Source organism: Frankia nepalensis (assembly GCF_016786325.1).
Lineage (GTDB): Bacteria > Actinomycetota > Actinomycetes > Frankiales > Frankiaceae > Pseudofrankia > Pseudofrankia nepalensis.
This window is the reverse complement of sequence record NZ_JADWYU010000196.1, coordinates 1-57671: the sequence shown is the minus strand read 5'-3', so window position 1 is coordinate 57671 and position 57671 is coordinate 1. Positions and strand designations below refer to the sequence as shown.

The 57671-nt window shown below is 73.9% G+C and carries 46 protein-coding genes (1 of these 46 running past the window's edge); 18 read left to right on the top strand and 28 right to left on the bottom strand.

All coding sequences use genetic code 11. From position 1 onward, the window contains the following. Together I6A81_RS29970 and I6A81_RS29965 are read right to left on the bottom strand one after the other, a co-directional pair. Positions 1-523, bottom strand: partial view of an MFS transporter gene (locus tag I6A81_RS29970; RefSeq protein ID WP_307875003.1) — the 5' end (the start) only. Its footprint begins 950 nt before the window's first position; the window shows 523 of its 1473 coding nt (coding positions 1-523); its start codon is at positions 521-523; its stop codon lies off the left edge, out of view. Positions 524-683: 160 nt separating this feature from the next. Beyond that, positions 684-2027 carry a wax ester/triacylglycerol synthase domain-containing protein gene (locus tag I6A81_RS29965; RefSeq protein ID WP_202999227.1) on the bottom strand — a complete coding sequence of 448 codons (1344 nt, stop codon included), beginning with the start codon at positions 2025-2027 and terminating at the stop codon, positions 684-686. A gap of 868 nt (positions 2028-2895) precedes the next feature. On the opposite strand from I6A81_RS29965, the gene I6A81_RS29960 reads away from it, so the two are divergent. The 6 genes from I6A81_RS29960 to I6A81_RS29935 all read left to right on the top strand — a co-directional run bounded on the left by I6A81_RS29960 (position 2896) and on the right by I6A81_RS29935 (position 10905). Next, complete coding sequence (locus I6A81_RS29960; RefSeq protein ID WP_202999226.1) at positions 2896-4491, top strand: wax ester/triacylglycerol synthase domain-containing protein; 1596 nt, start codon at positions 2896-2898, stop codon at positions 4489-4491. Continuing rightward, positions 4488-5597 (top strand): prephenate dehydrogenase/arogenate dehydrogenase family protein, encoded by a 1110-nt coding sequence (locus tag I6A81_RS29955; protein ID WP_202999225.1) that lies wholly within the window; start codon positions 4488-4490, stop codon positions 5595-5597. Before I6A81_RS29960 ends, I6A81_RS29955 begins: the two co-directional genes overlap by 4 nt. Next, positions 5594-6718: a pyruvate dehydrogenase (acetyl-transferring) E1 component subunit alpha gene (gene pdhA / locus I6A81_RS29950; RefSeq protein WP_202999224.1), complete on the top strand. Its 1125-nt coding sequence runs from the start codon at positions 5594-5596 to the stop codon at positions 6716-6718. Before I6A81_RS29955 ends, pdhA begins: the two co-directional genes overlap by 4 nt. 143 nt (positions 6719-6861) lie before the next feature. Further along, entirely contained in the window at positions 6862-7854 is a 993-nt protein-coding gene (locus I6A81_RS29945) for an alpha-ketoacid dehydrogenase subunit beta (RefSeq protein ID WP_202999276.1), read from the top strand. A gap of 14 nt (positions 7855-7868) precedes the next feature. Beyond that, positions 7869-9452 (top strand): dihydrolipoamide acetyltransferase family protein, encoded by a 1584-nt coding sequence (locus I6A81_RS29940; protein ID WP_202999222.1) that lies wholly within the window; start codon positions 7869-7871, stop codon positions 9450-9452. A 19-nt stretch (positions 9453-9471) separates the two neighbouring features. Further along, positions 9472-10905, top strand: coding sequence for a 4-hydroxyphenylacetate 3-hydroxylase family protein (locus I6A81_RS29935; RefSeq protein WP_202999220.1), 1434 nt, complete (start codon positions 9472-9474; stop codon positions 10903-10905). Between the two features lie 157 nt (positions 10906-11062). On the opposite strand, the gene I6A81_RS29930 is transcribed toward I6A81_RS29935, so the two are convergent. Then, positions 11063-11656: an NADPH-dependent FMN reductase gene (locus I6A81_RS29930; protein ID WP_202999218.1), complete on the bottom strand. Its 594-nt coding sequence runs from the start codon at positions 11654-11656 to the stop codon at positions 11063-11065. 184 nt (positions 11657-11840) lie between these two features. Here I6A81_RS29930 and I6A81_RS29925 point away from each other — a divergent pair, with 184 nt between their 5' ends. Beyond that, complete coding sequence (locus I6A81_RS29925; protein WP_202999216.1) at positions 11841-12797, top strand: NAD(P)-dependent oxidoreductase; 957 nt, start codon at positions 11841-11843, stop codon at positions 12795-12797. Between the two features lie 80 nt (positions 12798-12877). Next, on the top strand, positions 12878-13750 hold the full coding sequence (locus tag I6A81_RS29920) for an SCO6745 family protein (protein WP_202999214.1): 873 nt from the start codon (positions 12878-12880) through the stop codon (positions 13748-13750). A gap of 92 nt (positions 13751-13842) precedes the next feature. On the opposite strand, the gene I6A81_RS29915 is transcribed toward I6A81_RS29920, so the two are convergent. Together I6A81_RS29915 and I6A81_RS29910 are read right to left on the bottom strand one after the other, a co-directional pair. Next, positions 13843-14493, bottom strand: coding sequence for a formylglycine-generating enzyme family protein (locus tag I6A81_RS29915; RefSeq protein WP_202999212.1), 651 nt, complete (start codon positions 14491-14493; stop codon positions 13843-13845). Between the two features lie 168 nt (positions 14494-14661). Then, positions 14662-15453, bottom strand: a complete 792-nt coding sequence (locus I6A81_RS29910; protein ID WP_202999209.1) for an AraC family transcriptional regulator — start codon at positions 15451-15453, stop codon at positions 14662-14664. 109 nt (positions 15454-15562) lie between these two features. Here I6A81_RS29910 and I6A81_RS29905 point away from each other — a divergent pair, with 109 nt between their 5' ends. From I6A81_RS29905 to I6A81_RS29895, 3 genes are all read left to right on the top strand, one after another. Next, entirely contained in the window at positions 15563-16423 is an 861-nt protein-coding gene (locus I6A81_RS29905) for an NAD(P)H-binding protein (RefSeq protein ID WP_202999208.1), read from the top strand. A gap of 1239 nt (positions 16424-17662) precedes the next feature. Next, the gene (locus I6A81_RS29900; protein ID WP_238428106.1) at positions 17663-17932 is read left to right on the top strand and encodes a four-helix bundle copper-binding protein; all 270 of its coding nucleotides are present in this window, start codon (positions 17663-17665) and stop codon (positions 17930-17932) included. 264 nt (positions 17933-18196) lie between these two features. Continuing rightward, positions 18197-19567: a M20/M25/M40 family metallo-hydrolase gene (locus I6A81_RS29895; protein WP_202999204.1), complete on the top strand. Its 1371-nt coding sequence runs from the start codon at positions 18197-18199 to the stop codon at positions 19565-19567. A 62-nt stretch (positions 19568-19629) separates the two neighbouring features. Here the strand turns inward: I6A81_RS29895 and I6A81_RS29890 are convergent, their stop codons facing one another. The 4 genes from I6A81_RS29890 to I6A81_RS29875 all read right to left on the bottom strand — a co-directional run bounded on the left by I6A81_RS29890 (position 19630) and on the right by I6A81_RS29875 (position 23748). Continuing rightward, complete coding sequence (locus I6A81_RS29890) at positions 19630-19956, bottom strand: DMT family transporter (protein ID WP_202999202.1); 327 nt, start codon at positions 19954-19956, stop codon at positions 19630-19632. Between the two features lie 181 nt (positions 19957-20137). After that, entirely contained in the window at positions 20138-21352 is a 1215-nt protein-coding gene (locus I6A81_RS29885; protein WP_202999199.1) for an AIM24 family protein, read from the bottom strand. A gap of 64 nt (positions 21353-21416) precedes the next feature. Beyond that, entirely contained in the window at positions 21417-22052 is a 636-nt protein-coding gene (locus I6A81_RS29880) for an AIM24 family protein (RefSeq protein WP_238428117.1), read from the bottom strand. A 115-nt stretch (positions 22053-22167) separates the two neighbouring features. After that, positions 22168-23748 carry a TerD family protein gene (locus I6A81_RS29875; RefSeq protein ID WP_202999195.1) on the bottom strand — a complete coding sequence of 527 codons (1581 nt, stop codon included), beginning with the start codon at positions 23746-23748 and terminating at the stop codon, positions 22168-22170. 554 nt (positions 23749-24302) lie between these two features. On the opposite strand from I6A81_RS29875, the gene I6A81_RS29870 reads away from it, so the two are divergent. After that, on the top strand, positions 24303-25184 hold the full coding sequence (locus I6A81_RS29870) for a dioxygenase family protein (RefSeq protein ID WP_202999193.1): 882 nt from the start codon (positions 24303-24305) through the stop codon (positions 25182-25184). A 22-nt stretch (positions 25185-25206) separates the two neighbouring features. Here I6A81_RS29870 and I6A81_RS29865 read toward each other — a convergent pair whose 3' ends face one another. Genes I6A81_RS29865 through I6A81_RS29850 form a run of 4 tightly spaced genes read right to left on the bottom strand, consistent with a single transcriptional unit; the run spans position 25207 to position 28882 of the window. Next, positions 25207-26169, bottom strand: a complete 963-nt coding sequence (locus I6A81_RS29865) for a hypothetical protein (protein WP_202999192.1) — start codon at positions 26167-26169, stop codon at positions 25207-25209. Further along, positions 26166-27158: an ABC transporter permease gene (locus I6A81_RS29860; protein WP_407661403.1), complete on the bottom strand. Its 993-nt coding sequence runs from the start codon at positions 27156-27158 to the stop codon at positions 26166-26168. Before I6A81_RS29860 ends, I6A81_RS29865 begins: the two co-directional genes overlap by 4 nt. A 40-nt stretch (positions 27159-27198) precedes the next feature. Further along, positions 27199-28194, bottom strand: coding sequence for an ABC transporter ATP-binding protein (locus tag I6A81_RS29855; protein WP_202999190.1), 996 nt, complete (start codon positions 28192-28194; stop codon positions 27199-27201). Between the two features lie 43 nt (positions 28195-28237). Continuing rightward, on the bottom strand, positions 28238-28882 hold the full coding sequence (locus I6A81_RS29850; protein ID WP_202999188.1) for a DUF6308 family protein: 645 nt from the start codon (positions 28880-28882) through the stop codon (positions 28238-28240). Between the two features lie 583 nt (positions 28883-29465). On the opposite strand from I6A81_RS29850, the gene I6A81_RS29845 reads away from it, so the two are divergent. Further along, positions 29466-30344 carry a PhzF family phenazine biosynthesis protein gene (locus I6A81_RS29845; RefSeq protein WP_202999186.1) on the top strand — a complete coding sequence of 293 codons (879 nt, stop codon included), beginning with the start codon at positions 29466-29468 and terminating at the stop codon, positions 30342-30344. Positions 30345-30424: 80 nt separating this feature from the next. Here I6A81_RS29845 and ileS read toward each other — a convergent pair whose 3' ends face one another. After that, a complete protein-coding gene (ileS, locus tag I6A81_RS29840; protein WP_202999184.1) occupies positions 30425-33721 on the bottom strand; it encodes an isoleucine--tRNA ligase in 3297 nt (1098 codons plus the stop codon). A 647-nt stretch (positions 33722-34368) separates the two neighbouring features. On the opposite strand from ileS, the gene I6A81_RS29835 reads away from it, so the two are divergent. The 4 genes from I6A81_RS29835 to I6A81_RS29820 all read left to right on the top strand — a co-directional run bounded on the left by I6A81_RS29835 (position 34369) and on the right by I6A81_RS29820 (position 38456). Then, positions 34369-35550 (top strand): SAM-dependent methyltransferase, encoded by a 1182-nt coding sequence (locus tag I6A81_RS29835; protein WP_202999182.1) that lies wholly within the window; start codon positions 34369-34371, stop codon positions 35548-35550. A 127-nt stretch (positions 35551-35677) separates the two neighbouring features. Continuing rightward, positions 35678-36517 carry a signal peptidase II gene (gene lspA / locus I6A81_RS29830; RefSeq protein ID WP_307875002.1) on the top strand — a complete coding sequence of 280 codons (840 nt, stop codon included), beginning with the start codon at positions 35678-35680 and terminating at the stop codon, positions 36515-36517. Beyond that, complete coding sequence (locus I6A81_RS29825; protein WP_238428105.1) at positions 36514-37464, top strand: RluA family pseudouridine synthase; 951 nt, start codon at positions 36514-36516, stop codon at positions 37462-37464. Before lspA ends, I6A81_RS29825 begins: the two co-directional genes overlap by 4 nt. Beyond that, positions 37461-38456, top strand: a complete 996-nt coding sequence (locus I6A81_RS29820; RefSeq protein ID WP_202999180.1) for a hypothetical protein — start codon at positions 37461-37463, stop codon at positions 38454-38456. The genes I6A81_RS29825 and I6A81_RS29820 overlap by 4 nt, the downstream gene beginning before the upstream one ends. Positions 38457-38537: 81 nt before the next feature. On the opposite strand, the gene I6A81_RS29815 is transcribed toward I6A81_RS29820, so the two are convergent. The 7 genes from I6A81_RS29815 to ftsZ all read right to left on the bottom strand — a co-directional run bounded on the left by I6A81_RS29815 (position 38538) and on the right by ftsZ (position 44145). Further along, a complete protein-coding gene (locus I6A81_RS29815; RefSeq protein ID WP_202999178.1) occupies positions 38538-38717 on the bottom strand; it encodes a hypothetical protein in 180 nt (59 codons plus the stop codon). Between the two features lie 162 nt (positions 38718-38879). Next, positions 38880-39809, bottom strand: a complete 930-nt coding sequence (locus I6A81_RS29810; RefSeq protein ID WP_202999176.1) for a DivIVA domain-containing protein — start codon at positions 39807-39809, stop codon at positions 38880-38882. A gap of 93 nt (positions 39810-39902) precedes the next feature. Then, a complete protein-coding gene (locus I6A81_RS29805; RefSeq protein ID WP_202999174.1) occupies positions 39903-40157 on the bottom strand; it encodes a YggT family protein in 255 nt (84 codons plus the stop codon). A gap of 81 nt (positions 40158-40238) precedes the next feature. Next, positions 40239-40778, bottom strand: coding sequence for a cell division protein SepF (locus I6A81_RS29800; RefSeq protein WP_202999172.1), 540 nt, complete (start codon positions 40776-40778; stop codon positions 40239-40241). Between the two features lie 9 nt (positions 40779-40787). Continuing rightward, positions 40788-41594 carry a YggS family pyridoxal phosphate enzyme gene (locus tag I6A81_RS29795; protein WP_307875001.1) on the bottom strand — a complete coding sequence of 269 codons (807 nt, stop codon included), beginning with the start codon at positions 41592-41594 and terminating at the stop codon, positions 40788-40790. A 380-nt stretch (positions 41595-41974) separates the two neighbouring features. Then, on the bottom strand, positions 41975-42664 hold the full coding sequence (pgeF, locus tag I6A81_RS29790; RefSeq protein ID WP_202999168.1) for a peptidoglycan editing factor PgeF: 690 nt from the start codon (positions 42662-42664) through the stop codon (positions 41975-41977). A gap of 2 nt (positions 42665-42666) precedes the next feature. Then, entirely contained in the window at positions 42667-44145 is a 1479-nt protein-coding gene (ftsZ, locus tag I6A81_RS29785; RefSeq protein WP_202999166.1) for a cell division protein FtsZ, read from the bottom strand. A 546-nt stretch (positions 44146-44691) separates the two neighbouring features. Between ftsZ and murC the strand changes: the two genes are divergently transcribed. Further along, positions 44692-46146: a UDP-N-acetylmuramate--L-alanine ligase gene (gene murC, locus I6A81_RS29780; protein WP_202999165.1), complete on the top strand. Its 1455-nt coding sequence runs from the start codon at positions 44692-44694 to the stop codon at positions 46144-46146. A 77-nt stretch (positions 46147-46223) separates the two neighbouring features. Here the strand turns inward: murC and murG are convergent, their stop codons facing one another. The 7 genes from murG to I6A81_RS29745 form a co-directional block, all read right to left on the bottom strand. After that, positions 46224-47354, bottom strand: a complete 1131-nt coding sequence (gene murG, locus I6A81_RS29775; RefSeq protein ID WP_202999163.1) for an undecaprenyldiphospho-muramoylpentapeptide beta-N-acetylglucosaminyltransferase — start codon at positions 47352-47354, stop codon at positions 46224-46226. Positions 47355-47440: 86 nt separating this feature from the next. Next, complete coding sequence (gene ftsW / locus I6A81_RS29770) at positions 47441-49381, bottom strand: putative lipid II flippase FtsW (protein WP_307875000.1); 1941 nt, start codon at positions 49379-49381, stop codon at positions 47441-47443. Between the two features lie 337 nt (positions 49382-49718). After that, the gene (murD, locus tag I6A81_RS29765) at positions 49719-51230 is read right to left on the bottom strand and encodes a UDP-N-acetylmuramoyl-L-alanine--D-glutamate ligase (protein ID WP_203007270.1); all 1512 of its coding nucleotides are present in this window, start codon (positions 51228-51230) and stop codon (positions 49719-49721) included. Further along, the gene (mraY, locus tag I6A81_RS29760; protein WP_203007269.1) at positions 51227-52294 is read right to left on the bottom strand and encodes a phospho-N-acetylmuramoyl-pentapeptide-transferase; all 1068 of its coding nucleotides are present in this window, start codon (positions 52292-52294) and stop codon (positions 51227-51229) included. The genes murD and mraY overlap by 4 nt, the downstream gene beginning before the upstream one ends. 91 nt (positions 52295-52385) lie before the next feature. Further along, positions 52386-53882: a UDP-N-acetylmuramoyl-tripeptide--D-alanyl-D-alanine ligase gene (locus I6A81_RS29755; RefSeq protein WP_203010373.1), complete on the bottom strand. Its 1497-nt coding sequence runs from the start codon at positions 53880-53882 to the stop codon at positions 52386-52388. Beyond that, a complete protein-coding gene (locus I6A81_RS29750; RefSeq protein ID WP_203007267.1) occupies positions 53879-55558 on the bottom strand; it encodes a UDP-N-acetylmuramoyl-L-alanyl-D-glutamate--2,6-diaminopimelate ligase in 1680 nt (559 codons plus the stop codon). The genes I6A81_RS29755 and I6A81_RS29750 overlap by 4 nt, the downstream gene beginning before the upstream one ends. Positions 55559-55752: 194 nt before the next feature. Continuing rightward, the coding region (locus I6A81_RS29745; protein ID WP_203010372.1) for a peptidoglycan D,D-transpeptidase FtsI family protein at positions 55753-57671 on the bottom strand (1919 nt) is incomplete at its 5' end.

Here is a 57671-nt window from a genome sequence, read left to right as displayed (position 1 = left end):
GGCCACCGCCGACCGCGCCGAGCAGCATGCCGCCGATGCTGGGGCCGAGCGCCGGACCGAGGAAGAGCAGGACGCCGGCGGCCGGCGACATCCGTCTCGACCCACCGGACCCGCCGAGCAGCATCGACATCGCCAGCGGTACGAGCGGAGCGCCCGCGAGGCCCTGCAGCACCCGCGCGGCGATGAGCGCACCCACGCCCGGCGCCACCCCGCACAGCGCGGACGCGGCGGTGAAGGCGGCAAGGAACCCGGTGTAGGTGGGGATGATGCCGAAGCGCCGAGACAGATAGGAGGTGAGCGCGAGCCCCGTGCCGAGAGCCAGCAGATAACCACTGACGATCCACTGCACCGTCGGCAGCGACGCGTCCGTCTGTCGGGCGATCGGCTCGACGGCGACGTTGACGATGCTGGAGTCGAGCATCGTCAACAGCGGGCCGGCGAGCAGCGCGTACTGCGCGCCCGCGCGGAACCTGACTACCTGGGACGTCCCGGTGGCGACCCCCGGCATGGCCTCGGCGGCCACGTCCGTACCCCCTCCCTGACCTGCGGCGTCGTGGGTCGGTCGCGCTGGCCGGCCAGGCGCTCATCCTGGCACGCGTCACCTGCGCCCCTCGAGTCGGGACGCGCACGGACGAGCGTTCGCTCCGCGAAGGACGTGCCCCGTCCGTTGTCCAGCGCCAGCGCTATCCGCGATCTTCGGCCAGCGTGGCCACGGCCTGGTCTGGCGCCGGGACGATCCCGGCCGCGCGCTCCAGGTCCTCGATCTCGGCCAGCCAGAGCTCGGCCAGCTCCGCGCCACCTGGCACGGGCACGGTGAAGCCGGCGGTGGCCGTCCGCCCGAGGCCACCGAGCGTGACGAGCACCTGCCGGCGGCCCTCCCGCGCGGCCGGCACCGGCAACACCGCGGTGACCGGAGCTCCAGCCACCGTCAGCGGCCCGGAAACCGGCCCCAGATTCGATGTGTTCACCGCGGCCTTGCCGAGCTCCTGGCCGCCCCCGATGGTCAGGTGCCCGAACCGGGCCGGCACCCGGTCGGACCAGAAACGCACGCCAAGGCTCACGCTCGAGCCCCCCTTGTAGGGGGCGGTCTGGCGGCACACCCGCTCGAACCGCTCGGCTGGCGAGGCGAGTCCCAGGGGCAGCGCCACCCGGGTCGCCACGAAGGCGTTGCCGAGCACGGAGTGCTCACTCGCGCGTCGGGCACTCACCGAGAGCACCGTCCGCACCGGCGACCGACCCACCGGCGACGACCAGGCCGCGAGCGCCCCACCCACGGTGACCAGGTACACGTCGTTGACGGAAGCCCCGTAGGCCCGGCCGACCGCGCGCAACCGGTCGACCCCGACGGACGCCCAGCCCACGCTGTGGCGATCCTCGGCTGGCCCGGCGAGGGCCGCGAGCCCGCCGGACGGTCCGGCCCAGCTGGCGGCCTGGAGCCTCGCGGCCGACATCAGCGCGCCGGGCGTCAGCTTTCCGGTCCGCGTCCAGGTCGGGCCGGCCCCGGCCGCGGTCTCGTCGCCGAACAGGAACGTCAGCACCCTGTTCTGCGAGAGGCCGTCCACCCAGACGTGGCTGGCGCGGAAGAAGACATGGGAGTCGCCCGCGCCGGGGCTGGTGAGCAGGCCGACCTCCCACGCCGGCCCGTCCAGCGGCGTCACGATCCCCGACAGCCGCGCGGCCGCCGCCCGCAGGTCGTCCTCGGTCGCGCCCGCCGGCAGCCGGTGCTCCCGCACCTGGCGGGCCATGTCGATCTCCCCACCGGGCTCCCAGCGCGGGGCGCGGCCGCGGCGTTCCACCAGCCGCTCCGTGAGCGCCGGGAACGCCTGGACGCGTTCGAGCACCGCCGCCCGCACCTCGTCGAGATCCGGCACCCCGGCCACCCGCAACAGACAACAGGTGACGCTGACCGGACGGGTGGGATAGGCGCGCTGGAAGTCGAGCATGTGCCGGTCCATCCGGCTCAGCGGCCGGCCACCCAGGTGCGCGCCACCAGGGGAGTCGACTCCACCAAGGGACTCTGATCGCATCCCGACCCCCGTCTCGCGACGCGGGCCCTTCGCCAGCGCCAGGCCCGCCCCGCGCGAGAAGGATCTCCGCTGTTTCTTCCGAACCGAGCCGGAAGCCGCGCATGACCGTAACACCCTGTATGGGCGGTACCGTGGCAGGGCCGCGACCCACTGACGCACCAGCGAGCAACCGCGGGGGGGCGGATGCGGGACGCCCCGGAGACGGCGGAGATCCTTCCGGCCGCCGCCGGAACTCGGGCCGGCACCGCGAGCCGCCGCGGCGCGTGGTCACCGGGCACGTCCCGACCCACCGATCATGGTCCTGGTATCCGCGGCGGAATCGGCTCGAACTCTTTACTGACGGAAGTCCGGCGGAGCCCCGCTCTTTCCTCTCGGATCTCGCGCGAAGTCCACTCTCGCCCCGTGGGATGCGTTCGCCGCGGGTCCCGGGCGATCGTCAAACAGTGCTGCCCCTGTCGCGTCGCCGACATCGGCCTCCCCGCCCGTGTTTGAGCCCGCTGTCTCGCACTTGTCTCCAACCCAGGGTTGCCAACGTCCGAACTGGCCCACCCCAAGCCGGCCGTCCGCGGCGGGAATTCGCGGATGCCCAGGTCAGGAGCCTGGGCGCGCCGAACCAGCGCCCAGCCGGCCGGGAGCCCGCGCCCAGGAGGGCCTGGAAATCCCAGGGTTCGCTGACCAGGCTTTTCCTGGGTACGCGGCCCACCGCGCGCGTATATTCGTCGCTGTCGTTTGGTTTACGACCGCGTCGCTCCGCGGCGGGCGCTCCCGCCACCTAGCATGCCGGATGTAAACCGGTTTCCAGCTCAGCCAGGGAGCCAGTCGTGAAAATCGCGCGGCAAACCGCCGGCGTTATCCGGGACGGCATGCGATGACGCGTGGAGATCGTCGACGGCGTTCCTCGCGCACGGGCACGGCGCCGCGCGACCACCTGGGCGACGAGACGGAGGCGCGCGGGCCGGCCGCGGTCCGCGCCGACGATGGCGCCGACCGCGCGGACGCGCGGGCACTCACCCCCGTCGACAAGATCATCTTGGGGTACCAGCGAGCGTATCCACGGACCAGACTGGCGGTCGGCAACCTGCTGGTCGCCGCCGGCCCGGCGCCCGATCTCCAGGAGCTGCGCGACCTGGTCGTGGAAAGGGCGCGCGACTTCCCACCGCTGACGCACCGGCTCGTGCCGGCGGGGTGGGGCCGCCTCGCCTGGGCCGCCGACCCCGGATTCGACCCGGCGCGGCACGTCCAGGAGTGCCGGCTGCCAGCCGGCTCGGGATTCACCGGGCTGCGCGAGGCGATCGAGCGGCTGTCCGCCGTCGAGATCTCGATGGACGCGGCGCCGTGGCAGCTCTGGCTGCTGCACGGCGACCGCCCCGACGGCTTCGCCGTGCTCTTCCGCGGCAGCCACGCGCGGATGGACGGGACCGCGCTGGACCTGGTGCTGGGCAAGCTGTTCGGCCCGTCCGGCCAGGGCGCGCGACCGGAACCTCGGCGCCCGTTGCCGGACCACCGGCGGCACAGCCTCCGCGCGGTCGCCACGGCCGCGGCGCACTCACTCGGCTACCTCACGAGAACGACCTCCATCGGCCCGCTCGCCAGCGCGACCGCGACCGGGAGCACCCACCACGCCTGGCTCGAGATCGACCTCGCCAGGCTGCGGGCGATCGGCCGGGCCCATGGGGCGACCGTGAACGACGTCTTCCTCGCCGCGCTCGCCGGCGCCCTGCGTGCCTGGTGTCCCCCGGCCCCCGACCGGGACGGCCGGGCCAGCCGGGCCGGTCGACGCGCGGTGCACGCCGCGATGCCGGTCAGCACCCGGCGGGCGGCGCAGCGGGACGTGGTGGGCAACTACCTGACAACCGTGCGGATCGCGTTGCCCTACGGTGAGGCGTCGATTCACGAACGGGTCGGCGCGATCCGTCGCCAGACCCTGCGGCTCAAGGAGAGCGGGACCCCGGGTGTCGCGGAGCGCCTCTTTCTCTGGACGGTTCCGGCGCCGCTGCGGACCGCGGCGCTGTCCACCGGGATCGCCACCCGTGGCTTCGCGCTGACGGCCTCCAACCCGGCCGGCCTGACCGGCCCGTTCGAGATCCTCGGCCGACCGGTCGTCGACGCCGTCCCCGTGCCCCCGGTCCCCGCCGGCCAGCGCCTGGCGGTACTGCTCAGCGGGCTGGACAAGCAGGTACGGGTCGGCTTCTCGGCGGACGGCTCGGTGGTGGACCACGCGCGGCTCCCCGAGCTGTTCGCGGCCGAGCTCGACGCCCTCGAGGCCGCGGCCGGCATCCGCCCCGATCCGTCAGCGGGAAGCGCGGCTGGCCCCGTCGGCAGCCTCACCGGGGCTACCCACTCGGCCAGACGGCACCCACTCGACACGCCCGGCGCGATACCGGCCAGCGAGTCGGGGAATCCGGCGACCGTCGGTGCGGCGGCGACCAGACACCACAGTGACGAGAGAGCGGTTGAGCGATGACCATGCACGCGCGCCTGGTTGATCTCACGGCGGTGACGGCGGCGGACCCGGATGCCTCGTCCGGCGCCGGCCTCGCGGACGCCGACCTCGCGGACCTCGCGAACCTGCGGGTCCTGGTGGTCGGGTCCGGCCTGATCGGCACCTCGGTCGGCATGGCGCTGCGCCGGCACGGGACCGACGTCCTGCTCCACGACCGGCGCCCAGCCCAGACCGCCGTGGCCGCGAGCCGCGGAGCCGGCCGGGTCTGGCCGTTCCCGGATCCCCGACCGGCCGGAATCGTGCGGCCACGCTCGGCCGGCGGCGCGGACGACCTCGCCGCCGACGTCGGCGCCCTCGTCGCGGACGCCAGGCAGGCCGTCGACCACGTCGTGATCGCCGTTCCCCCGCGCGACGTGGGCCGGACGCTCCTCGCCTGGCAGCGCCTGCTTCCCGAGGCGACGTTCAGCGACACGGCGTCGGTGAAGGTCGAACCGCTCACCGACGCCGAACGCCTCGGCGCGGACATGTCCAGGATCTGCGGCGCCCATCCGGTGGCCGGCCGCGAGCGCGGCGGTCCCGAATGGGCCCTCCAGGACCTGTTCGCCAATCGGCCCTGGGTCATCACCCCGTCGGCGGCGACCTCGCCGCTCGCCGAGCGGCACGCCCGCCTCGTGGCCGTCGGCTGCGGCGCCTGGGTCACGCGGCTCGATCCACACACGCACGACTTCGCGCTCGGCCTGCTCAGCCACCTGCCGCACATCGTGGCCAGCGCGATCGCCGCCCGGCTGGCCGGGATGCCGGAGGACCTCGCCCGGCTCGCCGGTCCCGGCCTCATGGACTTCACCCGGATCGCCGGGGCGAACGCCGACCTGTGGACGGAGATCGTCGAGGCCAACGCGTCGCCGCTCGCCGATCTGCTCGACGACGTCATCGCCGACCTCGGCCGGGTGCGGGACGCGCTCGGCGCCGGCACGGGTGGGGGTGGTGGGGCCGCTCCGGTCGTCGAGTCGCTGTTCCAGCTGGGGAACACGGGCCGCGACCGGTTGGAGGCGGCAAGGTCCCTGCCCACCACCCGAGGAGCCCTGGGTGAGCGCCTCAGCGGCATCGACGGACTGAGGTCGGCATGACCACCGAGACCACCGGCGGGCTCGGCGCGGTCGTCGCGAAGCTGCTCCCGTCGCCGTCGCCGATCCGTTTCGTGGACGACGGCGGCGAGCCGGTCGACGAGCACGGCGGCTACCGGCCGCCGCCGGACGAGCTGCTGGTCCAGGCGTACGAGGCCATGGTGCTGGGCCGCCGGTTCGACGCGCAGGCCACGGCGCTGGCCAGGCAGGGCCGGATCGCGGCCTTCCCGTCGTCCGTGGGCCAGGAGGCGTGCCAGGCCGGCGCGGCGCTGGCGCTGCGCCCGGGCGACTGGCTGTTCCCGACCTACCGCGACAGCGGCGCGTTGCTGTCCCGGGGCGTGGATCCCCTGGACGTGCTGGCCCCGGTCCGCGGGCACCGGCACTGCGGCTACGACCCCTACGCCCACCGGTGCGCCCCGATGAGCACGCCGCTGGCGACGCAGGCGCCGCACGGCACCGGCCTGGCCGTCGCGGCGCGTTGGAAGGGCACCGACGAGGTCGCGCTCGTCCTGCTCGGCGACGGGGCGACGAGTGAGGGCGACTTCCACGAGGCGCTGAACTTCGCCGCGGTGTTCCGCGCCCCGGTGGTGTTCCTCGTGCAGAACAACCGGTACGCGATCAGCGTTCCCCTCTCCCAGCAGAGCGCCGCGCCGTCGCTGGCCTACAAGGGCATCGGCTACGGGGTGCGCGCCGAGCAGGTCGACGGCAACGACGCCGTCGCCGTCCTGTCGGTGCTGGCCGAGGCCGTGGACCATGCCCGGGCGGGTCTTGGGCCGATGCTGGTCGAGGCGCACACCTACCGGATGGGGCCGCATACCAGTGCCGACGACCCGACCCGCTACCGCGACGAGGCCGAGGTCGCGAGCTGGCGGGGACGGGACCCAGTGGAGCGCCTGAGGGCCTACCTGCGCCGGCGCGGCCTGCTCGACGACGCGGCCGAGGCGGCCGTCACGGCGCGGGCGGAGGCGCTCGCCGCGGGTGTGCGGGCCGGCGTCGCCCACGACGCGCACGTCGCGCCGACGGACATCATCGACCATGTCTACGCGGCCGCGCCGGCCTTCCTGGCCGAGCAGCGGGCGGCTCTGCTCTCGGAGCTCGACGCGGGTGGCGAGGGCGCGCGATGACCACGAGCCGGCCCGCCCTCGTCTCCCCCGGGGCTTCCGCCGGATCGGCGGAGCCGGCGCGGGATGCCCGCGCCCGGGCCGCCGGCCCGGGGGCCGCTCCCGACACGGCCGGGAGCCAGCCCCGCTCGGCGCCGGCGGTCTCCATGGCCGGCGCGCTCAACCGGGCGCTGCGGGACGCGATGGCGGCGGACGAGCGCGTACTGGTCCTCGGTGAGGACGTCGGCCGCCTGGGCGGAGTGTTCCGCGTCACCGACGGGCTGCGCGCCGCCTTCGGCGAGCGGCGTTGTTTCGACACGCCGCTGGCGGAGGCCGGGATCGTCGGGTTCGCGGTCGGCATGGCGATGTACGGCCTGCGGCCGGTCGTGGAGCTGCAGTTCGACGCCTTCGCCTATCCGGCGTTCGAGCAGGTGGTCAGCCACGTGGCGAAGCTGGGCGCGCGGACCGGCGGCCGGGTCCGGCCGTCCATGGTGCTGCGCATCCCCTACGGGGGCGGGGTGGGCGCGGTCGAGCACCATTCGGACAGCTCGGAGGCGTACTACGCGCACACGGCGGGCCTGAAGGTCGTGACCCCGGCGACGGTCACGGACGCCTACTCCCTGCTGCGGGACGCGATCGACGATCCCGACCCGGTGGTGTTCCTGGAGCCGAAACGGCTGTACTGGAGCCGGTCGCCGGTGGATCTGCCCGTGCGCGCCGAGCCGCTGGGCCAGGCGGCGCTGCGCCGGGCGGGCCGGGACGTGACGGTGGTGACCTATGGGCCGACCGTCCCGCTCGCGTTGGAGGCGGCCCAGGTCGCCGCCGGGTACGGCTGGGATGTCGAGGTCGTCGACCTGCGGTCCATCGTGCCGTTCGACGACGACACGGTCGTCGCCAGCGTCCGCCGCACCGGCCGCTGCGTCGTCCTGCACGAGGCCCAGGGATTCGCCGGGGTCGGCGCGGAGATCGCGGCACGCGTCCAGGAACGCTGCTTCCACTCGCTCGCGGCGCCGGTGCTGCGGGTGACCGGATGGGACGTTCCGTATCCCGCCCCGAAGCTCGAGCACCACCACCAGCCGAGCGTCGCGCGCATCCTCGACGCCTTCGAGCGCCTGCAGTGGGACGACGAACCGGACGCCCGCTGGCTCGCGGACACATGAGGGAGCCCGGCGACATGAACGGTTCACGTGACGCGGCCCCGGCGACCGGCGTCGCCGAGTTCGCCCTCCCCGACCTCGGCGAAGGGCTCACCGACGCCGTCGTCGTGCGGTGGCTCGTCGAGGTCGGGGAGCCGGTCGAGATCGACCAGCCCATCGTCGAGGTGGAGTCGGCGAAAGCGCTCGTCGAGATTCCCTGCCCCTACGCGGGGATCGTCGAGAGCCGCCACGGCCGCGCCGGCGAGGTCCTGGCTGTCGGCTCTCCCCTCGTGCGGGTCCGGGAGCGGACCGGCACGGTCACCGGCCCGTCGGCCGGCTCGGCATCCGTCGGAGCCCCGGGCCCGGCACGCCCCCAGGCCGCCTTCTCGGCGCCGCTCGCGGGTGACCTCCCGCGACAGCCTCCGGCAGCGGGAGGGCCGGCGCTCGTCGGCTTCGGCCCGGCGGCGGTGGAACCCGCCCAGGCCGCGGGGGTTGCCCGCTGGCGGCGCCGGACGCCGAGGATCGGCGGACACCAGCCCGCGTTGGGCATACCGCGACCGAACGGCGCCGCGACGTCGGACGACGTGGTGACCTCGAACGGCACCAGGGCCCTGGACGGCGCGGTGAGGCCGACGGTCGCGGCCGTCGTGCCGGCCGGGCGAGCCGGACGGGCAGATGCCGCGGATTCGGCGAGCGCCGCGGTCGCGCCGCGGGTCATCTCGCCGGTGGTTCGGCGGCTCGCCCAGACCGCGGGCCTCGACCTGGGCGAGGTGCCCGCGACCGGCGCCGGCGGCGTCGTCCGCCGGGCCGACGTGGAGCACGCCCTGGCCGCGGCGCGGCGCGCCGAGCACCGCCCGCCGCCGTCCCCTGATCCGGTGGCGTCTGATCCGGTGACGTCTGATCCGGTGACGTCTGATCCGGTGACGTCGCCGACGGTCCACCGCGTTCCCCTGGCCACCAGGCGGGTGGTCGTGGAGCGGATGGTTCGTAGCCGGCGGGAGATCCCGGAGGCGACGGCCTGGCGCGACGTGGACTTCACCGACCTGCTCGCGGCCCGCGACGCGATCAACGCCCTGAACCCGGACCGGCCGGTGAGTGTGCCGGGCCTGCTGGCCAGGATCTGCGTCGCGGGGCTCGCGCGCCATCCCGAGCTCAACGCCACCGTGGACACCGAACGGGACGAGATCATCCGGTATCCGTCAGTCCACCTGGGATTCGCGATCGCCGGTGCCGCCGGCCTGGTCGTCCCCGTCGTCAGGAACGCCGACGCCATGACGGCGCCGCGGCTGACCGAGCGGCTCTCCGAGCTCACCACCCGGGCACGTGACCGCGCGTTGACTCCCGCCGAGCTCACCGGAGGCACGTTCACCATCAACAACCACGGCGCGCTCGGCACGGACGGCGCTGTTCCGATCATCAACCATCCGGAGGTCGCGCAGCTCGCGGTGGGCCGGATCGCCGAGCGGCCGTGGGTCGTGAACGGCGAGATCCATCCACGCAAGGTCGCCCAGCTCACCGTCGCCTTCGACCATCGCGCCTGCGACGGCTCGCCCGTGGCCGGCTTCATCACCTTCCTGGCCCACTGCGTCGAGCAGCCACTCACCATGATCGCAGAACTGTAGGAACGAGACGGGGGAAGAAATGGGCGCGCGAACCGGCACCGAGTTCCTCAAGGGGCTGATGGACGATCGCGAGGTCTGGCTGGACGGCGAACGAGTGGCCGACGTGACCACGCATCCGCGCACCGCCGGCGCCGCCAGGACGCTCGCCGGCCTGTTCGACCTGCAGCACGAGCGGCCCGACCGGTACCTCACCGTGGACCCGGACAGCGGGGAGACGGTCGCGGTGACGCATCTGGTTCCCCGGTCGGCCGCGGACCTGGCCCGCCGGCACGACGCGATCGCCGGCATCGCGCGGCGCACCCTGGGGCTGATGGGCCGCAGCCCCGACTACCTCAACGTGACGCTCGCCGGCTTCGCCGGACGTCCCGACGTGTGGAGCCGCGGCGGCAACGACCAGGGCACCGCCAACCTGATCGCCTATCACCGCCACGTCATGTGCCACGATCTGGCGCTCACGCACGCGATCGTCAACCCGACCGTCGACCGGTCGATGCCGGAGACCGCGGCCGGCGGCGGAGACATCGTCGTTCACAAGGTGGCGGACACCGCCGAGGGAATGGTCGTGCGCGGCGCCAGGGCACTCGCGACCCTCGCGCCGTTCGCCGACGAGATCTTCGTCTACCCCGGCTATCCGCTGACCGAGGGCGACGAACGGTACGCGGTCGTCTTCGCCATCCCGATGTCGACCCCGGGCCTGCGGGTGCTCTGCCGGGACAGCTACTCCTCGTCGGCGCCAGCCGCTGACGCGCCGCTGTCCAGCCGGTTCGACGAGCAGGACGCCGTCATCATCTTCGACGACGTCGAGGTGCCACGCCACCGCGTCTTCCTCGACGGGGACGTGGACCTTTACAACCGCGTCATGCAGCGGTCCGGCTGGACCGCGAACGTCATGCAGCAGACCACGATCCGCGCCGTCTCGAAGCTCCAGTTCGCCTGGGAGCTCGCCACCAGAATGGCCGAGGCGGTCAACAACACCAGCCCCGCCGCCATCGAGATGCTCGGCGAGATCTGGACGTACCTCGAGCTGACCAGGTCCGCGCTGACCGCCGCCGAGGCCGGCGCCCACGAATGGGGGGCGGGGACGTGGTTCTGCGCGGAGCCCCCGTTCGCGGCCCTGCGCCCCACCCTGCCACGCTGGTTCCCCCGGGTCACCGAGATCATCAAACTGCTGGGAAGCCACAGCCTGCTCGCCACGCCGACCAGGGCCGAGCTGGACGACCCGCGGCTGCGCCCGCTGCTGGAGCGCTACTACCAGGGCGCGAACGGAATGCCCGCCGGCGAGCGGGCGGCGCTGTTCCGGCTCGCCTGGGACTTCGTCGGCACCGGGCTGGCCGGCCGCTCCGACCTGTACGAGCGGTTCTACCTCGGTTCGCCGGGCCGGTTCCTCCAGCTCGCCCAGCGCCAGGCGGCCCGCGGCGCGGACTTCGGCCTGGTCGACTCGATCCTCGCCTGACTCCGCCGGGCGGGCGGCGGTGCACGCGTCAGCGGCCGCCGCCGCCCGCCGACGGCGGTGACAGTCATCCGATCCCGGCGGGGCGATCATCTCGGCCAGGCCGCCGGTCCCGCGCCGCGCCTGCCCGTCCTGGCGCCGCCTCGCCGGGCGACCATGATCAGTCGGGGTAGGGCGCCTCGGCGCGCGCCTTGCGAAGCGCGGCCGCCCACCAGGCAAGCTGGTTGAACATCGTCTTGGCGTAGCCCGGCGCGTCCGGGTCGGCCGGCTGGCCCGCGTCCCAGGTCACGAAGTAGTTCGGGAACGCCAGGCCGTCGCGGATGGTCACCGCGTGCAGTTCGGTGAGGACGTTCTCCAGGTGCAGGACCGCGTGCCGCCCGCCCGCCGCGCCCCCATAGCTGACGAACGCGACCGGCTTCGCGGTCCACTGCGTGAAGTGCCAGTCGATGGCGGCCTTCAGCGAGGCGGGGTAGCTGTGGTTGTACTCGGGGGTGACGAGGACGAAGGCATCCGCGGCGTCGAACCGCGCGGTCAGGGTCGCCATGCCCGCCGGGCGCGGGTACGTGGCTCCCGCGTACTTCGGCGACGCGGCTGGCAGGGAAAGCGGGATCTCGAACTCGGCGAGGTCGACCACCTCGATGTCGAAGCTTCCGTGCGCGGTTGCCTGTTCGGCGACCCACGAGGCCACGACCGGGCCGAACCTGCCCTCCCGCACACTCCCGACGACGATGACGAGTTTGCTCGGTTGGCTCATGGCCCTACGGTCGGCCGCGCCGCCCTCCGCTGCCAGACCGGGCACAGACTAGCCCCGAGAGGGCCACCATCGAACCGCGTGCCGCGGCGCGGCGGGTCGCGGTCGCACGTCCAGGGAGTCGTGCGTCCAGGAAACCGATGCCGCGCGTTCCGGCCGGGCGCACCCATCTTCAGGAGGAACCGTCGTGCCCCAACTCCGCCGGCCGCTGGTCGTGGCCGTTCCCACCGAGGACCTCCGCGAGGCCCTGGCGTCGGTTCCCGCGACGGACGTGGTGGTCTGGGACCTGTCCGGCGAGCCGCCCCGGCCGGACCTCGACGTCGTCGTGGTGCCGTACATGTCTGACCCGACGGCGCTTACGGCGCTCGAGGGCCTGCGCCCGCTGCTCGTCCAGAGCCAGTCCATCGGCTACGAGGGTGTGAGCGCCGTGCTCCCCGCGGGCCTCACCTTCAGCAATGCCGCGGGGGTCCACGAGACCTCCACCGCCGAGCTGGCGATCGGGCTGATGATCGCCAGCCAGCGGCGACTGCCGGCCCTGATCCGCGCTCAGGCTGATCACCGGTGGGCACACGCCGCATCGCTGTCGCTCGCGGACTCGCGCGTGCTCGTGGTCGGGCAGGGCGGCGTCGGCCGCGCGGTCGTCAGCCGCCTGCGCCCCTTCGAGGTCGACGTCGTCCGCGTGGCGGCGACCCACCGTGAGGACGCCGAGGGCGTCGTCTGGGCCGTTGGCGAATTGCCGGGCCTGCTGCCCGACGCGGACGTCGTCGTGCTCGCCGTGCCCCTGAACGCGAGCACGGTGGGCCTGGTGAACCGGGAGTTCCTGGCCACCATGCGGCCGGGTGCCCTGCTGGTCAACGTCGCGCGCGGCCAGGTGGTGGTCACCGAGGACCTCGTCGAGGCGGTCCGTGCCGGCCAGATCCGCGCCGCGCTCGACGTCGTCGATCCCGAGCCGCTACCACCGGAACACGCCCTGTGGGACCTGGACGAGGTCCTGCTCACCCCCCATGTCGGCGGCCACAGCGCCGCGATGCGGCCACGGGTCGTCGCCCTTCTCCGCCGCCAGCTCGACGCCCTGTCAGCGGGCGCGCCCCCGCACAACGTCGTCATCCCGGCACGGACGACCACGCCGCCGGCCGGTGCCTGACAGCGCGACCGGATCGGCGGGCCTCGTGGGCCGCAGCGGCGGGGCTTGACCTCGGTCGGTCGGCGGAATTGGGTTGGGTCATGGTCGAGGTGCCCGTTGCTCAGCGGATGTGGCGGCTGTTCGAGCCGGTGCACGCCGTCACGTACTTCGCGCCGGCCAGCCTGGCGACGTGGCAGGACGCCGGGGTGCGCGGCTACTGGCGTGGGTACTTCGCCGGCCGGGCGGCGCCGCTGGGGCCGGTCGAGGCCGGGCCGGTCGTCGGCGCCTTCTTCGGGTTCGCGCCCGCCATGGTGGCCCGGGCGCTGCCGGACGTCTGGACCTGGGTCTCCCCGGAGAAGGCGCTCGCCGTCCGGCTCGACGGCGCCCGCGCGGCGCTCGGTCCGCTGGTCGCCGGGATCGGCGCGGACGAGCTCACCGAACTGGCCGCGCTGCTGCGGTCGGCGGCCGAGCACGCCCCGGTCGCCGGCCGGGTGCTCGGCGCCGCGAACGCCGGGATCCCCTGGCCCGACGATCCGCTCGGCACCCTCTGGCACGCGGCGACCGTCCTGCGGGAGCACCGCGGCGACGGGCATGTCGCCGCCCTGCTCACCGCCGGTCTCGACGGCCCGGAGAGCCTTGTCTGGCGGGTCAGCAGGGGCGGCACCGACCGCGCCTTCTACCAGCGGATCCGCGGCTGGACCGACGACGAGTGGGACGCGGCGGCCGGCCGACTGCGGGCTCGCGGCTGGCTCGACGACGACGGCGCGCCGACCGAGGCGGCGCTGGCCGCCGCCCGTGACCTGGAGGCGACGACGGACCGGCTCGCGAGCCCGGCCTGGGACGCGCTCGGCCCGGACGCGACCCGGCGCGCCGCGGCGCTGCTGGCCCCCGTCGCCGAGGCCGCGGCCCCGCTGCTGCTGTGGCCCAACCCCGTCGGCGTCCCCGACCCGCGCGACCAGCCGCCCACCGGATAGGTCCCGCTCGCGGCGGTCCGGACCGAGGCAGGACCCAGCGAGCCAGGCGGACGCGGATCGTCCGTTCAGCCTCGGCGACGGACCAACACGGATCAGACCGGACCAGAACGCGCGACACGAAAACCGACATCGTCTACCCGGAAGTTCGGATGGCCGCGGCGCCGCACCGAGGCTCGACAGCTCCAGTGCTCGTCGGCCCATCCACCGCCGCGCAGCACCCGATACGGGCCGTAAACCTCGGCGTCATAGACGTCCCAGCACCAGTCCCACACATTGCCTAGCATGTCGTGCAGGCCCCACGGGTTGGGCAGCTTGGCGCCCACCTCATGAACTCGGCCGTGTGAGTTTTGCCGGTACCACGCGATGTCGTCGAGCGATCCATATCGCGGACCTGTCGTGCCGGCACGGCAGGCGTGCTCCCATTCGGCCTCGGTGGGCAGCCGATATCCGGCCGCGGTGATATCCCACTCGACGTGCTCACCTTCGGCGCGGATGTTATAGGCCGGCGCCAGTCCTTCGCCTTGCGACAGCGCGTTGCAGAAACGGACGGCGTCCCACCAGGACACACCTTCCACGGGCAGAAGATCCCCATCGACCGCGCTCGGCCGATGCCCGACGACCTGTGCGTACTGCGCCTGAGTGATCGGAAACGCGCCGAGGCGGTAGGGCGTGAGCTCGACCGACCACGTACACCGCGTTCGCCGGTCCGACAGCGTCACCAACCCCGCCGGGATGGCGATCATCGTTGCTCCCGCGCCTGTCTCCATGGTCAAGAACCTTACTGGCGTCATCAACGACGGTGGTCAACAGATGAGCGGGCTGGCGCCGGTCCAGGCCAGCCGATCCAGCGATCGCGAGGCCAACACGGATGGACCAGAATCCGCCCGCCGCTTCGCCCGCCAGAATCGCTGTCAGCGGCAGCGAGTGGCGGCGGGGAGTTGCCCGGTGATGAATGCTCCGGGAGATACCCCCATCATGCGGCGGAACTCGGCCGTCATGTGGGACTGGTCGTAGTAGCCCGCCTCGACCGCGAGGTGGGTCAAGGATTGCTGGCTGGCACGCGTGAGCACGTGTCGTAGCCGGTCGATGCGGGCGAAGTGTTTGGGCGGGATACCCACGGCATCGGTGAACAGGTTGCGCAGGTGCCGCTCGCTGACGTTCAGACGCCGAGCCGTCGTCCGGACCCGCCGAGGTCCAGGTATGGCCAGAGCGGTCAGGGCCGAGGTTGCGCTGTGCACGAGTTCGTCGCGTGCCAGGTCCTGACCCGACAGAGCCGATACCTGACCGATCAGCGTCTTCTCGAGGAGTTCGACGACCGCGGCGGCATCTGGACCGACGTCGGACAGGGCCTCGGCAAGCCGGTCACCTGCCGCGCCCCACAGGTCATCCAGCGGGACGGCCCGGTCGACAAGCCCGCGCGGGGGAACACCGAGCAACGCCCGAGCCCGCCCGGGCCGCAGCCGCGCCTTCACACAGAACGGCACCCGGCTCACCTCGAAATACGCGGCATGGGTACGCGGCCCCATGACCACGACCTCCTGGCGGTCGCCGCTCGCCCGTACGACCAGCGCCGTGGCGGTGTCCGGCACCTCGGTCCGGACAGGGACAACAGGCTCGCCGACCGCGGCAGTGCTCAGCTGGGAGATCCATGGCCGCAGCGCGGCCGGCACGGGGAGGACGCGTTCGGAGCCATCGTTCAGCACCGTGCCCACGATAGAAGCCTGAGTGCGCCGGCCGGCCACCGTGATCGCGCGGACAAGGACTGCCGAAACGTCCTAGCCGCCGCGCTGCCAGCGCTGACACCGTTGCCCCATGATCCTTGTTACCGGTGCCACGGGCACCGTCGGACGCGAGGTCCTCAGGCTCCTGGTCGCCCGTGGTGCGGCCGTCCGCGCGATGACACGGAACCCCGCGAACGTTCCCGGCTCGCTCGGTGTGGACATCGCGCGGGCCGACTTCGACGACTCCGCGTCGCTGCGCGCGGCGGTGGCCGGAGCCGAGAGGGTCTTCCTGCTGACCGCGCCGGCGTCGCCGGCGACCCACCATGACGTGGCCCTGCTCGACGCCGCCGTGGCGGCCGGGGTGAGCAGAGTGGTGAAGCTTTCCGCCATCGGGACCGGCGAAACCGACGCCCACGGCAGGGAAGTAGGAGCCTGGCATCGGCGGGCGGAGGAGGCCGTGCGCGCGAGTCCCATGGCCTGGACCGTGCTGCGGCCGTCCAGTTTCGCCTCGAACACGCTGCACTGGGCCGCACCCATCAGATCTGGCAATCCAATACCCAACCTGACCGGCGACGGTAGGCAGGGCGTCATCGACCCGCGAGACGTGGCCGCCGTTGCCGTGGAAGCCCTGACCTGTTCCGCCCACACGGGTCAGACCTATACCCTGACCGGCCCGGAACTGCTCGCTGTGCCCGACCAGGCCGCCCAGCTCCAGCGGCTTCTCGGCACCGCTGTCACGACCGTCGACATGCCCCTCGACGTGGCGCGCAAGGAGATGCTCGCCTCCGGAATGGACACCTCCGCCGTCGACGTCATCATCACCGGCTCCGGGTGGGCGCGGGCGGGGCACAACGCGATCCTCACCGACGACGTGCCCAGGCTCCTGGGACGCCCCGCGACCAGCTTCGAGGCCTGGGCGCTCGACCACCTGGACACCTTCACAGGCGCATGATCAATGTGATCCCGCGCCCGAAGCCGGTCGGGTTCTCGGGCACCTACACGGCTGCCTCACAGCCCGTCCCAGGCACCGCCAAGAAATAACGGAGATTCTGCACGTGAACGTCCATAACCATTGGTTATGACAACGGGTCTTGGATCGGCACGGAGTAACCCGGCACGGTGATCTGACAGGTTCCTGACCGCCACCGCGCAGTCCTCGAGGGGAGGCAACCATGCAGGCTCACGGCTGGGACGCCGCCGGGGTTGTCGTCGCCGCGGCTGAAGACGGTTCCGTCCTGTGCCCGGCACGCCGGTCGTGGCCTTCGGGTGGGACATCCCGGTCTGCGCAGCGCCGTCACGGATCGTGCCCAATGCTGAACGCACACCGCGGACTGAGCTGACGCTGGCGGACCTGCTGCCTCCGGCCGGCACGGAGACGACCCGACAGAAGCTTTCGAGGAGCATGAGCGTGGAGCTCGGTGTCAGTGGCCTGAACGCGAAGGCGACGACGGGCCCGGAGACGACCGCCCGTCTGGCCCGGCTGGCCCAGGAGCTGGCGTACCGCTCCTGGTGGGCTGGTGAGCACGTCGTCCTGCCCAGCCCTCGGGTGCCGGCATCGCCGATGGAGGCCACGGACCCGCTCCTGGATCCGCTCATACATCTGGCCTATGTGGCCGCGGCCGGCCCGGCTCGGCCGTTTGGAAATTATCTATATCCAGCTCGACCCGGTCGAGGTCAACGTGGACTCAGCTCGCCGGTACGCCGATCTCGGGGTCGACCGTCTCCTCGTGTATCCCCTGCCAATCGAGTCGGAGAGTGACGTCGCCGCCTTCCTGGAACGACACGCCTCACTTCCTCGCTGATCTACGCCGGCTCGCGCGTACCTGCTCCTGGCACCAGCGGCATTTCCCGCTCCAACGGGCCAAAGGCGGCGACGAGCACGCCGCACCACACGGCGGCAGAAAATCGGAACCGCGCCCGACTTCCGGCCACGCCAAGAATTGGCGGCTACCCGCCCTGATCGGTTTGCGGCGCCTTGCTGGGACTATCACGCGGTGCTACGCTGCGATTGCCACGCGCGACGAATAGTCCGTCCTTTGCCGAAGGCGTGACACGGTCGCGTTCTCGGCAGTTTTCATCAGGCCTACTCCCCATAAGGAGAAGTGCAGTGGCCACTCTTTCTGTGCGTACCGCCGAAATGCAGGAATGCATTGACGCATGCATCGACTGCCGCTCGACGTGTCGTAGCACCATGGATTACTGCATGCGCCAGGGCGGGGCGATGATGGACGCCGCCCTGATGCGGATGCTCTTGGACTGCAGCGACACCTGCGGCATGTGCGCCGACATGATCATGCGGGACTCGGGCAGCGTGAAGGACATGTGCCGCATGTGCGCGGACATGTGCACCCGGTGCGCCGACATGTGCGCCAAGATGCCCGACGACCGCCAGATGGCGGCCTGCGCGGAGGCCTGCCGCAGGGCCGCGGCCGCGTGCCGGAAGCTCGCGGCGGCCGGGTAGGCGGCACTCCCGCGAACACGTTCGAGGCGGTGGCATCCACGGGTGCCACCGCCTTCGCGCTGCGCGGACCGGGGCGCACGAGATTCGCCGACACCGGAGGACCGCCCTTCCGAATCCGCTACCGGTTCACGCCGCGGGCGGCCTCGCGCATATACTCGACAATCTCGACGGCAATGATGGGCTTTCCCGCGGCGGCCCGCGGCCGGTTGAGGTGATACAGCGCGAGTCCGGCTCTCTGGGCCGCGATCGAGGGAGTTGGGCACCGTGACCGAAGGCGGCCGCGTCCCGTGGAGCGGGACCGGCGCCGACCCGGCCGCCGAGGTGGTGGCGCTGGCCAGCGAGCTGATCGCCATCGACACCACCAACCTCGGCGATCCAGACGTGCCGGGAACCGAACGAGCGGCGGCGGAGTACGTCGCCGCGAAGCTGGCCGAGGCCGGTTACGAGCCGACCTTTCTGGAGTCAGGAGGCCGGGGCCGGGGCAACGTGATCGCCCGGCTGCCGGGCGCGGACCCGTCCCGCGGCGCGCTGCTGGTGCACGGCCATCTGGACGTGGTCCCGGCCGACGCGAGCGAGTGGACGGTCCATCCGTTCTCCGGTGAGGTGGCCGACGGGTACGTCTGGGGACGCGGCGCCGTCGACATGAAGGGCATGGTCGCGATGACGCTGGCCGTCGCCCGCCGGTTGCGCCGCGAGGGGGTCGTCCCGCCCCGGGACCTGGTCTTCGCGTTCCTCGCCGACGAGGAGGCCGGCGGGATCCTCGGGGCGCGCTGGCTGGTGGAGCATCGCCCGGACCTGTTCGAGGGGGTGACCGAGGCGATCAGCGAGGTCGGCGGGTTCTCGGTCGCCCTCCCCGGCCGCCGGACCGGCGCCGGCACGTCCGCCGACCCCGTCCGGGCCTATCTGGTCGAGACCGCGGAGAAGGGCTCGATGTGGCTGCGGCTGACCGCCCGCGGCACAGCCGGGCACGGCGCGATGCTGCATGACGACAACGCGATCGTGAAGCTGGCGGCCGCCGTGGCCCGGCTGGACGCGCACCGCTTCCCGCTGATCCTCACGGATCCCGTCCGGGAGTTCCTCGAGGGCGTGGCGGACCTCACCGGCGTCCCCTTCGACGAGAACGATCCGCGGGCCGCGGTCGACCGGCTCGGGAACCTCTCCCGACTGATCGGCGCGGCGCTGCGGGACACCGCCAACGTCACCCTGTTCAACGCCGGCTACCGGTCGAACGTGGTGCCCTCGGTGGCGGAGGCGACCGTCGACGCCCGGTTCCTGCCGGGCCGGGAGGCGGCGATGGCCCGCGAGCTGGTCACGGTCCTCGGCCCGGACGTCGAGGCCGTGTGGGACACGCTGCCCGGCGTGAGCACGAGCTTCGACGGGGCGCTGGTCGACGCGATGGCCCGGGCGATCGCCGGTGAGGACCCGGGCGCCCGGCTGCTGCCGTACATGCTCTCCGCCGGTACCGACGCGAAGTCCTTCGCCCGGCTCGGCATCCGCCACTTCGGCTTCGCCCCGCTGCGGCTCCCGCCGGACCTGGACTTCACCGCCCTGTTCCACGGCGTGGACGAGCGGGTGCCGGTCGACGCCCTCGAGTTCGGCGCCCGCGTCCTCGACCGGCTCCTGCGCGACTGCTGAGCCGAGGGCGTCAGCCTGGCGAGCCGTCACCCCACCGCGGGCCGTTCGCGGAGCCCGGCGGATCAGCGGTGGGTGCCGCTGAACTGGAGACCGACAACGCCTAGGACGATGAGGGCCAGGCAGGCGGCCTTGAGGGCGTTCATGTGCTCCTGGTATGCGATCACCCCGATGGCGGCGATGACAGCGGTGCCCGCGCCGGACCAGATCGCGTACGCGACCGCGAGCGAGATCGTGCGCAGAGCGAGCGACAGCAGGTAGAACGACACGGGATAGCAGGTCGCGACCAGCACCGTCGGCCAGAGCCTCGTGAAACCGTCCGACTGGCGCAGCGCGGACGTGGCGACGATCTCCAGCCCGATGGCCAGAGTGAGATACAGGGCGGCGACCATGCGCCGACCGTATCGGGCCGCCGGTCTGATCCACCTATGTCGGCTGTCCACGCCACACCGAACCCCGATGTCCGGAGACGGACGGCCCGGCGCCGATGGCGCCGGGTCGTCGCTGGACAGCGTCCGGTTCGTCGCCCGGGCGATGAACGGCCCAGGCCGGCGACGTCAGCTCTGGCGGGTCCTAACCGAACAGGCCACCACGGCCGTGGCCACCACCCCCGCCGAACAGCCCGCCCATACCGCCTTGCCCGTGGCCGCCACCACCGAACAGGCCGCCCATGCCGCCCTGGCCGTGGCCCCCCTGGCCGTGGCCGCCGAGCTGGTTGCCGCCGAAGCCCTGCTGGCCGAGGCCGAAACGGCCGGCCATGTCGGTGCCGGCGAGGGCGTTGTACGGGGGCATCAGCTCGTTCGGTTGGATGACGACGTAGCCGTCGCCGGAGAACTGCATCTGCCAGCTCTCGCCGGTGTTGCCACGCGGCCGCCACGCCGACGACGACGTCACCGCCGCCTGCATCGAGACCTGCAGGCTCGACGACCAGCCGACGACCGCGTCCGCGTCCGCGAAGTAGTAGTTCATCGGGGTCACGTGCATGACCAGCGGCGCGCCGGTCGTGCACATGCAGACCTTGCCCTGACCGCGCAGCTCGATCTGGTAGTTGCCGACGCCGGCGATGCCCACCTGGGTGTCGATGCGCACGACATCCCACTGCAGGTCGCGGTCGAAGGCGAGCACGTTGCGCCCGTCGATCGTCAACGGGTCGCTGGAGATGTCCAGGATGTGGATGTCCTGGGCCTGGTAGGCGAGGTAGACGGCGCCCTGGCCGGCGACCTTCATCAGGTTCAGGCCCTCGCCGCCGGTGAAGTGGCGGCGCAGGTGGCTTGCCCAGCCCTCCCAGTGGGAGTCGAAGGTCGCTCCGCCCTGGTAGGCGACCATCGAGCCCGCGCGGGCGTAGAACTCCCGCATGCCCTGTGCGCCGAGCGTCGCCTTGAGCATCTTGCCGTTCTGCAACGCGAACCGCTCGTTCGAGGTCACCTCGGGGTTGTTCAGCAGCGAGCTGCGAATCCCCCCGGGGGCGCCCGGAGCACCAGGCATGCCGCCTGGCATCCCCGGGGCGCCCGGCGGCATGCCGGGGGCGCCGGGAGGCATCCCGCCCGGCGGGTAGCCGCCCGGAGCGCCGGGCATCGGGCCGTGGCCTCCCGGCTGGGGCGGGTAGCCGGGGCCCCCCGGCTGGGGCGGGTAGCCGCCCGGAGCCCCGGGCTGCGGGTAGCCAGGCTGCTGGGGCGGATAGCCCTGACCGGGCTGCTGAGGCGGATAGCCCTGACCAGGCTGGGGCGGGTAGCCCTGACCAGGCTGCTGAGGCGGGTAGCCCTGACCGGGCTGCGGCGGGTAGCTCATGACGACGTCGTCCTTCCAGCCACGATCAGGTCGGCGGGCGGGGGCGCGAGGGTGGTCATCCGGATCAGCCTCGCACCGAGAAGGTCGGGCGCTCGTCCTCGCTGGGCTGCACGACGACGAAGCCCTGACCGGAGAAGCCCAGCTGGAACGCCTCGCCGGAGCCGCGGCCGATCAGGCCGCCGAGCCGGGCGGTGCGCCGGGGTTCGACCCGCAGGCCCTCGGTGAACGCGACGAGGGCGTCGGTGTCGACGAAGGTCGGCGCCTCGCGGGTGTCGAGCATGACCGGGTTGCCCTTGGAGGTCAGCGCCACCCAGCCGCTGCCGCGGAGCACCACGTTGAACATGCCCATGCCGGACAGCATGCTGACGCCGCGCACCTTCTCGATGTTCCACTGAAGATGGGCATCGAACGCGAGGATGTTCTTCCCGTTGACCGACAGCGCCTCGTTGGACATCTGCAGGACGATGACCTCCTTGCCGTAGTCGGCAAGGTAGAGCAGGCCCTGCCCGGTGGCGGTCATCAGCGGCACGCCCTCGCCGGTGGCCCACGAGGCCGCCATCCGGCCGAGCTGCGGCGGCTGCGCGTTGAAGTCGATCAGACCCTCGTAGGCGATCATCGAACCGACCCGGCAGAACAGGTCCATGCCAGGCTGCATGACCACCTTTGCGATCTTGGATCCGTGCTTGCTCATCCGGTCCATGATCGGGGTCGGGCCATAGTTCTGCGTCAGCGTTCCGAACACGGCCCGCTCCCCTGCCTCGTCTGCCTCATCTGGATCTGCCTGGTCTGGGTCTGCCGCCCTGGTCGCATGGGCCCTACACCTCGTACGGCTGGACGACGACGAAGTGACCGGCGAAGCCCATGAACTGCAGCGCGAACGTCTCGGCGTTGGTAGCCCCGTGGTAGATCTGTCGGGACACCCGGACCTGGGTGTTCACGCTCACCCGCATGCCGGTGGTCCAGGCAACGAGGGCGTTCATGTCGGCGAACGTCGGGCCCTGCACGCCCAGCGTCATCGGTGTGCCCTTGGTCATCACGACGATCGCGCCGGGGCCGGCCAGCTCGAAGTGGAAGAACCCGCCGCCGGGGATGCCGGGGCTCTCGATCCGCTTCACCTCGCTGCGGATCGTCGCGTCCATCGCCAGCACGTTCTTGGTGTTGACGCACAGCGACTGGCCCTGGGCCAGCTCGACGATGTGCAGGTCCGCGGCGTCCTGAGCGAGGAAAACCTCGCCCTGGCCCCGGCAGGTCATCAGCTTGAGGCCCTGGCCGGTGAGCTTCTCCTCGATCAGGCCGCGGATCCCGCCGCTCTTGTAGTCGAAGTCGACGTTGCCCTGATAGGCGACCATCGAACCACGCAGCGCGAGCGCCTCTGGACCGAGCGTGACCTTGACCATCTTGCCGTTCTGGGCGCTCCAGCGGCCGGTCGCCTGCGCCTCCCGGTACGGGCTGAGGCTGTTCATCGCGCCCGGCGGCACCGGCTGCACCTGGGACGGCAGCGGCTCGGCCATCGGGTAGGGCGCCGGGTACCCGGCCGCGGCCGGCGCGGCCGCCGGCTGCCCGTAACCGGGGCCCGCCGGAGGCTGGTGCGGCGCCGGGGGCTGGTGCGGCGCGGGCGGCTGGGCGAAGCCGGGACCGCCGGGTGCGTGTCCGGGAGCCGGCTGCCCGTAGCCGGGCGCCGCCGGCTGGCCGTAGGCAGGCGCCGGCGGAGCCTGCGGCACGGGCGGGGCCGGCGGAACGGCCGGCGGCATCGGCGGCTTGGCCTGGGAGGGCGACGGCGGCGGAGGCGCGAAGCCCGGGGCCGGCGCCGGGGCCGGCGGCGGCGGCGCGAAGCCGGGAGCGGCCGGCGGCGGGGCCGGCGGAGCCTCGTCGGCGACCTCGCCGCCGAAGGAACGGATCAGCTCGGCGAGCCCGCCGGCGAAACCCTGCCCGTTCGCCGCGACCCGCCACACGCCCTTGCGGTAGACGTCGCCGATTATGACGGCGCGCTCGGCGGTGAAGTCGGCCCCGGAGAAGGAGTACCGCATCACCTCCTGGCCGCCGACGACGATCCGGAAGTAGCCGGAGGCGATGGAGCTCGCGTTCCCGGTGCCGTCCAGCGCCGCGCAGAACGACAGCTTGTGGATCGAGGCGGGCACCGCGTCGAGGGTGAGCCGGAACGACTCGGTGTCGCCCGACTGCGCGCCGAGCTGCTGGATCGAGCCCTCCGGCGACTTGGGCTGGTTGAAGAACACGAAGTACCGGTCGTCGGAGAGCCGGTCGGCCGCGTCGAGCCCGAAGCAGGAGATGTCCCAGCTGGTGCCCGGGGCGTTGATCTGGATACCGATGTAGAGATCGGTACCCTGCGTGATCGCGGACAGTTGGCTCTTCTGTCCCCGATCGAACTGCGTGACCACGCTGTACCTCCCGCCCGCCCTGTGATCCGGCCTGGTCCGGCGCCCGGCCCGGGCCTCCGCCCGCGCCGCGGCCGCCCCGGTGGCCAGGCCGCGGCCGCGACCGCCCTTATGGTCGCACCCTCGGCCGACACCCGATGTGCGCCGGACTGACCGGAACCTAACAGCCTGGCGGCGCGGCCACCGCATCAGCCGGCGCCCGCGCGCTGTCTTTCGCGGGACAGCGGCCCGCGAGCACCGGCCGTGAGCGCGGCCGGCGAGCGCCTCGTGCGCCGCCGCCGCGCCGCGCGACCCGTCGGCGACCGGCCGAAACGGCCTGACCGACGCGAATGGTCCGGCTGTGTCACACCAAGTAACGATCACGCGGAGCGCCTCGACCAGGGCGGGCCAGAGACGCCGCGCCCGGCACCTGTGTGCTGGCAGCACCAAACCCACCGACGCGCGGGGGCTCACCATGGCGCTCACGACCATTGCGCCCGCGTGAGGTGGCCCGACCCGCGCGGCTGGCCTCTGGCCTGCCCCGTCCGGGCAGCTCGAACAGGAGGACGACCGACGTCATGAGTTCCCGCTTCCCCGACGTGCCGGCCGGGGCGTTCGACGCCTTCATCGGTGGGGCGGTCGCGACCAGCAGATCCCACCGCGCCTGGACGCCCGCCGACGGCGCGCTGCCGGCCCTGTTCGTCAGCCACGGCGCGCCGCCCCTGTTCGACGACGGGCCCTGGATGGACGAGCTGCTGGCCTGGGCCACGGCGCTGCCCAAGCCACGAGCGATCCTGATCGTCAGCGCGCACTGGGAGCAGGCGCCGGCGCGCCTGTCCGCGTCCATGGCGCGCACGCCGCTGGTCTACGACTTCGGCGGCTTCGACCGCCGCTACTACGAGCTGAAGTACCCGACACCCGACGCCGGCCGGCTGGCCGGTCGGGTCAGGGCGACCCTCGCCGCCGCCGGGAGCCCCGCGGTGCACGAGGACCGGCGCCGCGGCCTGGACCACGGGGCCTGGGTGCCGTTGAAGGTGATGTACCCGCTGGCGGACGTGCCCGTGCTGCAGCTGAGCCTGCCGAGCAGCGACCCGGGCTCGCTGCTGGAGCTGGGGAAGCGGCTGCGGCCCCTGCGCGACGAGGGCGTGCTGGTGATCGGCTCGGGCTTCATGACGCATGGGCTGCCGTTCCTGCGCGAGGCGATGCTGACCGGCAGGGTGCCCGGCTGGTCGCGCGACTTCGACGCCTGGGCGGCCGACGCGCTCGACCACGGCGACGTCGACGAGCTCGCCGCCTACCAGGCGAAGGCGCCGGGGATGCCGTACGCGCACCCGACGGTCGAGCACTTCGTCCCGCTGTTCGTCACCCTCGGCGCGGCCACCGACCCGGGCCAGCCGGTCACGACCACGATCGTCGGCACCATGTGGGGCCTGTCCCGCCGCTCGTTCCAGGTCTCCTAGAGGAACCCCGGTCGGGGCGCGGTCAGCCTGGCATCCGCCGGCCGTGCTCGCCGGGAGGGCCGGGGGCGCCGCTCGAAGCCGGGTCGTCCGGGCCGGCGCCGTCGGAGCCGCTCCCGTTCGCGGAGGCGTTGGTGGACCCGTGAGGGCTCGCCCCGTTCGGCGTCGCGCCGGCGACGGGGGGCCCGCTCGGGTTGACGGTCACGGCCGGGTCGTCCAACGCTGTCGACATCGGCAGGTGGGCGACCGGTCGGAAGGCCGACGCGGTGGCGAACACCGCGTCCGGTTCCTGCTCCTCGGGCGGTGTCCGGCTCGCGCGGCGGCGCGGCGGCCACGGCGCCGGCAGCCACAGCGTCAGCGCGAGCACCAGCAGCGCGACGACCGGAAGCACCAGATACAGCCCAGGGGCGCGGACCTTCATGTCGACCAGATCGATGACGTAGTCGTTCGCGCCGTCTGGCAGCTTGTCCAGCACGTCCGGCGAGCGGATCGCGTGCCCGACCGCTCCCGCGATCAGCGAGCCGGCGCCGCCGCCGAGGCCGAGCGCTACCGGCACCGGCCAGCCGGCGTCCGCCGCGCGCCAGCGGGCCAGCAGCCCGGCGACGACGCCCGCCCCGAGGCAGATGAACCCGAAGGTCGCGTCGATGTCGCCCTGCGCGGCGAAGGCCGTCTCGCTGCCGCTGATGGCGGCGGTCAGGTCGAGGCGGGGTGAGACGGCCGCCCACAGCAGGCCCAGCAGGGGCCCCGCGAGCGTCAGCCCCAGCAGGCAGACCAATCCGGCCCGCAGGCCAGGGTCGAGGTGGCCGAGGAACACGGGGAGCCGCCGGTGAGCACGATGCCCGCGCGCGTCCGTCGCCGTGCCGCCAGGCCCGGCGTGGCCGCCGAACCCGTCGCCGCCGGGCCCGCCCGGGTCGTCGAGCTCGTCCTGGTCGCCGTCGCCGTCGCCGTCCTGGCCGCCGGGGACGGTCGGGCCGAGCGCGCCGGTCACGCCGTGCCCGCCCGGCGCAGCGCCGCCGCCGCGGCGGCCAGCGTGACGAGGGCGACCAGCGCGCACACCCCCAGGTCGAGGGCGACGGTCGCCCAGCGGGCCGCCGGCAGGAACGTCGCGCTGAGGGCGTCGACGGCGTAGCTGCTGGGCAGCAGGTCGCGCGCCAGCCAGCCGATGCCGGGCAGCCGGTCCGCCGGGATGATCCCGGCGAAGAGCACGACGCTCATCCCGAGCTGGCCGGCGATCGTGGCGAGCTCGGGACGCGGCGCGAGCAGGCCGAAGGCGGCGCCGATGCCGGCGAGGCTCGCGCCCGCCAGCAGCGCCACCGGAGCGAGCACCCACAGCCCGGACAGCGGCAGGTCGAACATCAGCGCGCCGGTGACCGCGGTGACGACGACACCGGGGACGGCGAACGTCGCGTAGGACGCGGCGGTGCCAAGCACGACGGCCGAGCCAGGGACGGGCAGCGTCAGGTAGTAGTCGAGCGCGCCGGCGGCGCGCAGCGCGCCGAACCGCTGGGCGAGGAGGTTGAGCGCGACGAACGCGACCACGAGCACCGTGCAGCCCGCGACGACCTGGGCGCAGATCGCGGCGTCGTCGATGTCCACGACGCCGCGCAGCAGCGCGAGAATGCCGACGGACTGCAGCGTGGCGACGAACATCAGCGGCATCCGGGCGACCTTGCCGCGGGCGATCTGGCCACGGTAGACGGCGGCGAACGCCGCCGGGAACGGCGTGCGGTCCGGCACCGCGGGGACCACCCCCAGGCCCGCCGGCGCCAGCCCCGCCGCCGCGGCGACGGTGGCCCCGAGCCCGGGCCGGCCGTCGGGCGCGGCAAGGCCCGAGAGCTCGGCGGGCTGGCCGCCGACGGCCTGCCGGACCGGTTCCCGGCCCTCCCCGATCGGCTCCGCCGGCTGGGGCGGAACCCCGGGGCCGGCCGGAACCCCGAGTGCCGGAGGCCCCTGCGCCGCATAGCGGGTCACGGTCACGGATGCACCTGCCCTGGGCGAGTGAACGGGCGGGTCAGGATCATGCGCGCTCCAGGTCGCGGGCGGTGCCGCCGAGCGACAGGTAGACGTCTTCCAGGGACGGCGTGGCCAGGCTGAAGTCGTCGAGCGCGGCGAACGCCGGGCCGGTGGTGAGCATGGCCAGCGCCTCGCGGGCCTGATCCGCCGGCATGCGCACCGTCCAGCGCCGGCCGGCGCGGCTCGCGCCCTGGCTGAGCCAGCGCACCGTCGGGTCGTCGGGCGGGGGTTCCTCGCGCCAGGCGAGCTCGAGGCGAACATCCGCGTCGACCAGCGCCTTCAGCCTACCCGGAGTGTCGCAGGCGATCACCCGGCCGGCCTCGAGCACCGCGACCCGGTCGAGCACCGTCTCCGCCTCCAGCACGTTATGGGTGATCAGGACGACCGTCACGCCGGCCTCGTCGCGCCGACGCCGCAACGCCGTCCAGACCGCGCGCCGGCTGCGCGGGTCGAGCCCGGTCGTCGGCTCGTCGAGGACCAGCACCGGCCGGGCGCCGACGAGCGTGGTCGCGACGCAGGCCAGACGGCGCTGGCCACCGGAGATCCGGCCCAGGGGCCGGTCGGCGACCTCACCGAGTTCCAGCTCGGCGAGCACCGCGTCCCGTTCGGCCCGGGCCGCCACCTTCGACAGGCCGCGCATCCGACCGGTGGTCTCCACCGCCGTCGCCACCGGCAGGTCGGTCAGCGCGAGGTCGCTCTGGCCAAGATAGGCGACGAGCCGGGCGGGCAGGTCGGGTCGGGCCACCACGTCGTGCCCGAACAGCTCGATGCTGCCCTCGTCTGGCCGCAGCAGCCCCATCAGCTGCCGTACCAGCGTCGTCTTCCCCGCCCCGTTGGGCCCCAGGATCCCGAACACCTCGCCGCGGGGGACATCAAGGTCGATGTGGTCGTTGGCGACCACGACTCGATCCCCGGTCCGATGCCGACGGGTCAGTCCCCGGACGGCGAAGCTGCACACCCGGCCATTCTCCAGTACGTCCGGGCCGTTCCGAACAGTCATGCTGTCCGAAAGCTCACTCGTGCGGACACGGCGGGCCGCGGGCTCAGACCGCGCTGCTCATCCAGACCACGACGTCGAGCATCCGCAGGGGGGTGACCCGAGGGCCGCCGTCCGGGACGAGGGTGCCCAGGCGCTGGAACTCCTCGGCGTTCTCGCGCAGGTCGTACTGCATGGCCCGCACCAGCAGCTGCATGTACTGGCGCCAGGAACGGCCGTCCTTCGGTGCCGCCGGGACGCAGTTCTCGTGCTGGTAGAAGATCCGCACCTTCGAGTCGAACAGCGGGACGAGCCCGGGACGCTTGCGGTGCAGCACCTTGGCGATGAGCGAGCCCTTGACGTCGCGGTCGGAGACGTCGGGGTCGTCCAGCGGGTCGTACAGCGCGGCCACCAGGTCGAGGGTGACGTCGTCGGCCTCGATGAGCTCGATCCCCGGGGGCAGCTTGTCGAGCGCTCGTTGGAGCAGCGGCAGCAGCGCGGTCAGGGTGTGCAGCCGGTCGACGTCGACGTTGACGCCAAGCAGGCAGGGCGCGAGCAGGTCCCCGGTGCAGAGCAGGTCAGGGTCGTCGTTGGTGACCAGTCCGTCGTAGTAGGGATAGGCGTAGCGCAGGCCGCGCTTGCGCGGTCCCAGGTACTCCTCGAGCAGGCTCTCCGCGTCGAAGACCTCCCGGGTGCCCATCGCCAGCTTCACCGAAGCTCCTCATCCCTTACGTCTGGTGCCATCCCGGCACACCGCGGTCCCGGCCGTCTACCCGTCGGGAGCCCCACCCGTCGCCTCCGACGCCACGCGGACCCATAGGCCCCGCGCGCGGCCGCGCGCCGGTACCCCCAAACAGTACGGCCGATAGTGGCGCTCTGTGACCATCCGTCGCGATCGTCACTGATCACCTCAACTGCCCAGCAATGACCCCGCATCACGCCGCTCCGGCGCACGGCCGCTCGACGCCAGGCGCGAACCCTTGTGGCTATGCGAGGAACCTCCATCATCTCCCGGCGCTCCCCGGCCAGGAAGCCGGGTCTACGCGCCCGCGAGCACACTGCCCGGCCCTGGCCCAGATGTCCGAATCACCACCGCCCGGCCGCGCACCGTCACCGCTCACGCCCTGGGCCCTCGTCCGAAAGCAGGATCGACTCAGCCACCGCGCGCGGCCCACGCCCCGCCGACGGGACCGTGTCCTCTCGCGGCCGCCGCCGCCGGCGGCGGGCCGGCCGGACGCCGGCGCTCAGGTCACCGCGCAGGCCGTGCCGTGACGGCGATGTGGTCACCTGATGGCATGGAAGGGTTCCCGGTGAAGGTCATCACGGTCGCCGCGTGCCTGCGGCGCGGCGGTGGCGGCAGCCCCACGGCGGTCGTCCTGGACGGCCACGGGCTCGGCGACGCGGAGCTGGCACGGATTCCCGCGCAGGCGGGTACCTCGCACGTCGCGGTCGTCGACCCGCGCCCCCGGCCGGGTGGGCACCACGCGGTCCGGTTCTTCACAGCGACGGGCGAGCTGCCCGCCTGCGGCCACGGGACGGTCGCCGCGATCACCGTCCTGGCGCTCCAGGACCCGGGAAAGGATTTTTCTGGCCTGCTGCGCGTGGCCGGGCGGGACTTCGAGGCCGCCGGCCGGATCACCACCGGCTCGGCCGGCGACGTCGTCGAGGCTCGGTTCGACCAGGGCCTGGTGGCGCATCGTGCCGCCACGGCCTTGGAACGCGACGCCTTCCTCGCCGCTCTCGGCCTGGATCCAGGCGCGCTGGGCGCGGACGACGACATCTGCGTCGCCTCTCCCGGCCGGGAACGCGTCCTGGTCCCCGTCCTCGACCGTGCCATCCTCGCGGGCCTGCGGCCGGACCTGGAGCGGCTGGCCGCCGAGAGCCACCGCCACGGGCAGCTCGGCTGCTTCGTCTACGTCCCACCGACCCCCACCGCGCCGGCGGCCGGCCGCATGTTCGCGCCCGCCATCGGCGTCCCCGAGGACGTCGCCAACGCCAACAGCGCCGGCTGCCTCGCCGCCCACCTCCTGCTCACCGGCCGGGCCCCGGCCGTCGCCGTCGACCAGGGCGACGCCCTCGGCCACCCCTCCACCGTCCACGCCACGGCCACCCGGACCCCCGCCGGCGTCACCACCACGGTCGGCGGTTCCGCCCGCGTGCTTCGACACCTGTAGCCGGACCGCGGCCGGGCTCACTCAGGTCCGCCCGCTCTTGACCCATCGGACGGGCCCCGGGATCAGCGAGGGCGGTAAGGCTAGCCGGCCGCCGGCTCGGCGACGCCCAGGGCGAAGGTCAGGCCCAGGTCGTCGGCGCTGTGGTGGGTGCCGGCGGGCAGCGGGCCCTCGACGAAGCGGACGGCGAGGACCTCGCCCGCGACCGTCGTGGCGTGCTCGCGCAGCGCCGTGGCCGTCTCCTGCCTGGTGGCGGTCCACCAGACGTCGACGCGGTCGGTGATCTCCAGGCCGGAGCTCTTGCGGGCGTCCTGCAGGACGCGGACGACGTCGCGGGCCAGGCCCGCCCGGGCGAGCTCAGGGGTGATCTCCAGGTCGAGGGCGACCGACAGGCCGGACTCCGAGGTGACCGCCCAGCCCTGGCGCGGGGTCTCGGTCACGATCAGCTCGTCGCCGGACAGCTCGATCCGCTCCCCCTCGACGTCCACCGTCAGCGTCCCGTCGACCGGGAGCCCGGCCGAGGCGACGGCGGCGGCGACGACCGGCGTGCGCTTGCCGAAGCGGCGGCCCAGCGCCCGGAAGTTCGGCTTGACGGTGACGTCGACGACGTCGGCGGTCGCGCCCTCGACCGCGGTGACGTTGAGCTCGTCGGCGATCTGGGCGCGCAGCTCGGCGGGCAGCGCCTCGAACGCGGCCCCGCCGACGACGGCCCGGGGCAGCGGCTGGCGGGTGCGTACGGAGCTCGCGGCCCGGGCGGCGCGGCCCAGTTCCACGATCCGGCGGACCAGGTCCATCTGCTCGGACAGCGTCTCGTCGGCCCACCCTGCTGGCGTCTCGGGCCAGCCCGCCAGGTGCACCGAGTCCGGCGCGCCGGGGGCCGCGGCGAACAGCCGCGCCCACAGCCAGTCGGTGAGGAACGGGGCGAGCGGAGCCATCGCCCGCGTCACGCCGTCCAGGCAGCGGTACAGCGTGTCCAGCGCGTCCGGGTCGCCGTCCCAGAAGCGGCGCCGCGAGCGGCGGACATACCAGTTGGACAGGTCGTCGATGAACCGGGACAGCCGCCGGCCGGCGCGCAGCGAGTCGAAGCTCTCCAGCGCCTCGTCGACCTCGCGCACCGTCGCCGCGAGCTCGGAGAGCGCCCAGCGGTCGAGCACCGGCCGCGCGCGCGGGTCCCGGCCGGGCGCGGCCGCGGGGTCCCAGCCGGCGGCCGACGCGTAGAGGGCGAAGAACGAGGCGGTGTTCCAGTAGGTCAGCAGGACCTTGCGGACGATGTCCTCGATCCCCTCGTGGCCGACCCGGCGGTCCGACCAGGGCGAGCCGCCGGCGAGCATCAGCCAGCGCACCGCGTCCGCGCCGTGCTGCTCGAACAGGGCGAACGGGTCGAGGATGTTGCCGAGGTGCTTGGACATCTTGCGGCCCTCTGCGTCGAGCAGCAGGCCGAGGCAGAGCACCGTCTCGTAGCTCGACTGGTCGAAGACGAGCGTCCCGACGGCCATGAGCGTGTAGAACCAGCCGCGGGTCTGGTCGATCGCCTCGCAGATGTACTGCGCCGGGTAGTGCTGCTCGAACTCGTCCTGGTTGCGGTGCGGCGCGCCCCACTGGGCGAACGGCATCGCGCCGCTGTCGTACCAGACGTCGATCACCTCGGGCACGCGGCGCGCGGTGCCGCCGCAGCCCTCGGCGCGGCAGGGCAGCGTCACCTCGTCGACGAACGGCCGGTGCGGGTCGAGGGCGGCCAGGTCCCGGCCGGTCAGGGCGGACAGCTCGGCCAGCGACCCGACGCAGGTCAGGTGCGCCGGGTCGTTCTCGCAGCGCCAGACCGGCAGCGGGGTGCCCCAGTAGCGGTTGCGCGACAGCGCCCAGTCGACGTTGTTACGCAGCCACTCGCCGTAGCGGCCGTGCTTGATCCGGTCAGGGTGCCAGTCGGTCTTCTCGTTCTCCTCGACGAGCCGGTCGCGGACCGCCGTGGTGCGGATGTACCAGCTGGGCAGCGGGTAGTAGATCAGCGGCGTGTGGCAGCGCCAGCAGTGCGGGTAGCTGTGCACGTAGCTGGTGCCGCGCCAGAGCAGCCCGCGCGCCCGCAGGTCGGCGGAGAGGGGCTCGTCGGCCTCCTTGAAGAACATCCCGCCGACGAGCGGCACCTCGGGCAGGAAGCGGCCGTCGCGGCCGACCGGGTTGACGACCGGCAGGCCGTTCGACCGGCAGACGGCGAGGTCCTCGGCGCCGAACGCCGGGGACTGGTGGACCAGGCCGGTGCCGTCGGTGGTGGTGACGTAGCCGGCGAGCACGACCGAGTGCGGGGCGGCCGGCGCGGCGCCGGCGGCGAGCCGGCCGGTGACGCCGTCGGCGCCCGGGGCGAAGCGGGCGGCGTCGAGCAGCTCGAACGGGCGGTGGTAGCGGGTGCCGGCGAGCTGGGCGCCGGTCAGCCGGTCGACGACCTCGGCGTCCTCGGCGGCGTCACCGAGGGCCGCCGCGAGCAGCGGCTCGGCGACGACGAGGTGCTCGCCGGCGGCCGTGCGGGCGAGGACGTAGGTGACGTCCGGGTGGGCCGCGACGGCCGTGTTGGAGACCAGCGTCCAGGGCGTGGTCGTCCAGACGAGCAGTTTGGCGTCCCGTTCCGGGGTGAAAAAGCCTTCCGGACCGGTACCGGGGACTACCGGGAAGCGGACGTAGACCGACGGGTCGGCGACGTCCTTGTAGCCCTGGGAGACCTCGTGGTCGGACAGCGGCGTCTCGTCGCGCGGGCAGTACGGGGTGACCCGGAAGTCCTCGACGAGCAGGCCCTTGGCGAAGATCTGCTGAAGCGACCACCACACCGACTCGATGTACGGGGTGTCCATCGTGCGGTAGGCGCCGTCGAGGTCGACCCAGTAGCCCATCCGCTCGGTCATCGCGGAGAAGTCGGCGACGTGGCGCAGCACCGACTCGCGGCAGCGAGCGTTGAACTCGGCGATCCCGAACTTCTCGATGTCGCTCTTGCTGGTGAAGCCGAGTTCCTTCTCGACGGCCAGCTCGACCGGCAGGCCATGGCAGTCCCAGCCCGCCCGGCGAGGCACGTGGTAGCCCTTCATCGTCCGGTAGCGCGGGAAGACGTCCTTGAAGACCCGCGCCTCGACGTGGTGCGCGCCCGGCTTGCCGTTGGCGGTCGGCGGGCCCTCGTAGAAGACCCAGAGCGGCGCGTCGGCGCTCGCCCGCAGCGAGCGCTCGAAGACCTTGGTGTCACGCCAGCGGTCGAGCGTCTCCCGCTCGAACGCGGGCAGGTCGACCTTCGCCGGCAGCGGCGCGAAGGCCGCGGGGCGCCCGGCGCCCGTCGTGGTGCCGGCGGCTGTCGCGGTGCCGGCGGCTGTCGCGGTGCTGGTTGAGGTGCTGGGGGTGGTCATCTCGTCTGGGTCCCGGTCTCCGTCGGACATGGCTGTTCCGGCGGAGGGACGACACCCACACCGCTCCCAGGCCGTGACCGGCCCGGCGGTGGGGGCACCGCGGTACCACCCTCCTTGCGCGCCGCCAGCTCTCCCGGCCGGCGACGGCCGCTCGTTCATGCCAGGGCTGCCGGATCTACTGACGCCTCAGACCTTCCGCTGCCTGAGGCGCGTTCTCCCGACGACTCGGGGGTGATCTTCACGACGCGCTGGCCACCGGGCTCACACCACCCCCGGCTCGCTTCGGCCGCACTCGTCGCTACTCGTCCCCGTCGACGCCTTGCCGCTGGCTTGCTGTGTCTCAGCGTAGCGGATCTGGCCACCGATTTTCGTCGGGGCGCGGGGGGACGGAGGCATGATCGCACCAGGACGAAGCAGGCGTCCGGGGTCCGGACCGTGCGTGGCGAATCGGGCCGGTCGCCGCTGGCTCGGTGTCCCACCGGAACCGGCCGGTGTCCTGCTGGAGCCGGGCAGGAAGCCGCGCGGAATGGCCTTCCAGGGTTCCCGCGCTGGTCACGCCAGTGTTCCCATCGGCGGCACGCTCCGGTCATACTCGCGAAAAGTCGGCTATTTCCGGGCCCCCCGGAGGATGCTGAGGACGGGTGACGATGAGCGCGTCGACCTGGGACCGTTTTACCGGGAAGCTGCGACGGGCGTGCCAGAAGAAGTCGATGCGGACGCCGTTCGGGGTCCGCATGTCCGACGGCTACTCCTTCCAGGTCGGGGACGGTGAGCCCCGGTTCTGGCTGGAAAGCCGATCCAGCGCCGGGGACCGGGCGCTGTCCTCGATGGACCTGTTCCAGGTGGGTGACGCGTTCATCGCCGGGGCACTCGACATTCAGGGCGACATGGTGACCGCCTTCGCCTCGCGCAAGGTCTTCTCCGACTTCCACCCGATCGTCTGGATCCGCCGGTTCGCGCCGCTGGCACTCGGCGGACGCGGCCAGCGCCAGAAGGACGACGAGGCGATCGCCGCGCACTACGACGAGGACGCCGACTTCTTCCGCACGTTCCTCGACCGCGACTTCCGTTGCTACACCCACGGGGTCTTCACGACCGGCAACGAGCCGCTCGAGACCGCCATGGCCAACAAGATGCGTTACGCCTACGACTCGCTCGAGCTGAAGCCGGGCGCCCGGGTGCTCGAGGTCGGCGGCGGCTGGGGGGCGTTCCTGCAGTACGGCTCCGAGCAGGGCGCGCGAGTGACATCACTCACGCTGTCGCGGGCGTCCGAGACGTTCATGAACGACCTCGCCAAGGAGCGCGGCTACGACGCCACCGTCGTGCGCCAGCACCTGTTCGCCTACGAGGGCGACGGCGAGAAGTACGACGCGCTGGTGAACATGGGAGTCACCGAGCACCTGCCCGACTACCAGACGACGCTGCGCAAGTACGCGGCACTGGTCCGTCCCGGCGGCCTGGTCTACCTCGACGCGGTCGCGATGCGCCGCAAGCACCACCTGTCCAGCTTCATGAGCCGGCACATCTACCCCGGCCGGTCCACACCGCTGGTGCTGCACGACTACCTCGCCTGCGTCGCGCGGTCGCCGTTCCGGGTGCGGACCGTCATCGAGGACACCCGCAACTACCTTCTGACCTGCAGGGCCTGGGCCCTGCGCCTCGAGGCGGCCCGCGAGCAGGTCACCGAACGCTGGGGAACGGAGCTCTACCTGAAGTTCCGGGCCTTCCTGTGGGGATCGACCGCGGGGTTCGTGACCGGCCAGCTGCAGGCCTACCGGTTGGTGCTGGAGCAGCCTGACCTGAGCGAGACGGCCGCGCTGCCGGGCTGACCCGGCCCGCGCCGGCCGCGAGCCCCCGGCGACCGGCCGGCGACCGACGGTCGCCGCGCCCGCGGTGCCGGTGAGCAACCCCACGGGCGGCGGCGAGCCCGGGCACGGGCGCCCGTAGAGTTGGTGCGTGGGAGAAGCACCGACCAGCGAGGGCGACCTGCCTGGACGCCAGGCGCGCGGGGAAGGGCCGGAGGACCGGTCCACCCGCGCGTACCTGGAGTGGGGGAAGGAGCCCGAACTGGCGGCTGGGAAGGCCACTGGCCCGCACACCGGACCGGACGCGGCGACGCGGACGGACGGGGCGGCCGGCGGGGTCACCCGGCCGGGCAAGGACGGGGAGGACCGGGGCGGAGGGACCGCCCCCCGTGGGCCGCTGTCACGGCGGCCGGTCCACCTGCTCCTCGCGACCAGCCTCGGAGTGCTTCTGCTCGACATCATCACGAAGATCATCGTGGTGGAGAAGCTCTCCGGCCATGCCCCGGTCACGCTGATCCCCGGGGTGCTCGACCTGCGGCTCATCCGTAACTCCGGCGCCGCGTTCAGCATCGGCGGCGGCGCCACGGTCGTGTTCACCGTCATCGCGTGCATCGTGGTGGCTGTGATCGTCCGCACGGCGCGCAAGCTCGCCTCCAGCGGCTGGGCGGTCGTGCTCGGCGCGATAGTCGGCGGGGCCACCGGGAACCTGGTCGACCGGCTGCTGCGGTCCCCCGGGCCGCTGCGCGGTCACGTGGTCGACTGGGTCCACCTGCACCACTGGCCGATCTTCAACGTCGCCGACTCCGCGATCGTCGTCGCCGCCGTCCTCGCCGTCATCCTTTCGGCGCTCGGCGTCGGCCTCGACGGTCAGCGGCTCACCAGCCAGGACTCCCCCGGCAGGGCCGGGGCGGGCGAGAAGTCCGGCCTGACCGAGAAGGCCGAGGTGACAGCGCCGTCGGAGACCTCGGCCGGGCCGGCGGCGCGGGAATGACACCCGTGACGACCCACGGCGAGCGCCGCTCCCTGCCGGTGCCGGACGGGCTCGACGGCCTGCGCCTCGACGCCGCGCTCGCCCGGATGTTCGGGCTGTCCCGGACCACCGCCGCCGCGCTGGTCGACGAGGGCCAGGTCAGCGTCGACGGCCGGGTTCCCGACCGCTCGGACCGGGTCCGCGGCGGCGCCTGGCTGGATGTCGAGCTGCCCGCGCCGCCGCGCCCGGCCACCGACGTGGCCCCCACCCCGGTCACGGGGCTGACAATCCTGCATGACGACGACGACATCGTCGTAGTCGACAAACCGGTCGGGGTCGCCGCGCATCCGGCGCCCGGCTACACGGGCCCGACCGTGATCGGCGCGCTGGCCGCCGCCGGCTACCGGATCGCCACCTCCGGCGCCGCTGAGCGCCAGGGAGTCGTGCACCGCCTTGACGTCGGCACCACCGGCGTCATGGTGGTCGCGAAGAGCGAGTCGGCGTATGCCGCACTCAAGCGGGCGTTTCGGGAGCGCTCGGTCGACAAGCGCTACCGCGCGGTGGTGCAGGGCCACCCGGACCCGCTGCGCGGCACCGTCGACGCCCCGATCGACCGGCACCCGCGCAAACCCGGGCTGTTCGCCGTCGTCGCCGGCGGCAAGCCGAGTGTCACCCACTACGACCTCGACGAGGCGTTCCGGGCGGCCTCCCTGCTCGTCATCGGGCTGGAGACCGGTCGGACCCATCAGATCCGGGTACACATGGCGGCACTGCGCCATCCCTGCGTGGGCGACCTGGCCTACGGCGCCGACCCCACGCTCGCCGAACGGCTCGGCCTGCGCCGGCAGTGGCTGCACGCCTACCAGCTCTCGTTCGAGCACCCCGCGGACGGGCGGCCGGTGACGTTCACGAGCCCCGACCCGCCGGATCTCGCCGAGGCGCTGGAGCGGCTGCGGACGATGTCGTGAGCCCGCCGACGCCTCCCGGCGCCGCGCGGCGGGGTGCCGCGGACGCGGTGAGGCGAGCCGCGGGCCGGGCAGGGCCGGTGCTCGACCGGCTCGACGACGTCGCCGTACCGGTGGCGGGCCAAGGGCTGGAGGTGGTCGTCGGCGCCGCCGCGGCCGCGAGCCGGGTGGTCACGGCCCACCTGCTGCGCCTCGCGCTGCGCACCCGGCTGATTTCGGCCCCCGCGGCCGCCGCCGGCGGCGGCGAGGCGTCGGAGGCGTCCAACCCCGCGGGGGCGCCATCGACCGGCCGGGCGGTACTGGAGCGCGGCGCCCGGATCGCGGTCCTCGGCCTGGTCGCGATGATCATGCTGAGCGCCACGGCCGCGATGTTGCCCGGGCTCGACGGGCACCCTCGCCGCGACCACCCGCCCGCCGACCCCCCAGCCGGCCTGGCCCCGGGCGGCGGCGCGCCGGAGACGGGCGCTGGCGGTGAGCTGCCTCTCGTCACCATCGGCCCTGGCCAGGACGGCGCGACCGCGGACTACCTCGCCGCGGCCGACCTCACGCTGACCGGTCTGGCCGCCGACGCCCCGACGGCGGACCTGCTCGCGGTGGTGAGCCTGACCGGGTACCGGGAGCCGCTGGACCTGTACTCGATGCTGCGCCTGTACCGTGTCACGCAGGTGTTCTTCGCGGTGCCGGGGAGCGGCGAGGTGTACCAGGCGTCGATCCATGACCCGGAGGACGTGAAGACCGCGTTCGACGCGCGGGCGACGGCGGCGGCCGCCCGGGCCGTGAGCGCCGTGGACGCCGCCACCCAGGCGAGCTCGCGCGCCGAGGCGGACGCGCTGCGCGGCTACTGTGCCTGCCTGTTCGCCGCGGTCGTCCGGGCGCCGGCCGGAAGGCTCGTCGAGCTGCGGCATGACCCCACGGTGCGCGTGGTCGACGTCGCCCCGCCGGGAACCTACGAGCACGCGGCGAGGTTCATCCCCGTCAGGCCGGACCAGCCCTAGGCCATCCCCGTTGGCTCCTGGTCGACGCGCCAGCGTCTGACACGGCCCGCGCCGACCAGGCCGGAGCGGTCCGCGGGCTGCTCAGGCGCCGGTCTCGCCGCGCGGCCCGCGCTCGGCCCGCCGGGCGGCGCCGAGCGGCAGGAGGCCGGCCGCGAGCAGCGTCGCGGCCAGCGACGCATACACACAGGCCGTCGGCCCGGCCGCGCCGACGGCCAACAACACGGCGGCGGCGGCCAGCAGCGCGCCGCTCAGAACGATCACGGTCCACCTCTCCGGCCGCGCGCTTCACCCACCGGTGGGGGCCAGACCGGTGGGGTGCTCGCGACCGCGGGACGACGGACGACTCGGGCGACGACGGCGCCGTCGGTGGGTCGTCGGGCGGGCAACGCCACACCGACCCTTTCCTGGTTGCCGCGCCGGTGCTCAGAACTCCTGCATGCCGTTGCCGGCGCGCGGGTCATGGTCGGGACGACCGCCGTTCTGCGCGGCCATCGGCTGCGGGCCGGGCTGGTAGGCGCCAGCGGGCACGCCGACGGCGGCGGGCTGCGGTGCCTGCTGCGGCTGGCCGCCCTGGGTACCGGGGTTCAGGCCGGGCCGCTGCGGGCCACCCGCGCCGACGGCCGGCTGGGTCGGCATGCCGTCGAGGTCACGCAGCTGCATCTCCAGGTAGGCCCGCAGCCGGGTACGGTACTCGCGCTCGAAGGCGCGCAGCTGCTCGACCTGGCCCTCGAGCCGACGCTTGTCCTCCTCCAGGCCGCCGAGCTGCTCGGCGACGTGGGCCCGCGCCTCGGCGAGGATGCGGTCCGCGTCCTGCCGGGCCTCGCGACGGGCGCGCTCGGACTCGGCGCGCGCCTCGCGCAGCGCCTCGTCGGCGGTCCGCTGGGCGAGCACCAGGGTACGGGCGACCCGCTGCTCGATCTCCTGGTCGATCGCCGGGCTGCCCGAGGCGGTCGGCGCCGGGGTGCGCGAGCCGACGGCGGGGATGACCTGCGTCGCACCACCGGGAATCGGCACCGGCGAGGTGGACGGGCCACGCGCGGCGACCGCCTGGGCCTGGGCCTGGGCCTGCTGGGCGGCCGCCTGGGCCTGGGCGGCGGCGCGGCGGGCCTCGTCGAGCTGCCGGCGCAGCGCCTGGTTCTCGTCGATCAGCTGGGCGGGGACGCCTGGGCCTCCCCCACCGGCGCGGCGGGCCTCGTCAAGCTGGCGACGCACGTCGGCGTTCTCGTCGAGCAGCCGGGTCAGCTCCGCCTCGACCTCGTCGAGGAACGTGTCGACCTCGTCCTCGTTGTAGCCGGTCCGGAACCTCGTCGGGCTGAAGACCTTGTTCTGCACATCCTGTGGTGTCAGCGCCACGTCGCCTCCTCTTGCGGCATCGCCGCTCCCCGAAGAGAGGGCGGTCTACGGGCAGTCTCCCGCGCCCGTGTCGGCGGTGTGCACACGACCCCGTCACAACCTCTGGGCGTATGCGCGCAACACCCAGATCACGATGACCAACAGCAGGAAACCGAGGTCGAAGGCGACGGGCCCCACGCGCAGCGGCGGGATGAACCGCCGAAGCAATCGTAACGGAGGGTCAGTTGCCGTATACACGACCTCGCAGAGCACCACCCACGGGCCGGTGGGCCGGAAGGACCGGCTCACCGACTGCACCATGTCGATGACCATCCGCGCGAACAGAAGCAGGAGGTACACAAGCAGCACCCAAGAGATCACCTGGCCTAGAGCGCTGATGACTGCCTCTCCTCGATCTGCGGGACACCCACGGCTTCACACACCGTGACGTCAGGACTGGTTGTAGAAGCCGCCTTCGCGGATGCGACGCTTGTCGCTTTCCGTGACCTCAACGTTCGCGGGAGTGAGGAGGAAGACCTTGTTGGTCACCTTCTCGATCCCCCCGTGCAACCCGAAGATCAGCCCAGCGGCGAAGTCGATGAGCCTCTTGGCCTCGACGTCGTCCATCTCGGTGAGGTTCATGATGACGGGGGTGCCGTCCCGGAACTCCTCACCAATCTGACGGGCGTCATTGTAGCTCCGCGGCTGGAGCGTTGTGATCCGGTAGGGGGAGGCTTCCTCGACGGCTGCCACTCTGCGCATCGGAACGGCTCCAGAGGGACGCAGCGGTTCGACAGAGGAACGTCTGGCCATTGTAGGCGGCTCCTCACGCGCGTCGATGCGCCGCACTGTCCGGTCGAACGGGACGGGCTCACGCACGTCCCGCTGGTCATCCCGACCATCGTCCTCGTCGTCGAGGTAGTCGTCGTAGTCTTCGTCGTCCTCCTCGGCCAGACCGAGGTAGACCATCGCCCTGCGCCCGAGCCCCATGGCGCGACTCTAAGGGACAGGGCGCCGCTCACCGAACAAAGCGGTGCCGATCCGTAGGTGTGTCGCGCCTTCGGCCACTGCGTCCTCGAGATCACCCGACATTCCAGCGCTGATGACCCGTGCGTCGGGATGGTCTCGCCACAGGCGTTCCGCGACCGTTCGTAGCCGCGCGAAGGCGGGTCGTGCCGGTTCTCCCCGAGGAGCCACCGCCATCACACCGGCAAGCCGCAACCCCTCGGCATTGGCGACCAATTCCGTCAAACTGCCGACATCTCCGGGCGCGACGCCGCCCCGGCCGGCCGCGCCAGCACCTCCGGGTGAGTCCAGGCACACCTGCACGCAGATGGTCAGAACTCGGCCGCCGGCCACCGCCGCCCGCGACAGGCTCGCCACCAGTTCGGGCCGGTCGACGGACTGTACCCAGTCGGCCCAGCGAGCGATCGCGTTCACCTTGTTGCGCTGCAACTGGCCGACGAAGTGCCACACCGGCGACGCGGGCCCCGCCGGCGGGCCACCGGCCACCGCCGTCCCCTCGCCGGCCTCCGGCCCGCCGCCGCCCGACGGCCCGGTGGCCAGCGCCGCCAGCACGGCGGCGACCTTGGGCGCGGCCTCCTGCTCGCGGTTCTCCGCGAAGTGGGTCACCCCCAGCGCCCACAGCCCGAGCACGTCGCTCGCCGGCCAGGTCTTGCTCACGGCGACCAGGGTCAGCTCGGCCGGATCCCGGCCGGCGGCACGCGCCGCGGCCTCGATCCGTTCCCGGACATCGGCCAGGTTCACCGCCAGCCGCGCCAGATCAGCGGCCGAAGTCACCGCCACACCCGCAGGTCCCTCCGTGTTCGCCGTATCTCCGTAGGTCCGGAACACCCCAGCGCCCGCCACTCTCTGGTAAGCGGTAGCTGACCCCCGTGGTGACGGCGCCTCAGCGCTGGCGCCAACCAGCCACCTCGTTGAGCCAGAACCAGGTCGACCACCCTCATATGCCCCGACCCGGAACCAGGTGGGGAGCAGGGTCCCTGCCGGATCGGCGACAGGGACCCTGCCGGATCGGCGTAGCCGATCTGGGAGGTAAGCGATCTGGGAGGTCTGCTGGGAGGTTAGGCTCAGCGCCCGACAGGCGGAGCGGCCGGGGTCCCTGCCGGATCGCGAAGCGATCTGGGAGGTCCGGGTCGCCCCTGGGCGACCTTGAGCCGACCGCCTCACAGCCACGCGACACCGGCGAAGCGACCGGTGCGGGCCCCGTCGCGACGGTGGGAGAACAGCTCCGGATCCTCCATCGTGCAGCGCTCGGAGACCGTGATGTCGGTGACACCCGCCGCGCGCAGCTGGGCGGCGACCCCGGCCCGCAGGTCGAGCGCCGGCGTGCCGGCCCTGGTGGTGCTCGCCGTGCCCGGGACAGCGGCCGCGACGTCGTCGCGCATCGCCGCCGGCACCTCGTAGCACCGGCCGCACACCGACGGCCCGACCTCCGCGTGGAGCTGGCCCGGCTCGGCGCCCAGGGCGGCGAGCGCGGCCACGGTCGCGGGCACCACGCCGGCGGCAAGCCCGGCTCGCCCGGCGTGCGCCACCCCGGCCGCGCCGGGCGCGGTGAACACCACCGGGACGCAGTCGGCGACCAGCACCCCGAGCCCGAACCCCGGAATGTCGGTGACCATCGCGTCCGCCTCGGGCGCCGGGTGGCGCAGCCAGCCGCCCGCCGCGGAGAACGTGAGCACCCGCGCGCCGTGGACCTGGCGGGTGAAGTGCACGGGCACGCCGGCGCGGACGGTCAGCCGGCGCCGGTTGGTCGCCACCGCCTCGGGGTCGTCGCCGACGTGGCCACCAAGGTTCAGCGACGCGTACGGGCCGGTGGACACGCCACCGGCCCGCTCGGTGAACAGGAGCGGCACGGCTATTTGAGGAAGTCCGGGACGTCCAGCTCGTCCTCGTCGTCGGCGATGGGCCGGACCGGCCGCCGCGGCGGCGGGTAGGTCGGCCGGGCGCCGGAGCGGCCGGCGCCCGCCGGGTCCGCCGAGCCGACGCCGTAGCCGCCGGCCGCCCCCGGCCGAGGGCCCCCGTCCGGATCCTCCTGGTCGTGCTGCGCCGCGGTGTAGCGGTGCGGCGGCTCGTCCAGGTCGGGCCGGGCCTCCAGCGGCTCGGGGACGTACTGCGGCGGAGCAGGCGCCGGGGCGGCCGGCGGCGGGCCGAGCGGCGGCGCGTAGCTCGGGGCTGGCCGCTGCGCCGGCGGCGAGGTTCCCGCCGGGTCGGCGAAGGCCGGGCTTCCCGGGGTGTCGGCGAAGCCGATCCGGGGGGCCTGCTGGGGGGCCCGGACATTGACGGGCGGGATCGCCGGGAGCACGCCGGCCGGCCCCGGAGCGGCCGCGACCGGCGGCGGGGTGGGGCGGGCACCCCGCTGCTGGGCGATGCTCTTGGCCCGCCGGTCGTGCACGGCGTCGAATCCGGCCGCGATGACGGTGACCCGCACCTCGTCACCGAGCGCGTCGTCGATCACCGCGCCGAAGATGATGTTGGCCTCGGGGTGGGCGGCGTCGGCGACCAGCTCGGCGGCCGCGTTGATCTCGAACAGGCCGAGATCGGAGCCACCGGAGATGTTGAGGAGCACGCCCTGCGCGCCGTCCATGCTGGCCTCGAGTAGCGGGGAGGCGATGGCCTGCTCCGCGGCGACCGTCGCCCGGTCGTCGCCGCGGGCGCGGCCGATGCCCATGAGCGCGCTGCCCGCGTGCGACATGACCGTCTTGACGTCGGCGAAGTCGAGGTTGATCAGGCCGGGCGTGGTGATCAGGTCGGTGATGCCCTGGACACCCGACAGCAGCACCTGGTCGGCGCTGCGGAACGCGTCGAGCACGCTGATGTCGCGGTCGGTCATCGCCAGCAGCCGGTCGTTCGGGATGACGATGAGCGTGTCGACCTCGTTGCGCAACGTGTCGATACCGGTCTCCGCCTGGTTCGCCCGACGCCGGCCCTCGAAGGTGAACGGCCGGGTCACGACGCCGATGGTCAAAGCCCCGAGCGAACGGGCGACGTTCGCGACGACCGGCGCGCCACCGGTACCGGTGCCGCCGCCCTCACCGGCGGTCACGAACACCATGTCCGCGCCCTTGAGGACCTCCTCGATCTCCTCGCGGTGGTCCTCGGCGGCCTGCCGGCCGACCTCCGGGTCCGCGCCGGCACCGAGGCCGCGGGTGAGCTCTCGGCCCACGTCGAGCTTCACGTCGGCGTCGCTCATCAGCAGCGCCTGGGCGTCGGTGTTGATGGCGATGAACTCGACGCCTTTGAGACCGACCTCGATCATGCGGTTCACGGCGTTGACGCCGCCACCACCAATGCCGACAACCTTGATGACCGCTAGGTAGTTCTGCGGGGCAGCCATTGCGGGGTTGGTCCTCCAGCGGCGTCGGTGGGGCGGACAAACGCCCGGCTCGCCGGCCTGTCCGTCGGGACCTGACCACGGTAACGAGTCGGGAGAAGTAGCCGCCGAGCCTCAACCTTCACCGTCCACTAGACGGTTAGAGTTATGTCAACTTGCGACTGTGGATGGACAGTAGGCATGGCGTCCGCATGGGTCAAGGAACCTCCCGGCGCGTCTGCCGATGGAATTCCCGTCCCGTTCGTCACACTGTCAGGCCCACTGTCCTGCCACTACGCGACCCCGCGCGGCGTGTGGCACGCCCGGTACCGGTGGCCCACGGCGTCGAGCGCGCGAAGGCACTGGGACGCAAGGACGTCGCCCGGCCCCGGCTCCTCAGGAACGATCCGGCGCCTCTGGAGCGGGCACCCCGCCGCCAGGCGCGAGTTCCCCCGGCTCGCCGCCGCGGAGCCCTCATAGCGTGCCGAAGACCACGTGGGGAGCGGCGGCCACGCGAGGGAAGCCGGTACCAGCCACCGGTCCCGCCGCCCGGTGGTGTTCACTGCGGTCGTGAGCGCGCACGTGCACTTCCTTGGCATCGGTGGGTCCGGGCTCGCCCCGCTGGCGCGGATCGCGCTGGCCCGCGGCGACACCGTCTCCGGCAGCGACCAGGAGCCCTCGGCGCGGGTCGACGCCCTGCGGGCGCTGGGCGCGCGGGTGCGAGCCGGCGGCCCCCCCGACGCCGCGGGCCTGGCGGCCGAGCTCGCCGGAGTGGAGGTCGTCGTCGCCTCCAGCGCGCTGGGCGACGACCATCCGGAGGTGGCCGCCGCCCGGGCGCTCGGCATCCCGGTGCGCCGCCGCTCGGACTGGCTGCCCGAGCTGACCACCGGCTACCGGCTCGTCGCCGTCGCGGGGTCACATGGCAAGACGACCACCTCGGCGATGCTCACCGTGGTCCTGCGCGCCGCGGGCCTCGACCCGACGGCGGTCATCGGCGGCGAGGTGCCCCAGCTGGGCGGCGGCGCGCTGGTCGGCGGCGGTGACCTGTTCGTGCTGGAGGCCGACGAGTACGGCGGCGCCTTCGGCGGGCTCGACCCAGCGCTGGCCATCATCACGAACGTCGAGTGGGAGCACCCGGACCTCTTCCCGGACGAGGAGGCGGTACGCGCCGTCTTCACCGCGTTCGCCGGCCGCATCCGCCCCGGCGGCACGTTGCTGGCCTGCGGTGACGATCCCGGGGTGGCGGCCGTGCTCGGCACGCTCGCCGAGCACCAGGGCGGCGGCCCGCGGGTCGTGCGCTACGGCTTCGGCGACGGCCTCGCCTGGCGCGCGGTCGACGTCACCGCCGTCAACCCCACGGCCGCCGGCCCCTCCGGGGAGGGCGGGCCGGCGGTCGTGACCAGCACGCGCGTGCTGCGCGACGGCGAGCCCGTCGGCACGCTGCGCCTCGCGCTGCCAGGCCGGCACACCGTGCTCAACGCGCTGGCGGCGCTGGCCGCCGCCAGCGAGCTCGGCGTGCCCGTCGAGACGAGCCTCACGGCGCTCGCCGGCTACGCGGGCGCGGCCCGCCGGTTCCAGCGACTCGGGTCGGCGAAGCTGCCCGGAACAGGTGCCGTCGAGGTGGTCGACGACTACGCCCACCATCCGACCGAGATCCGCGCGACGCTCGCCGCCGCCCGCCAGCGGGCCGCCGGCCGGCAGGTCTGGGCGGTCCTGCAGCCGCACACCTACAGCCGGCTGGCCGCGCTGCTCGACGACTTCGCCGTCGCGTTCGGCGACGCCGACCGGCTCTACGTCACCGACATCTACGCCGCCCGGGAACGCGACGACCTGGGCCTGCACGCCGCCGACCTCGCCAAGCGGGTACGCACACCGTCCGAGACGAGCTACGTCGGCTGGACGGAGCTGCCCGAGCGGCTCGTGGCCGACCTGGCCGGCCACGACGTCCTGCTGCTGACCCTCGGCGCCGGCACGATCACCGAGCTGGGCCCCGACCTGCTCGCCCTGCTCACCCCGGCCGGCTGACGGCCGGGGCGGGGCAGGGCAGGGCGGGGCAGGGCAGGGCGGTTCGCGAGCGTCAGCGGACGGCGCGCCGGCCCGCCTCAGTGGGCGGCGTGCCGGCCGCCGGAGCGCTTGCGGGACGCCTCCGCCTCACGGATCATCGCGACGATCGCCTGGGCCGCCCCGGGGTGACCGGTGCCGGCGCAGGCGGCGCTCATCTTCGCCAGCCGCTCGGGCGTGGCGAGCACCGGCAGCACCTCGGCCATGATCCAGTCCGCGGAGAGGTTCGCGTCCTCGACGAGCAGGCCACCGCCGGCCTCGACCGTCGGCAACGCGTTGCGGCGCTGCTCGCCGTTGCCGTGCGGCAGCGGGACGTAGGCCGCCGGCAGCCCGACGGCGGCGAGCTCGGCGCAGGTCATCGCGCCGGAGCGGCACAACACCATGTCGGCGGCGGCGTAGGCCGACGGGATGTGGTCGAGATAGGGCAGGACCTGGTAGGGCGCAGGCAGGCCGGCCGGCAGGTCAGCCATCACGTCGTCGATGTTCTTCGGGCCGGTGGCGTGCAGCACCTGGACGCCGGACCGGGTCAGCGCGTGGGCCGCCCGCGTCATCGTGGTGTTCAGCGAGCGAGCGCCCTGCGAACCGCCGAAGACCAGCAGCGTCGGGCGATGCGGATCGAGCCCGTAACGCTGCCGGGCCGCGCGGGCCGCCGCCGGCGAGCGGTCGAGGGTGAGGATCTCCGCGCGCAGCGGGATGCCGGTGAGCCGGGCGCCACGCAGCGGCGTGCTCGGGTAGGACGTGGCGACATACGAGGTGAACCGGGAGCCAAGCCGGTTGGCGAACCCCGGCAGCGGGTTCGCCTCGTGCACCACGATCGGCACCCCCTTGCGGCGGGCCGCGAGGTAGGCCGCCACCGCCACGTAGGCGCCGAAGCCGACGACGACGTCCGCGCGGGCCTGGACGATCGCGTCGGCGGCGGCGTTCACCGCGCCGGCGAGCCTGCCGGGGACGGTCAGCAGCGCCGGTGTGGGACGCCGGGGCAGCGGCACCTTCGGAATGGTCGCCAGCTCGTAGCCGCGCGCGGGCACCAGGCGGGCCTCCAGGCCCGTCGCGGTGCCGAGCATGGTCAGCCGGACCCGCGGTTCCGCCGCGCGCAAGGCGTCAGCGACCGCGAGGGCGGGTTCGACGTGGCCGGCCGTTCCGCCGCCGGCGAGCAGCACACTCTTCAGCATCGAATCCACGATGGCACATCGGCCGCCGCCCGCCACCGGCCGGTCCATGATCGCCCGAAGGGTCCGAGAAGCGCCGCCGCGCGGCCTCAGCCGGCCGCGGGCGGGCCGTCCGGTCCGGAGCGCGGACGGTGGTAGGGCCCGGGCTCCGGGCTCCGCCGGCCGCGAGCCGCGCCACCCGTGTCCCTGGCGGCTCCGGCCTGGCGCGCCGTGCCCTGGCGGCCCGCGCCCCCACGGGCGGCTCGGGCCTCCCGGGCGCCTCCCTCACCGGCGCGAGGCCGGGCCCGCGGGCGGGCGCGCGCCGGCCCGGGCTCAGCCCCCGTTTCGGCGCGGTCGCCCGGCTCCCTGCCGTGGGGACGCGCTCGGCCCGCCGTGCCGCCTTTCTGGTCCCGGCCGCTCTGGTCCCGGCCGCCGCGCGGGCCGCGCTCGTCCGCGTCACGGCGGCCCGAGGTCGCGCGCTTCGACGCCGCGCGGTCCGACGCCGCACGGCTCGGCGTCGCGCGATCCGACGTAGCGCGGCCCGAGGGCGCGCGATCCGACGTCACGCGGCCCGAGGTCGCACGGCCCGAGGCGGCGCGACCCGAGCCGCCGGCGCGCGGGCCGGGACCGCTCCGGCCCGCGCGGTGGATGGAGAAGCGGGCCCGCTTCGGCCCGGCGGCGCCATCCGCGCCGCGTCGCCCGCGCCGCGCGCGGCGGGCCGCCTTGCGCGCCTCGGCGCGCTCCGCCAGCAGCCGGGCCGCCGCCGGCTCCGAACGGGCGAACGCGAGCAGCATGCCGATCGAGAACATGGTCGGGACCAGCGACGAGCCGCCGAACGAGACCAGCGGCAGCGGGATGCCGGTGATCGGCAGCAGGCCGACGACCGCGCCCATGTTGACCACGGCCTGGGCGAGGATCCAGCCGGTGGACGCGGCGGCGGCCAGCCGGACGAAGTGGTTGTCCGTGCGGTGCGCCACCCGCAGCCCGGCGTAGCCGAAGACGCCGAACAGGGTCACCACCACCAGGCACCCGAGCAGCCCCAGCTCCTCGCCGAGGATGGCGAGGATGAAGTCGGTGTAGGGCGCGGGCAGCAGGTCGGGCCACTTCTCCCGGGACGCCCCGAGACCCTCTCCCCACCAGCCACCCGAGGCGAGCGCGTAGATCCCGTGCACGGCCTGCCAGCCGCTGCCCTGGGCGTCGTCGAACGGATCGCGGTAGGACAGCAGCCGCGCGAGCCGGTAGGGCTCGATCACCGCCAGCACCGTGGCGACGAGCGCGATCACCCCGAGCAGGGCGCCGTACACCCGCCCCGGGGTGCCCACCACCCACAGCGCGACGAACAGCACCGAGAAGGCGATGATCGTGGTACCCATGTCGGGCTGCAGCATGATCAGGCCGCCGACGAACACCGTCACCGGCACGATCGGGATGATCAGGTGCTTCCAGTCGCCGAGGAGGCGGCGCTTGCGGGTGAGCAGGTCCGCCGACCACAGCACGAGCGCGAGCTTCGCCAGCTCGCTGGGCTGCAGCGTGAGCGGCCCGAAGCCCACCCAGCGCTGGGCACCGTTGGACGACACGCCCAACGGCGAGAGCACGAGCAGGAGCATCAGCAGCGTCACGGCGAGCAGCGGGTAGGCGGCCCGGCGGAACAGCCGAACCGGCGTGCGGCTCGCGACGAGCAGGATCGGCAGGCCGATGCCCATCCAGGTGGCCTGCCGCAGGAAGACCGTGTAGGACGAGCCGAAGTCGGCGAACGAGCGCACGTTGGACGCCGAGAGCACCATCACCAGGCCGAGCAGCAGCAGCAGGCCCGCCGACGAGCCGAGCAGGTAGTAGGACGCCAGCGGCCGCTCCAGCAGCGGCAGCTTGGCGAACGGGACACCCGGCGTGTCGGGGACCGCCCGCAGCACGGCGCGGCGCTGCCCGGCCCGGGCCGGGCGCCGCCCCGGCTCCGCGGCCCTCGAAGAAGCCGCCGCCGAGGAAGCCGCCCCGGACGTCTTGCCGATCGTGGGAGCCCCCACCGCGGGCGCCATCGCGTCACGCAGCGTCACGGGCCTCGGCCGGCGGCCCTCGCGCGCCGGCGCGGCCCTGTCCCGCCCGGCGGCGGGCCTGGCCGGTTCCCGGGACGGCGCCGAGCGTTCCCGGCGCGCGGGCGCGGGGTTTCTCCCGGTCTGGCGGCGCCCGGGGTTCCCGCCGGTTCCGCGAGGCTGGTTCGAAAGATCCGCGCCGCCCACGGGCGGGACCGCGTCCTCAGCGCGGATCCGGCCGGCAGCGCCGGCTCGGCCGGCCTCGGCGGTCCGGGCGCGGGCCCGCTGACCGGACGCCGGACCGAGGCCGGAGCCGGCCCCGCCTCCCGATCTCGTGCTCGGCGCCTCGCGCACGGTGCCGCTAGCCTCCTCGACTCTGCCCACCCGGGGAGACGTCGCTCCCCCGACGACTCGCCGCCGCGGCGAACAGATCGCCACGCTCGGCATAGTCGCGGAACATGTCCATCGAGGCGGCGGCGGGCGCGAGCAGTACCGTGTCGCCCGCCCGGGCGAGCCTCGCCGCGGCCTCCACCGCATCGTCCATGCCAGCGGCCCGTTCCACGGGGACATCGGGGGCGTGTCGGGCGAGAGCCGCCTCGATCTCGTCCGCGCACCGCCCGATCAGGACCACCGCGCGCAGCCGGTCGCGGGCCGCCGCGACCAGTTCGTCGAAGGCGAGCCCCTTGTTCAGCCCGCCGGCGATCCACACCACCGACGGGTAGGCGGTCAGCGACGCGAGGGCCGCGTGCGGGTTGGTCGCCTTGCTGTCGTCGACGTAGCGCACGCCGTCGACGGTGACGACATGGGCGTCGCGGTGCGCCCCCGGCCGGTAGGCGGCGAGCGCCTCGGCGATGGCGGCGGGCGCGACCCCGTCGGCGCGCGCGAGCGCCGCCGCGGCGAGCGCGTTCGCGATCAGGTGGCGCCCGGGTCCCGCGGCGCCGCCCGCGGAGGGCGCCCGAGCTCCGGGAGGCCTCCCCCCCGCGGGCGGCCCGCCAGCGGGATCGGCCGGGCCACCCGCGAGCAGGTCGGCGACGGCGAGCAGCGGCCCGCCGTCGAAGGCCCGGTCGACCAGCTCGCCGTCGACGACCGTCACGTCCGCGGTGGCCGGGTCCAGCCCGAAGGTGACCCGCCGGCCCGGCGCGCGGGCGAGCAGCGCCGCGCTGACCGGGTCGTCGGCGTTACCGACGGCGATGGTGCCCGGGTGCCGCCAGATCCGGGCCTTGTCGGCCGCGTAGCCGTCCGGGCCGCCGTGCCAGTCGAGGTGGTCAGGCGCCACGTTGAGGACCGCGGCGGCGATCGGGGCGGCCGTGTCGGTGTAGTGCAGCTGGAAGCTGGACAGTTCCACGGCGAGCGTGTCGTAGGGCGGCTCGGCCAGCGCGGCGGTGACGACCGGGGTGCCGATGTTGCCGGCGGTCGTGGACCGCCGGCCGTCCGCGGCGAGGATCGCGCCGAGCATCTCGGTGGTCGTGGTCTTGCCGTTCGTCCCGGTGACGGCGAGCCAGCGGGCGCCCGGCCGGATCCGCCAGCCGAGCTCGACCTCCCCCCAGACCGGTATCCCCGCGGCGCGGGCCGCGGCGAGCAGCGGCGTGCCCGGCGGGACGCCGGGCGAGGTGACCACCAGCCGGGCCGCGCCGGGCTCGGCCGGCAGCCCGCCGAGGGTGACCCGCGCGCCGGCGGCGCGCAGCTCGGCCGCGGCGGCGCGGGCCTGCTCGCCGTCCCCGGCGTCGACGGCGTGCACCTGGGCGCCGAGCTCGACGAGCGCGAGCGCGGCCGCGGCGCCGGAGACCCCGACGCCGACGACCGTCACCGGGACGCCCTTGACGTCGTCGACGCCGGTGACGCCGACGCCGGTCGGTACGTCAGCGGCGGTCACAGATGGCCGCCATGGGAGAGGAACTCCGCGTAGAACAGGCCGAGCCCGAACGCGACCGCGAGGCCGGAGACGATCCAGAACCGGATGATGACCGTCGTCTCCGGCCACTCGGCGAGCTCGAAATGGTGATGGATCGGCGCCATGTTGAAGATCCGCTTCTTGGTCAGCTTGAAGCCGGCGACCTGCAGGATGACCGACACCGTCTCGATGACGAAGAGCCCGCCGAGCACGAACAGCAGCAGCTCGGTGCGGCTGACGATGGCGATGGCCGCGAACGCGCCGCCGAGGGCGAGCGAGCCGGTGTCCCCCATGAAGATCTTCGCCGGACTGGCGTTCCACCACAGGAACCCGAAACAGGCCCCCATCGCCGCCGCCGCCACCAGCGCCACGTCCAGCGGATCGCGCACGGAGTAGCACCCCGGCTCGAGCCCGGCCGAACACAGGTTGCCGAACTGCCAGAACGAGATCACCACGTAGGCGCCGAACACCATCGCCGAGGTCCCGGCGGCGAGGCCGTCGAGGCCGTCGGTCAGGTTCACCGCGTTCGAGGTCGCCGCGATGATCATCCAGGCGAGCAGCGGGAAACCGATGATCCCGACCGAGATCTCGGTGTCCCGGACGACCGAGATGAAGGTGGACCCGGGCAGCAGCCCGTCGGAGTTCTTGAACCGCACGGCCAGCAGGCCGAACGCGAGCGCGACGGCTGCCTGGCCGGCGAACTTCATCCGCGCGGTCAGGCCGAGGCTGCGCTGCTTGCGGATCTTGATGTAGTCGTCGAGGAAACCGACGACACCGAGCCCGGCCATCACCATGATCACCAGGAGGCCGGACGCGGTGAACCCCGCGCCGGTGGCCAGGTGGGCGATGAAGTAGCCAACCAGGGTGGCGATGACGATGACGGTGCCGCCCATGGTCGGCGTCCCGCGCTTCTTCAGGTGGGTCGACGGCCCGTCCTCGCGGATCTCCTGGCCATAACCCTGCCGGCGGAACAGCTTGATGACCCAGGGCGTGCCCAGCAGCGACACGACCAACGCGACCGAAGCCGCGACGAGAACACCTCTCACCCGTGGCCGCCCCGGTCGGCTGGCCTCGTGACCGCCGGCACCTTCTCTGGCCCGCGGGCCCTGCTAAACAACTTTTCCCACGTCCCCTCGATCACGGCGTTGGTTCCGCCGTCTGTGCGTTCCTTCCAGCCCCGGCGCCGGCCTCGCCGGCCCCGGGCCCGCCAGATCCCGCGGCCTCGGTGAGTGCCCGCGCGACCCGTTCCAGGCCGTACGACCGGCTGGCCTTGACCAGCACGACGTCTCCGGCGCCCGGCGTGGCGTCGGCGAGCAGCGCGACCGCCGCGTCGACGTCGGCGACCCAGTCGACCCGCGTCCCGGCCGCCTCGGCCGCGGCGGCGAGCGGCCGGGCCGCCTCGGCGACGACCACCACCCGGTCGATCCCGAGCCCGGCCGCGAAGGCACCGAGCTCGGCGTGCTCGCCGTCGGCGGCGGCGCCGAGCTCGGCCATCGGGCCGAGCACGGCCCACGTCCGCCGTCGGCCCGCCCCGGTCACCGGCCCGTCCGCCCGGCCGAGCGCCGGCTCGGCGGGTGCCCGGCCCAGGTCGGCGAGCGCGCGCAGCGCGGCGCGCATCGACTCCGGGTTGGCGTTGTAGGCGTCGTTGACGACGACGAGCCCACCGGCGGTCGTGGTCACCTCCATCCGCCAGCGGCTGCGCGGCCGGGCCGCGGCCAGCGCCGTCGCCGCGGCGGCGGGCGCCATCCCGACGGCCCAGGCGGCGGCCGCGGCGGCGAGCGCGTTGGAGACCTGGTGCGCGCCGACCAGCGCCAGCGCCACCCGGTGCCGCTCGCCGCCGGCGACCAGGTCGAACGACGCCCGGCCGGCGTGGTCGATCTCGACCCGCTCGGCGCGCACGTCGGCGCCCGGAGCGGTCCCGAACGTCACCACCCGGCCGGCGGCCCGCGGGCGCATCCCGGCGACCAGCTCGTCGTCGGCGTTGAGCACCGCGACGTCACTGGCGGCCTCGGCGAGCTCGCCCTTGGCCGCGGCGATCCCGGCCCGCCCGTCGGCGTACTCGCCGACGTGCGCGGAGCCGACGTTGAGCACGAGGCCGACGTGGGGCCTGGCGATCGCGCACAGCGTCGCGATGTGGCCGAGGCCTCGGGCGCCCATCTCCAGCGCCGCGTACTCGGTGTCCGCCTCCAGGCGCAGCAGCGTCAACGGCAGCCCGATCTCGTTGTTGAACGAGCCGGGAGGCGCGATCGTCGGGCCGAGGGTGCCGAGCAGGTCGGCGAGCAGGTCCTTGGTGGTGGTCTTGCCGGAGGAGCCGGTGACCGCCAGCACCGTGGCCTTCGCGAGCGTCCGCGCGTGCCCGGCGAGCCTCACCAGCCCGAGGGCGGGGTCGGCCACCAGCACGGCCGGCACGTCGACCGGCCGGGCGGCGAGCACCGCGACCGCCCCGGCGGCGACCGCGGAGGCGGCGAAGTCATGGCCGTCGGCCCGGGCACCCGGCAGCGCGACGAACAGCGAGCCCGGCCGGACCAGCCGGGAGTCGACGACGACGGAGGTGACCAACGCCGCCGGGTCGGCGCCACCGCCCAGCCGGCCGTCGGTGGCTCCGGCCACCTCGGCCAGGGTCAGCGGGATCATCGGCCCGCCGCCTGACCGCCCGCGGGCGACGGGCGGCCACCCGCGGGCGCCGCCGGCCCGGCGGCCAGCGCGCTGGCGATGGCCGCGGCCAGCGCCTCCCGGTCGTCGAACGCAGTCACCACCCCGTCCTGCTCCTGGCCACGCTCGTGGCCCTTGCCGGCGACGACGACCGCGTCGCCGGGGCCGGCCTCGGCGACCGCCGCCGCGATCGCCTCCGCGCGGTCCTGGATGACCGTCACCTTCGCCGCCGACGTGCCGGCCCTGGCGACCCCGGCCGTCATCTGGACGAGGATCTCCGCCGGGTCCTCGGAGCGCGGGTTGTCGTTCGTGAAGAACGCGAGGTCCGCCAGCCGGGCCGCCGCGGCGCCCATGAGCGGGCGTTTGGCCCTGTCCCGGTCCCCCCCGCAGCCGAGCACGACGATGAGCCGGCCCTCGACGAGGCCCCGCACGGAGCCGAGCACGGTCTCCACCGCGTCCGGGGTGTGCGCGTAGTCGACGAGCGCGAGGTAGGGCTGGCCGGCCTCGACCCGCTCCATCCGCCCGGGGACGCCGGTGAGCTCGCCGATCCCCTCCGCCGCGGCCTCGGCGGGCACGCCGGCGGCGACCAGCAGCGCGAGCGCGCCGAGCGCGTTGACGACGTTGAACCGCCCCGGCAGCCCGACCCGGACCGGCACGGCGAGCCCCGGACCTCCCGGATCCGTTTCGCCCGCGCCGACCTGCGCGGAACCCCGGGGCCCCCGCGCGGTGAACGTGCTGCCCCGCTCGCTGACGACCAGGTCTTCGGCCCACCAGTCGGCCGGCGGCGCGGGCGCGAAGGTGAGCGCTCCCGGGACGCGGTCGGCGAGCCTGCGCCCCCAGTCGCCGGAGGCCGGGTCGACGCCGATCACCGAGACCGCGCTGCGCGCCGGTTCGAACAGCGTCGCCTTGGCCTCGAAGTAGTCCCGCATCGTCGGGTGGTAGTCGAGGTGGTCCTGGCTCAGGTTGGTGAACAGCGCGCCGGCGAACCGCAGGCCGTCGACGCGGTGCTGGGCGAGCGCGTGGCTGGAGACCTCCATCGTGGCGGCGGTGACCCCGCGCTCGACCATCACCGCGAACAGCGCCTGCAGGTCGGCGGACTCCGGCGTGGTCCGCGCCGAGGAGAGGCGCTCGTCGCCGATCCGGGTCTCGACGGTGCCGAGCAGGCCGGTGCGGTGCCCGGCGGCCCGCAGGCCCGCGTCGACGAGGAAGGCCGAGGTGGTCTTGCCGTTCGTACCGGTGACGCCCAGCAGGGTGAGCTTGCGCGACGGCTGGTCGTAGAGCCAGTCGGCGATCTGGGCGAGGTCGCGGCGCGGGTTCGTGGTCGCGAGCACGGGCGCGTCCAGCCGGCCGGCGAGCGCGGCGGCACCGGCGGCGTCGGTCAGCACCGCGGCGGCGCCGGCCGCGGCCGCGGCGGTCGCGAAGTCGGCGCCGTGCGCGTGGGCCCCGGGCAGCGCGGCGTACAGGTCACCGGGCCGGACCGCGCGGGAGTCGTGGGTGACGCCGCGCAGTACGACCTCACCACGCGTGGCGGGCGGGCCGGCGGCGCCGACGGCCGGTTCGGCGGTCGGCGGGAGGCTGCCGAGCCCGGCGAGCAGGCCGCGCAGCTCGGTGAGGGTCCGCGCCGGCGGGTGGGCCGGTCGGGGTGCCGGAGGGGTCACGCCGTCGACCTTAGTAGGGCACCGGTCACGCCCTCACGCCTGCTCAGGGTGTCGTTCCACGGGACCGCGACCTGTCAGGAAGGCGCGGGAAATGTCACACCTGTCCGTGCCGGTCGGCCGGCCGCGCCCCGGGACGGGCGGCCACAGCCGGCCGTGGCCGCCGCCGGCCCGGCGAGCCGGCGGGCGGGCGCGGGTCACCCGCTGTCCGGTGCCGCGTCCGGCGCCCGGTCTGTCGCGGTCGTCGGTGGGCTGGCCTGCTCCCCGGTGGGCTGGCCGCCCGGGGCGGTGGGCACCGTGCCGCCGGCCTGCTCGCCGTCGGGGGCGGCGCCCGGCTGGACGAGCGGGAGCTCAGGGCGCGCGGAACCGGCCGGCGGGACGCCCAGCGTCGCGAGGGTGAAGGTCAGCACCTTCTTGAAGACGGGCGCCGCGGCCAGGCCTCCGAAGTACTGCTTCTTCGCGTTGTCCAGGACGACCGCGACCACCACCCGCGGGTTGTCGGCGGGGGCGAACCCGATGAACGACGACACGTACCGCATGCCGTCCGACCCGTAGTAGCAGCCGCAGGTCGGGTCGACCTGGTAGGCGGTGCCGGTCTTGCCCGCGACCCGGTAGCCGGGCACCGCGGCCACCGGCGCCGTGCCGCTCGACGTGGTGACCTGCTCGAGCATGTCGGACAGCGTCCGCGCCGTCCGCTCCGACACGACCCGGGTACCGGGCTGCCGGGAGGTCGTCACCATCTCGCCGTCGCTCGTGCCGACGGCGTCGACGAGCCGCGGCGTCATCCGCACCCCGCCGTTCGCGATGGTCGCGTACACCGAGGCCAGCTGGAGCGCGGTCGCGGTGGTTCCCTGGCCGTACGCGATCGTGGCGGCCTGCGACGCGGACCAGTCGGCGGACTTGGCCAGCTGCCCGCCGGCCTCGCCGGGGAAGCCGAGCCCGGTGGGCTGACCCAGCCCGAAGGCGCGCATCGTCGCCTCCAGGCCCGCGGCACCGACCTTCTCGGAGATCAGCACGGTGCCGATGTTGCTGGAGTGGGCGAGCACCCCGGTGGCGGTGAGCTGGAGCGTGCCGTGCGTCTCCGCGTCGGAGATGCCGTAGCCGCCGCGGCGGATGCTGGGCGGCACCGTCACCGGGGTCTGCGGGGTGATCAGTCCGCGTTCGAGGGCGGCGGCCATGGGGATGACCTTGTTCACGCTGCCGGGCTCGAACGCCTGACCGGTGGCGCGGTTGCCGAGCGCCTCCGGGTTGGCGTGCGCGACGTCGTTCGGGTCGAACTCCGGCGCGTCGGCCATCGCGAGGATGTCCCCGGTGCGCGGATCCATGATCACTATGGTGCCGGCCGCGGCCTCGGTCTCCCGCACGCCCTCGGCGAGCGCCATCTGCGCGTTCCACTGGATGTCCGTGTCCAGGGTGAGCCGCAGGTCGGAGCCCTCCAGGGGGGCCTTCTCGCTGCTGCCCGCGGACGGGATCTCCCGGCCGGCCGGGTCGGTCTCCAGCCGGCGGGTGCCCTCCTGCCCGCGCAGCGTGGCGTCGTAGGCCATCTCGAGCCCGCCGTTGCCCTCCAGCAGGTCGTCCTCGCCGAAACGGGTGTAGCCGACGAGGTTCGCGGCGACCGTGCCGTTCGGGTAGACCCGGCGGCGTTCGTCGAGCACGTGGACGCCGACGAGGCCGAGCTTGCGCACCTTGTCGCCGACCTCGGGGTCCAGGCCCCGCGCGAGGTAGACGAACAGCAGGCTCCGGTCGCGGGTCAGCTTCTTCTCGAGGTCGGCCGCCGGCACGGCCACCAGCGGGCTGAGCTTCGCCGCCGTGGCGGCGGGATTGGTGACCTTGCTCGGGTCCGCGTAGACCGCCCTGGCTTCGACGTCCTGGGCGAGCGTGGCGCCGTACCGGTCAGTGATCTTGCCACGGACCGCCGGCAGCGTGATCTCCTGCATCCGCTGCTGCTCGGCCTGCGCGGCGTAGGTCCCCGCGGCGAACCCCTGCAGCTGGGTCAGCCGGCCCGCCAGCGCCAGCAGCATCACGGTCATCACGACGACGCCGATCCGCAGCCGGCGCCGCGAGCTGGCCAGCGGCCGGCGGGCCCGGCCGCGCCGCCGAGGCGGCCGGCCGGGAC

What these genes read in the sequence shown, in the direction of transcription:
- I6A81_RS29965 (WP_202999227.1), bottom strand. Translation starts at nt 2,027, where the DNA reads ATGCGATCAGAGTCCCTTGGTGGAGTCGACTCCCCTGGTGGCGCGCAC.
- I6A81_RS29960 (WP_202999226.1), top strand. Translation starts at nt 2,896, where the DNA reads ATGACGCGTGGAGATCGTCGACGGCGTTCCTCGCGCACGGGCACGGCG.
- I6A81_RS29955 (WP_202999225.1), top strand. Translation starts at nt 4,488, where the DNA reads ATGACCATGCACGCGCGCCTGGTTGATCTCACGGCGGTGACGGCGGCG.
- pdhA (WP_202999224.1), top strand. Translation starts at nt 5,594, where the DNA reads ATGACCACCGAGACCACCGGCGGGCTCGGCGCGGTCGTCGCGAAGCTG.
- I6A81_RS29945 (WP_202999276.1), top strand. Translation starts at nt 6,862, where the DNA reads ATGGCCGGCGCGCTCAACCGGGCGCTGCGGGACGCGATGGCGGCGGAC.
- I6A81_RS29940 (WP_202999222.1), top strand. Translation starts at nt 7,869, where the DNA reads ATGAACGGTTCACGTGACGCGGCCCCGGCGACCGGCGTCGCCGAGTTC.
- I6A81_RS29935 (WP_202999220.1), top strand. Translation starts at nt 9,472, where the DNA reads ATGGGCGCGCGAACCGGCACCGAGTTCCTCAAGGGGCTGATGGACGAT.
- I6A81_RS29930 (WP_202999218.1), bottom strand. Translation starts at nt 11,656, where the DNA reads ATGAGCCAACCGAGCAAACTCGTCATCGTCGTCGGGAGTGTGCGGGAG.
- I6A81_RS29920 (WP_202999214.1), top strand. Translation starts at nt 12,878, where the DNA reads ATGGTCGAGGTGCCCGTTGCTCAGCGGATGTGGCGGCTGTTCGAGCCG.
- I6A81_RS29915 (WP_202999212.1), bottom strand. Translation starts at nt 14,493, where the DNA reads ATGATCGCCATCCCGGCGGGGTTGGTGACGCTGTCGGACCGGCGAACG.
- I6A81_RS29905 (WP_202999208.1), top strand. Translation starts at nt 15,563, where the DNA reads ATGATCCTTGTTACCGGTGCCACGGGCACCGTCGGACGCGAGGTCCTC.
- I6A81_RS29900 (WP_238428106.1), top strand. Translation starts at nt 17,663, where the DNA reads ATGGATTACTGCATGCGCCAGGGCGGGGCGATGATGGACGCCGCCCTG.
- I6A81_RS29890 (WP_202999202.1), bottom strand. Translation starts at nt 19,956, where the DNA reads ATGGTCGCCGCCCTGTATCTCACTCTGGCCATCGGGCTGGAGATCGTC.
- I6A81_RS29885 (WP_202999199.1), bottom strand. Translation starts at nt 21,352, where the DNA reads ATGAGCTACCCGCCGCAGCCCGGTCAGGGCTACCCGCCTCAGCAGCCT.
- I6A81_RS29880 (WP_238428117.1), bottom strand. Translation starts at nt 22,052, where the DNA reads ATGGACCGGATGAGCAAGCACGGATCCAAGATCGCAAAGGTGGTCATG.
- I6A81_RS29870 (WP_202999193.1), top strand. Translation starts at nt 24,303, where the DNA reads ATGAGTTCCCGCTTCCCCGACGTGCCGGCCGGGGCGTTCGACGCCTTC.
- I6A81_RS29855 (WP_202999190.1), bottom strand. Translation starts at nt 28,194, where the DNA reads ATGACTGTTCGGAACGGCCCGGACGTACTGGAGAATGGCCGGGTGTGC.
- I6A81_RS29845 (WP_202999186.1), top strand. Translation starts at nt 29,466, where the DNA reads ATGGAAGGGTTCCCGGTGAAGGTCATCACGGTCGCCGCGTGCCTGCGG.
- ileS (WP_202999184.1), bottom strand. Translation starts at nt 33,721, where the DNA reads ATGACCACCCCCAGCACCTCAACCAGCACCGCGACAGCCGCCGGCACC.
- I6A81_RS29835 (WP_202999182.1), top strand. Translation starts at nt 34,369, where the DNA reads ATGAGCGCGTCGACCTGGGACCGTTTTACCGGGAAGCTGCGACGGGCG.
- I6A81_RS29825 (WP_238428105.1), top strand. Translation starts at nt 36,514, where the DNA reads ATGACACCCGTGACGACCCACGGCGAGCGCCGCTCCCTGCCGGTGCCG.
- I6A81_RS29800 (WP_202999172.1), bottom strand. Translation starts at nt 40,778, where the DNA reads ATGGGGCTCGGGCGCAGGGCGATGGTCTACCTCGGTCTGGCCGAGGAG.
- ftsZ (WP_202999166.1), bottom strand. Translation starts at nt 44,145, where the DNA reads ATGGCTGCCCCGCAGAACTACCTAGCGGTCATCAAGGTTGTCGGCATT.
- murG (WP_202999163.1), bottom strand. Translation starts at nt 47,354, where the DNA reads ATGCTGAAGAGTGTGCTGCTCGCCGGCGGCGGAACGGCCGGCCACGTC.
- I6A81_RS29755 (WP_203010373.1), bottom strand. Translation starts at nt 53,882, where the DNA reads ATGATCCCGCTGACCCTGGCCGAGGTGGCCGGAGCCACCGACGGCCGG.